Here is a 57,671-nt window from a genome sequence, read left to right on the forward strand (position 1 = left end):
CGATTCGCTGCCGATCCAGTTGACCGGCTTCGGCTTCGGGGCAGATCGCGGCCGCCCCGCGCCAGACCCGTTCGCCGCGGAACATCTGCGTGTCGGCGTCGGTGGCGAAACCTTGATCGATCATCGACTGCACGAAGTCGGGATCGGTGGGCTCGACCTGCCACCCCACCAGGGTCTGCGCCCACCAGCGGGCCTGGGCGTGGGCGTCGCGGCAGTCGACGTTGATCTGGATTCGGTAGTGCCCGGGCATCGGTGCCTCCTTGATCGATTGCGTAGGCGCGGCAGCCCCGGTTCGGGCCACCGGCTCAAGGGGCCACCATTGTGGCGGCCACCTCTGACAATGACCACGCCCGGGGCCTGGCGATCCTCGATACCCTGGAGGGGTCCTGCCCTGCCCTCCCCCACCAGTGCGGCGCCACAGTCTCGGAGGATGCGTGTCCAGGCCCCACCCCGCGGCCGCAGCCACCGAGTTGCCCGGCCACCGCGACCATGGCAACCGCACGAGCCCCACCGGCGACGAGGAGCGCGTGAGCCGCACCGGCATCCTGCGCCGCACGATCCTTGCCATCACCGCCCTGTGGGTCGCGGTGATGCTGGTGTGGTCGGTGCTGTTGCCGACCTACCGCTCACCCGATGAGGTCGGGCACGTCTCCAACGGCTACGCCCTGCTGGAGAACGGGGAGTGGCCGGGGTACCAGGAACTGGAACTGCTCACCTGGGTCGTCGAGGCCCGCCCACCCGAGCACGCCGGCTACCAGGCACTGACCACAGATACCACCCACCTGGCTCCCTCCTTCGCTGACCTGCGCGAGCAGAACCTCGGCAGCCCCTGGTCCGGGGAGATCAGCACCACCGGGCAGCACCCACCGGGCTACCACGCACTGGTCGCCGGCGCCCTCGCGGTACTCCCGGCCGATGTTCCCGCCCACGTCACCGTCTGGTGGCTGCGGCTGGGCAACGTCGCCCTGCTCGCACCACTGCCCTTGCTGCTCGCCCTCGGTGCCCGCCGGCTGCGCGCACCCCCGGCGGCGGTGGTCGCAGCCGCCGCCTTCCCCCTGCTCATCCCCCAACTCGGCACCCTCGGCGCGGCGGTCAGCAACGACAACCTCATGGTCCTCACCGCCACCGCGGCCACGATCCTGGCCGTGTACGCCGCGACCGGTGACATGCGGCGCCGCATCGCGGTCGGCGCCGGGGTGGTGCTCGCCGTCGCACTGTTCACCAAGGCCTTCGCGCTCCTGCTGGTGCCGCTGATCGGCCTGGCCTATCTCCTCGGTGGATGGCGAGCGGGCGCCCTCGCCAAAGCGGTCCGAAGGCTGGGCCTCGTCGCCGCACTCGCCGCCACCACCGGGTGGTGGTGGGTCGCCAACCTGTTCCGGTACGGGACCGTGCAGCCCGCCGGTCACTACCCCCCTCGTCCCGAGGGCCCGCTCGACCCGCTCCAGACGCTGCCGGACTTCCTCCTCGAGATCGCGATCCGGGTGCCGGGTCGCTTCTTCTCCTCCCTGGCCATCCAGATCGGACAGCAGCCACCCCCGTTTCCCTACCGGATGACCACGGGCCTGTTCGCGCTGCTGCTCCTGCTCGCCGTCGTCGCACTCGTCCGCACCGCCTCCTTCGGGATGCGTCGCGCCGACACCGCCCTGCTGCTGCTGCCGTTCGCGGCATCCTTCGCCGCGATGATCTCCGGGGTCTGGCCGCTGCACCTGCAGACCGGCCTGATGGTGGGACTGCAGGGGCGGTACCTGTACACCGGGCTCGCCGGGCTGGTGCTCGTGGTGGTGCTCGGGCTCGCCGCGACGGCGCCGCGCAGGGCGCGCTGGGTGGTTCCCGGGGTGATCCTCGCCGGAGGCGGGCTGTACACGCTGGTGAGCATGCGCAAGGTCGCCGGTTTCCACTGGGCCGAACGTGACTCCGCGCTCGGGGACGCGATGGAGGCGCTGCGGGCCTGGGCTCCTGCCCCCGATGCGGTGTTGTGGCTCATTGCGCTCGCCGCGGCTGGGGCTGCGGTGTGGGTCGTCGCCTCGACGGTGACGACGGCGCGCCGCGACCTCGCTGCTGCGGCCCCGGTCAGGGCGTAACAGGTTCGTATGGGCGCGGGTGCGCACCTTGGCGGACGACGACGGCGAGGGCAGGCTGGGACGTCGTGCACACCGACGTAGCAGCCGGGCAGGCACACCGGCGTGCACGCAGCCGGATGCCCCGCGCAGTGGTGGTGCTCACCGCGCTCTGGGTGGCGTCCCTGCTGCTGTGGTCGGTGCTGCTGCCCACCTTCCGCTCCGCCGATGAGAGCTGGCACGTCTCGGCCGCCTACTACCAGCTCGAGACCGGGGACTGGCCCGGCTTCCAGCAGATGCCCGAACTGTGGTGGGTGATCGATGCCACCCCGCCCGGTCACGGCGACTATGAGCCGCTGCCTGCCCAGGTCCCGCCCGGGGCCGACGCCTCGTTCACCGAGCGACGCGATGAGACCGTGGCCACCTCCGGGCCTGCGACCAACCGGGCCGGGCAGCACCCGCCGCTGTACTACGGGTTACTCGGGATGGTGATCGAGGTGGCGCCATCACAGGTGCCTGCCGCCCAGACCGTCTGGACGCTGCGCCTGGTCAGCGTAGCGCTGCTCGGCCCGCTGCCCCTGCTGCTGGCCCACGGGGCGCGGCGCCTGGGCGGCAACCGGCCGGTGCTGATCATCGCCGCGGCGCTACCGCTGACGGTGCCCCAACTCGGCGCCCTGGGCGGGGCGGTGAACAACGACAACCTCCTCATCGCCGCGGCCGGAGCCACCACCGTGCTGGTGACCCACACCCTCTCCGGGGATCTGCGCTACCGGATCACGGCCCTGACCGGGCTGGCGCTCGCGGTTGCACTGCTGTCCAAGGCGTTCGCGCTGGTGCTGGTGCCGTTCGTGGTGCTCGCCTATCTGGTTGCCGGCCGGCGGTTCGGGCGGTTCGGCGATGCCGTGCGCGGGCTCGCCCTGACCGGTGCGGTGGCCGCGCTCGGCGGGTGGTGGTGGGTGGTCAACCTGCTGCGGTACGGCACCGTGCAGCCGGCCGGGCACTCCCGGCCGCGCCCCGACGGTCCCCTCGGGGTCGCCGAAGCGCTGCCCGGGTATGCCGCCGAGGCGGCAACGCTGATCCCGATGAGGTTCTGGGCGACCCTGTCGATCAAACGCGGTGACCTACCGCCCCCGTTTCCCTACACCTTGACCATCACCTTGTTCGTGGTCCTCGTCGCGGCCCTGGTAGCCATCCCGCTGCTCGCCCGCCGGTTCCCGGGCCTGCGGGCCCTGGACGCCGTGGTGCTGGTGGTGCCGTTCTTCGCCTCCCTGGCGTTGGTGCTCGCGGGCACCTTCGGGCTGTACCGGGAGACGGGCCTGGCAGCGGGGCTGCAGGGCCGCTACCTGTATGTGGGTCTGGCGGGGGCGTTCGTCGTGCTGGCCCTGGCGGCGGGGTGGCTGCCTGGTCGTTATCAGCGGTTCGTGCCGATCCTGGTCACCCTGGGTGCCCTGGTGTTCCTGGCGGTGAGCATGCGCAAGGTGCTCGGCTTCCACTGGGCCACTCGGGATTCCACGATGGCCGACGGCGTCGCGGCCTTGCGCGCGTGGAGTCCGGTGCCGGATGTGGTGCTGGCGCTGCTCGCGCTGGTGTGGGTGGTCGCGGCGCTCTGGGCGCTCATCGAGGCGCGGCCGGCGCGACGACGCGAGGTTTCGGGCGAACCCGGCCCGGCCACCGCCGTCGAGCGCTCCACCTCGGACGGCGACCACTAGCAGCACCCGGTCACCCCCGGGCGGCCTCCTCGATCACCACGATCTGCTCCAGGGCCTTGGCCCGCACCCCGGGCAGCGCCCCCGCGATCTGCGCCGCGACCTGCTCGCGCCGCTGCAGCAGGTCGGCGAGCATCTCCCGGAACCGCGCCTCAGTGGCGTCGGCATGGGCGACGGCCAGCCCGGCCTGGCCGAACATCTCCAGCACCTCGCGGTACTTGTGGCTCCACCCGATCACCAAGGTGGGTACGCCCATCGCCAGCGCGGACACCATCGCGTGAAACCGGGAGGCGACGAACACCTCGCAGAGCGAGATCAGATACCGCAACGCCTGCGAACTCAACTCGGCATCGACGAACAGCACCTTCTCCGGCGCGGCGACGCGGGCATGGATCGCCCGGCACAGCGGCAGGTCGTTGTTGTGCGTCTTCGTGGTGTGCGCCCGGGCGCTGTGCGCGACCAGGAACACCGGCCGGCCGAGATCCTGCGTGATGTGGTCGATCTGGGCGACCACCTCACCCACGTAGTCCTGCCCGCGCGCGGCGGCCCCGGTGTGCAGCACCGCGCTCGGGGAGAGGCCGACGACGTCGCCACCGTCGAAAAAGGTCGTGTCGACGTGCCGGCGCGCCTGGGCGATATCCGCCCGGCCCACCTCGAGCGCGAACGCCAGGTCCGCACCTTCATGGACGTTACGAAGCCCGGTGTCGAGGAGATGCTGGTGGGTCACCGCCCCGCGGGAGATGATCGCCGCCACACGCGGGAGCATGGCCCTGGCGGCCAGGCGGTTCAGCGGCTCGGCGAAGGGCCCCATCGCCTGGGCCACCTTGACCACCGGGGTGCCCAGGAACAGCGCCGGCAGGATGCTCGCCACGTTGTAGATCAGGTACTTGCCGCGCCCGTCCACGAACGTGATGCCGCCTTCGTCCAGGAGCACGTCGGCTCCGGCCAGCACCCCGATCTCCGGCACCGCCCGCTCGATCACCCGCCGCAACGGGGGCAGCAGCCGGTGTGCCAGCGCGGCACTGTTCAGCAGCACGCCCAGGCGCGCCGGGCTCGCGTCCAGCACGCGCACGTTCCGGTAGGGGTTCAGCCGGGCATCGGAGGTGGGGTACATGCTCAGCAGCACGAACCGGGCGCGAGGGTCGGCGGCGCTCAGGTGCTGCACGGAACTCTCCAGCATCGCCGCCGCGCCCTTGTTGCCCGAGAACGCCGAGCCGATGATCGCGATCTTCATGGTCTGGCCACTTTCATGTCGTGGGGGCCGCCCGGGCCGCGGTGAACCGGAGCGCGCCGTAGATCGCCGCAACCAGGGCGTCCCCGAGGGTGGCGAGCAGCCGCGCCGCCAGGGCGAGCACGATGGCCTGTTCCACCGGCAGGTAGGCCACGGCGAGCAGCACGAACACCGACTCGCGCACCCCGATCCCGCTCGGCACGAACACCGCGAGGATACCGGCGGCACCGGCGAAGATGTAGGCGCTGGCCAGCGGGACGTAGGCCGAGGCGGGCACCTCGAACATCGAGGCCGCGATCAGCACCAGCCCGGCGCCGTTCACGATCCGGGGGATCAGGTACATCAACTGGTATTTCAGGGCTGACGGCGACGTGAGGAAGTGCTCGTCGGGCACCTGCCGCTTGAGTACCCGGCGCGCGACCTGGTTGGTGCCCCAGCGCAGCACCGGCCGGCTGGTCAGCACCAGCAGCGGGAGCACCGAGGCGGCGGTGAGAGCCGCGATGCCGCCGTCGCCGTCGGCCAGGTCCAGGGCGCCCAGGAGCAGCAGGATCAGACCGGTGGGCACGATCGAGCCGATGATCAGGAACGCGTTCTCGTAGAAGAAGGACAGCGTGGCCAGGGATTTCGGCACCCCCCGCGAGTGCGCCCAGGTCAGTTTGTTCACCACCGAGCCCACCTGGCCGGGGATGTACTTCAGCAGCCAGGACAGGCAGTGCACCCGGATCGCCTCGGCCACGCCCACGGTGATGCTGCTCAGCTGGGCGATCATCCGGCCCCACAGCACCCCGGAGAGCACCACGGCCAGCGCGAACAGCACCAGCGCGCCGGCGATCCACGCATCGGGGCGCAGGTCGAGGCTGCCCAGGGCCTCGGCGTTGGCGATCAGGGCGCGGGTGAACAGCGCGGCCACCACGGTCACGATCGCCACGGTGAGGAGCCACCGCAGCACCCGGCGCCGCCCAGGCGTCACCGGCCCTCACCGCGCAACGTTGAAACGGCGAAGCACGTCGAGGGACTTCTTCGGCGAGGAGGCGACCAGCGCGTCGCGATCGGCGTACCCGACGGCGATCAGGCAGATGACACGTTCATGGGGTGCTAGGCCCAGGGTCTTCGCCATCTTCATCTCCAGCGGCTCGAAGTCGGGCCAGTTGATCACCGATGAGCTCAGGCCCAAGGTCTCCAGGGCGTACAGGAACCCCATCGTGGCCAGGGCACTGTCGATGTAGATGGCGTGCCGGTCCCGTGGGGAGAAGTAGTTGTCCAGGTTGCCCTTGACCACGATCACCGTGGGGATCTGGTGGTGGTACCCGGCCGTGCCGAACGGGATCGAAGCGACCTTGCGCACCATCTCGGGATCGTCGAACACCAGGAACTCATAGGGGAGCCGGTTGCACGCCGTCGGGGACTCCCGGCCCACCAGCAGGGCCTTGTCGATCAGGTCCCGCGGCACCGGGCGCTGTTCGAACCACCGGATCGAGCGGCGTTGCTTGGCCAGGGCGAGGAGCTGGTCATAGGTGATGTCGCTGGGTTTGATGTCGCGCTGCGGATAGGGGCGCATCGGCACCCCGTTCGTCTCGCCGTCGGGCACGGGGATCGCCGCGAACCGCGACCGGGCTCGGTCCACCGCCGGGTCCCCGTCCGGGACGATCTCGAAGTACTCGGTGAGTACCTCGCGCGCCCAGAGCAGTTCGTCGCCCTCGATCGAACGGTCGCCGGCCTGCCCGGCGACGGCGACGCGGTAGTAGTCCACGGTCTCGGCGATGTAGTCCCGGGCGAACACCGGGCGGCGGGGCTGCATGGACATCCCCTTCTCGAGGCGGTGGATATTGCGCCGCAGTTCCACGTGGGTGGGCCGGGAGGTGCTCAGCGCCCGGTAGTAGGCGCGCCGCCCGGATAGCACCGCGTACTGCTCGCGGTTGAAGGTGAGCAGCCCGGGCACCGAGTAAGCCGTCGCGGGTAGACGGTGGGAGCCGAACAGGTTGAGCGTGACCCGGGTGCCGCCCTCGTAGACCTTGCGCACCGCCGGGACGGCAAGCAGGTTCTTTGCCACGCGCTTGAGTGTGGTGATCATCGCGCTCCCCTGAGCCTGTGCGGCACGGCCGGCGACGACGCAGCCCCGTTCGCGCTCGCCGCACCCCGGTCTGTGCTGCCTTGCTCTGCGCTGCCCGCACCTTCGTCGTCGTGCTTCTGCGTGGGCGGGTACTGCATGACCTTGAGGCGCTCCAGGGTCTCCTCCAGCAGCACCCGGTTGGTGCGCTGCAGGTCGGCGATCACCAGCAGCGCGAAGGAGAGCAACCCCCCGATGAGCATCGCGGTCCCGAAGATCAGTGACTGTACGTGTCCGGCGCCGTTCCCCTGCAGCCAGAACACGGCGAATCGCACGAACGGTATCGCCGCGAGGATCAGCAGCAGCGTGCCCAGGGCGCCCAGGATGTAGTGCGGTTTGTGCATCAGGTAGGAGCGCACGATCGCCGAGCCGGACCGTGCCATGTGCTGGCCGATGTGGCTGAACAGGCGCGATTCGCGGGCTTTCGGATTGGTCTGGACCGGTATCGAGGCGATCCGCAGCCGCTTGTTCCCGGCCTGGATGATGGTCTCCATGCAATAGGAGAAGGTGGTGACCACGTTCAGGCGCAACAAGGCGACCTTGGAGTAGGCCCGGAAGCCGCTGGCCGCATCGGGCAGGTCGGTGCCTGCGGCCTTGTTCACCACCGCGGAGCCGACCCGTTGCATGAGTTTTTTGAAGGGCGAGAAGTGCGGGGTCGTGGCGGTCTGGCGGTCGGCGATGACGATGTCGGCGCTGCCGTTGACGAGCGGTTGCACCAGGTCGGCGATGCGTTCCTGCGGGTACTGGTTGTCGCCGTCGGTGTTCACCACGATGTCCGCGCCGTGGGCCAGGGCGTAGTCGACACCGTCGCGGAACGAGCGCGCCAGACCCATGGTGCCCACGTGGCTGACCACGTGCCTGACCCCGTGGGCGCGTGCCACTTCGACGGTCCGGTCGGTGGAGCCGTCATCGATGATGAGGACTTCGATGGACTCGATTCCCGGGATCTGGGTGGGGATGGAGGCCAGCACCATGGGCAGCGTCTGCTCTTCGTTCAGACACGGCACTTGCACGAATAGTTTCATCTGTCTCTCACTGACTGGGCGGCTCGTGCCCCGTGTTCCCGCGCGACTACGGCCCCTCCCACCATAACCGGTGCGGTTGCCGAGCCCATGGTCGCCCGTCCCGCCACGCCCTGCCCTGCCGGCGGGCGCTCAGCCCGCCAGTGCGTCGATGCGGGCCACCTCGTCCGCGGTCAGGGAGAAGCCGAAGAGGTCGGCGTTGGCGCGGATCCGCTGCGGCGTGACCGACTTGGGGATCACCACGATGTCGTGGTGCAGATGCCAGCGCAGCACCACCTGGGCGGGGGTGACATCGTGGGCATCGGCGATGGCGCCGAGGGTCTGGTCCTCCAGGTCGCTGCTGCGGAACGGGCTGTACCCCTCCACGACGACGCCGCGCTCGGCGGACTCGGCCAGAAACACCGGGTCGTGCACCGACGGCGCCCACCGCACCTGCTTCACCGCCGGGGCGACTCCGGTGGCCTCGATCAACTCATCGACCTCGTCGATGCTGTAGTTGCTCACGCCCACAGCCCGGGCGAGCCCCTCCTCACGGGCGGCGAGCAGTTGCTCCCAGATGCCGGGGCCACCCTCATCAGGTGGGGAGTGGATCAGGTAGAGGTCCACGCTCGGCACGTTCAAGACGGCCAGACTGTCCTCCAGCGCCTCGCGGGCTCGGGCCGCGTCGGCGGGCAACAGTTTCGTGGTGATGAAGACGTCCTCGCGGGGCAGCCCCGAGTCCACCAGCGCCTGGCCGACCTCAGCCTCGTTGCGGTACATCGCGGCGGTGTCCAGGTGCCGGTACCCCGCACCCAGGGCGGTGGCCACGGCGCGGCGGCACTGCTCGCCACTGATCTGCCACGTCCCGAAACCCAGCATCGGCATCTGCACGCCGTCCGGGAGGTGGGCGGCCGGCTCATGCAGTGGGTTCGACGATCGCATGTTCTCGACGCTAACGCCGTTGCCGTCGGTCCGCACCCGCCCCGAAGACGGTCGGCGGTACCGCGGGCAGGCCTCGGACGCGGACTCGGCTCGGGCACCGGGCCGGTCTCACGCAACTTCTCCGGTGTCCGGGTGCGGTACCCAGCGGTAGATCCGCGCGCACGCCAGGGCGAGCCAGAGCCAGCCGGCGATCACGGCCAGCCACAGCAGCGCCACCCCGGCCGGGCTGGTGGCCAGCGCCGCCCCGCCGACGAACCCGGCCACGATCAGCACCGCGAGGCCGATCGCCGGCCACCGGGGGCCGGGGACCGAGTCCGCGCGCATCCAGGCCGCATACGCCAGCGCCGCGGCGGCCAGGGCGAGGAACCCCAGCGCCCCGAACACCAGGTGCAAGATACCCCCGGTGGAAGCGGTGGCCTCTGCCGCGTCCGGCGGGAACCCGGCCATCGGGTCCGGCCGGAAGATCGCGCTCAGGATGAGGCCGGCACCGTAGACGGCCACCAGGGCGGAGACCGCGAGCCCGCGCCCGGTGCGGATCGCCCGGAAGATGCCGTAGGCGGCCGCGAGCACCATCAGCCCGCTCAGCACCAGGTTGGCCCGCTGCATCCACCCGCCCTCACCCAGGGTGAGCAGCGAGAGCGCGTGGGCGCTCAGGTCGAAGCCGGGCCGGGTCAGGGCCAGCACCAGGCCGACGATGAGGTAGAACGGCCCGGCCACCACGCCCCAGCCGAGCAGGCTGCGGGTGATCGCGGCGTCGCGGTTCAGTGTGGGTGCGGTATCGGCCATAGTCTTCACCTCTTACACTGAGGAGTGTAAAAGATGGGAGCCGAACATGGAAGACCCCCGGGTGCTGCGCTCACGCGCCCGCATCATCGACGCGGCCCGGCACTGCTTCGCCGAGCAGGGCTACCGGGACACCAGCGTGGCTGACGTCGCCGCCCGGGCAGGTATCACCAAGCGCACCATCTACAACCTGTACGAGGACAAGGAGACCCTGTTCCGCACCGCCCTCGAGGCCTCGATCGCGATCGCCGAGACCTTCATCGCCGATCTGGTCGCCGAGATCGAGAACGTGGCCGAGGCGACTCCGGACCTGCCGCACCTGGCGGTGCGCCTGGCCCAGGACGTGCTGATCGGGCAGGTGACCGACCTGCGCCGGCTGGTGGCCACCGAGTCCGCCGAGTTCCCCGACCTGGCCCAGCAGTACCGCAGCAGAGCCCCGGAGGCGGTCCTCACCGCCCTCGCGGCCGCCTTCGGCGCACTCACCGAGCGCGGCCAGTTGGCCGCCGAGGACCCGGACCTGGCCGCCGAGCACTTCGCGTTCCTGGTGATGGGCGCGGACCTGGACCGCCGGATGCTGGGCGCCCCGCCGATGTCACGCGCCCGGGTGCGGCGCAAGGCCCTGGCCGGGGCGCAAACCTTCCTGCGCGCCTACGGCACCCAGCCCTAGATGGCCACCGCCGCCGCGGTCGGGCCTCGGGCCCGGGGTCAGTCGCTAGCGCTGCGCCGCCCGGTAACGCGACGGCGGCACCCCGATCACCTGAGTGAAGGCGCGGGTGAGGTGGGCGTGGTCGGCGAATCCCAGGGAGGCCGCGAGCGCCGAGAGGTCCTCGCCCGCACCGGCTTCCAGGGCGGCCACGGCGTCCTGGAGCCGGTGCCGGCGCAGCACCCACAGCGGGGAGGCGCCCACGTACCGGGTGAACAACCGTTGCAGGGTGCGCTCCGAGACGTGCACGTGCTCGGCGATCGGTGCCAGCCTCACGTGCTCGCGCTCGCGCATCAACTCCACCGCCGCCCGCACCACCGCATACCCCGAATCGGCACGCACCTGCTCGGCCCGGTGCGCCCAGTAGGTGCTCAGGAAGGTGACGGCGATATCGCGGCGAGCCTCGTCGTCGTCGGCTTGCAGTACCTGCTCGGTGAACCCGGCAACAGCGGGCCCGAAGACCTGCTCGGCCCCGACGACGGCGTCGGTCAACTCCCGTACGTCCCGGTCCAGCAGGGCGGCCAGGCCGCCGGGGTGGAAGGCGATGCCGGCCACGCGCCCGGCCACCGGCAGGTCGGCGGTGAAGACCTTGGTGACCAGGCCGTGCACGAGTGCGGCCGGGACGGTGCGGTTGTGCAGGATCCCGCCCTCGGCGGCCTCGACGGTCAGGTGGGTGACCGGGTGGGACAGCACCTGCTGGCGGAAGGGTGCGGGTTCCTCGTGGCGCCAGGTGACCCACCAGTAGTAGGCCACCACCTGATCCAGGGGCGCGGGCACGCTCAGGCGGCCGGTGTCGAACACCCGGGCGCCGGCCTTCGGCCACAGCACCGCGCCCTGGCGGCCGGCGTGGGCGGCAGGTTGTCGCGGATCTTCAAGCCCCACATGCGTCACTGTAGGGAGGCTGGAGCCCATGAGCACGCACTATCTGCCCGATGGCTTCACCACCCTCAGCCCACTGATCGTGGTCGCCCCGGCGAGCGCCGCGATCGACTTCTACGCGGCCGTGTTCGGCGCCGAGGTCGTGACCCGGATGGACGGCCCGGACGGGTCGGTCTGGCACTGTGAGCTGAGCCTGGGCCACGGCCGGATGACCGTGATGGACCCGAACGAGGCGTTCCACACCGTGGCCAACACCAAGGACGACGACGTCAGTTTCAGCCTGGGGATCTACGTTCCAGACGTTGATGCGGTGCTGCAGGCGGCGCGCGAGCGCGGGGCGCGGGTGCGGGAGGAAGCGGCCGACTTCGAGGTGACCGGGGACCGGTTCGCCTCCATCCAGGACCCGTTCGGGGTGCGCTGGACGATCATGACCCGGGTGCAGGAGCGCACCGATGCCCAGATCCAGGAGGGGCTGGACGCCTGGGCGGCGTCGATGGCCACGACACCGACCGCTGGGTGACAGAAGTGCGAGCACGCTGCCCGCGCCGTCGGCCTCTTGACCGACGAAGCAGCGCTGGGCTGGGATGGTGTTGCAACGCTGGCTCCCCAGTCCGACCACCCCGTGGTCCCTGGGGCGGGACATGTGGCTGCAACCACCCGCACCGAGGCTCTGGCCGAGTTGGTCAGCGACTTCATTCGCCAGCATCCAGCCACGCCAACGCCTGCTGGCGCTGCCCTGGCTCGAACAGTTCCACGTCCACACCCGGGATGAGCGCGCCTCCGGCCTTGGACAGTGCCCGGACCACGCCGCCGTCGGTGAGCACCGCCACCCGCTCGAACCTGGACAGATCTCCCAGGCGGGAGAGGGCGAGTTTCACGTCCTCCTTCACCCCGCTGGGGCTCACACCCTCCATCCGGCTCAGGTCGGCGAGCATGCGTAGGCGCGCATGCTGGTCCAGCGCGGCGTGGATCTGCGGGGTGAGGCGCTCGTAGTCCTCCTCGGTGACCGTGCCCGAGGCTGCCACCTCGATCAGGCCCTCGGGCGTGGTGTGCATCTGCATCATGGCGGCCTCCTCTGGGGTGATCGTCACCGGCCCTTGTGGTGGCCATGCCACTGTCGCCGAACACCGCAGGTGCTGCCAGTGGGGGCGCACCGCCAGCCGCCGAGCAGGGCGGTCAGTCGTCGAGGATGAGGATGCCGTTGGCGGTGAAGGTCGTGGTGCCCGAGGAGCCGGCGGCCGTGGGCTGCCACGTCCGGGAACATTCGACGTCGATCACGGAGCGGTCCTCATCGCTCAGGTAGCCGGTGAGGGTGGTGCGCGAGTCCGGGGGGACGTAGATGTCATGCCTCGAAGTCACGTAGTGGAACGGCCGGCCGGTGTGGCAGGTCAGCGGCCAGTGCTCGACGTCCGTACGGGTGACCGTCGCCTGCCCGGGGTCGTGGATGACGGTGGTGACCGTCACCGGAAGCTGGCCGTGTAGGTGCAAGCCGTCGCCGTCGACCTCTGCGGCGAGGTAGCCGCTATTCTCGGTCTCGCCCCACGCTCCACCCAGTGTTTCCTGGGCGTCGAACCGCTGCTCGACCACGTGACCCGCACATCCACCGTGGGGAGAGCAGCGTTCGCTTCGGAACGACCCGTGCACCGACCACTCCGAACCCGCGCCCGAGTATCTCGTGCCGCCCCCACCATGCCTTGGTGCCGGGAGATCGTCATCCTCGACGCCCGGTAGCGAACGCGGGGGGAGCATCCCGCCGTCGTCGACCTCTTCGAGTTGCACACGAAGGGAACCGTTCCAGTGCACCTCCGCGTGGCTGGAGACCGGGAGCATCGTGGGTGGGTCGTCGTACTGACCCTCCATCTCCAGGAGCAGTTCCCCCGCAGGCGGGTCGCAATGCAGATCGTGGATCCTCTCGACGGTGGCCTCACCCGACAGTGCCGCGTCGGGGTCGGTGTGCGAGTTGGACACGATAAGCATGAGGATCCCGGCGACGCAGAACTCGTTGCCGTCCGGGGTGAGCCTGACCGTGCGCCGGCTGTATCTACCACGCTCGTCGCGCACGAGCGCTTCCATCGTGGGGATGCCCTCGTCCTCAAGTTCGACCGTGACGCCCACTCCGACCGTCTCATCGCGCGGGCCGTCGGGATAGATGATGTGGTGCTCATACCCCAGCCCGGGGACGCCGGTGTGGTCGATGGTCAGTGCGTCCTCGCCCAGGTCATGGTCGGGCATCGGGGGCAGCACGTCATCTGGGAAGTTGGGGTCCAGGTGCACGAACCTGGTGCCGATGGGGTTGCCCGCCGGGTTCGCGTTGACCATCCGCATCACGAAATCCGGGAACCTGGTCTGGACCGGCACGTACGCGTCGATCGCCGCCAGCACGTCCTCGTGCGCACCGCCGGTTCCCGACAAGTTCTGCCAGGTGTTGAAGATGGACTGGGACCCGGCCGTCTGCTCCATGAACATTGCCCAGAGGGCGGTGGCGTAGGGCTTGTCCGGCCGGGTCTCGGCAACCAGCGAGTCGTCCTCCGACTGCATGATGTGCAAGTGCCGCAGGTGCTCATCCCCGAAATCTCCGGGCAGGTAGTACCGCTCCGCCCAGGTTGCGGTGCCCTCGATGAACCAGAGGTCCTCGAGGTAGTCATGATGAGCGAACTGCAGCACGTGGAAGACCTCGTGCACCACCACGCGGGCCAACTCCGAGTCCGGACCGGTTCCGTCGGTCTCCAGGATGCCGGCGTCGATGAGGATGAAGCCGCTGGAGGCGGTACGCCCAGCCGGACGCGTCGCGATAGCCACACCATGTGCGCCTCGGTCGATGCTGATCGCCTGGCCCCGACGTTCCGGGCCGAGCCAGCCCACATCCAGCAGGTAGATGTCGACCTTGTCATCGGAGTCCGGATGCGGATCATCCCCGGGCCGGTCCGGCTTCGGGGGGCCCATGCCGTCCGGAACGGGTTTGATCATCTCCGGCACAGTGTCATCGACGATCCCGATGACGGCGTCCAACGCCTCCTCGGCCCCCACCGTGCCCGCACCGCGGTCGGCGCAGATCCACACCCGGAAAGGGACCTGGTCGCTGGCCCGGGTCTCCCAGTCGCCCGGGCACTGCCGGCCGGCGGTATCGTTGTTCTCCGGGGCGTTCACCTCGGTCCACGAGAGCGCAGCCTGCTGCCACCGGGCCTCGGCGCCCCCGGCACCGGCCTCACCATCGGGACCTTCGCCGTCGTCCTGGTTTCCGGTGGCGTTCTGGCCCTCGCCGTCGCCCTGCCCACCCCCCGCCCCGTCCGGGCTGTGACTGAACGCGCTCTGCGGGTCCGTGGGGCGCAGGAGATACGGGCCCACGGCCTCAACTACCTCGGCAGGCAGCGTATCCAACTCCCGGACCGCTCGGTTCAGCGCCGCGGAATCGTGGGAGGCGGATTCCCCGCGGTACTCCTGTGGCAGGCGCGGGTCGTTGAACTGACCCCACACCCGGTACATCAGACCGGTGGGCTCATCCAGTCGCCCGGCCGCCACGGCGTCCCGGACCAGCGTGGTCGTGGTGGTGGGTGGTGGTTCGTCGCTCGGCGCGTCCGGGGCGGGCAGCGACCCGTCCTCGTCCTCGACGGGAGCAGCTGTGATCCCCTCATCCGGGGACGCGTCCGGTGCGGGGGATGTGCACCCGGCCGCCACCAGCGCCAGCAGCCCTGCCAGCAGCGCCGCATATCGAAGTCGCGCGAACCTCATGATCCCCTTCGGCCAGTTCGTCGAACCTAAACGCTACCGGTGGGCGGAGCCGGTCGGAGGCGGAACCGGGGGGTGAGTATGTGCGGGCTCAGCGCCGAGGCGGATGGATGCGGAACTGGACCGCCCCATCTATTCACTCGTTGCTTCTTGAACCGTTCCGCCCTGCTCGACAAGGAACCTCTCCGAGATCGCGCCGCGAAGAACGCCAGCGAGTCTGCCTCTGACATTGGAACCGAGGCGAGCCACACCGAAGACGCGGGCAGTTTCTCGCAACGCGTCGTGCGCACCCCTGACAGCATCAATCATCGCGTTGCGAAGTTCCGGGGCCCAAGAGGATCATCTCTCAGTTGAATATTCTCCTTCAGGCCAGTGGATACAGGACCGTGTCAACGACCGCTCTCGCGCGAGCGCTCAGGCGTACCGAAATTCCCAACGAGGTCGCACACCTTTGGCGGCGATCGAAACGAGCGTTCAGGGCCACTCCTAAGAATCGGCCTCAATACGCTAGCGATGCGGATCTGAGGTGGCATTGCCTCGGCGCGTCGCCTGCTTTCGATGCCGTTTCTAGGGACGCCGCGCCCCGCCGTCTCCCTTGGGTTGGTGCCGGCCTGGAGGTTCGGGTCGGGCGCATGCAGGCAGGTGGTTTCGAGTTCCTCGACGATCGGGGTCCCGCCGGGGCGGCATTGACGCAGGGCCGCTCGGCCCAGTCCGCACCAACGGTTCCGGCCACATCCGGTGAGCCCCGGTAGCTGCGGATTGACAAGGCGGCGCGACAGGTCTAGGTCAAGTTCACCTTCCGGACTGATCGCGATGGATCAGCACATGCGGATGAGTTACCACCTAGTGCGATCATGGGGTGATGAGCCGGGGCTCCGCAGCAGAAGCCGCGCTGGCCGGGGTGGCCGCGGGGGCGGTGACCCTCGGCATGGCGGAGATCGGCGCTGCCCTGCTCACCCGCACCGGCGGCGCCGGGGCCACCCCGTCACCGCTGCTGGCAGTGGCCGACACGACCGTCGATTACTCCCCGGCGTGGCTGCGCGACCTCGCCATCGCCACCTTCGGCACCGCGGACAAGACCGTGCTGCTGGTCGGGATGGGCGTGGTGCTGGCCGTGGTCTGCGCCGGCATCGGGCGTCTTGCGGCCAGCCGGATGACGACGGCGATGCTCACCTTCGTGGTGGTGGGTGCGGTGGGGACGATGGCGGTGCTCACCCGTCCTGGGGCGCAGGTGGGCGACGTCGTACCCACCGCGGTCGCCGTCGTCGTCGGCCTGTTCGTGATGAACGGGCTCAGCCGGCCGCGCCCGCAACGGCAGGCCGGGGTGGAGCAGCCGGCCACGAGCACCGACCGGCGTTCGGTGCTGGTCTGGGGCGCCTCGCTGACGGTACTGGGGACGCTGGGTGTCGTGGCCGGCCGGGCGCTGCAGGGCGCCGGTCAGGTGGTGCGCGCCGCACGGGAGATGTTCACCGTGCCGGCCGTGGCCGAGCCGGTGGTGATTCCGGCACAGGTCGATCCGGGTGTGGAGGGACTCTCGCCCTGGCGAACCCCGAACGACGCCTTCTACCGGATCGATACCGCGCTAGCGGTGCCGCAGGTGGACCCGGGCACGTGGCGGCTGCGGGTGCACGGCCTGGTGGAACGGGAGGTGGAGATCGACTTCGATCACTTACTGGCCCAGGAATTGGTGGAGGCGGCCGTGACACTGACGTGCGTGTCTAACCCGGTCGGTGGGGACCTGGTCGGTAACGCGGTATGGACCGGGTGGCCGGTGCGCGAGCTCCTCGCCCGGGCCGAGCCGGACCCGGATGCGGACATGGTGCTGTCCACCAGCGCCGACGGGTGGAGCGCCGGCACTCCGCTGAACGTCCTCACCGACGAGCGCAACGCCCTGCTGGCGGTGGCGATGAACGGGCGGCCGCTGCCGGCCCAGCACGGATTCCCGGTGCGGCTGGTGGTGCCCGGGCTGTACGGGTACGTGTCGGCAACCAAGTGGGTGACAGATCTGAAAGTCACCCGGTTCGCCGACGACGAGGGGTACTGGAGCCCGCGAGGTTGGTCCGAGCGCGGGCCGATCAAGACCGCATCGCGCATCGACGTCCCGGCCGGCGAGCGCGTGCAGGCCGGGGCGACGGTGATCGCCGGGGTGGCCTGGGCCCAGCACCGCGGCATCAGCGCAGTCGAGGTCCGGATCGACAACGAGCCTTGGCAGCAGGCCACCCTGGCCGCCGAGCCCAGCGTGGATGCCTGGCGGATGTGGCACCTGGACTGGGAGGCCACACCCGGTGAGCACGTGATCGTCGTACGCGCCACCGACGGCAGCGGGGCCACCCAGACCGAACGCGCCATGCCACCGGTGCCCGACGGCGCCACCGGGTGGCACTCGGTGCAGGTCGAGGTCATATAACTGCGCCAAAGCAGCGGCTGGATTACCGCCGGGCGCACGTGGCCACGCAAGAGCAGGTGCGTGCCGTCGTCCTGGTCTTCCTCCCGCTCGGCCGCCCGCAGCCAACGGGCGCGCGCAACGAGCCGCTGCCATCATCACCCCCATGGATCGACCCCGCACCACACCACATCCCCTCTCCCGGGCCTCATGAACACCTGCGCCTTCTGCCGCATCGCCGACCACACCGAGCCGGCGAACCTGGTGCTGGACACCGAGGACGCGTTGGCCTTCCTGGACATCCACCCGCTGTTCAAGGGCCACGTGCTGGTGATCCCGCGCGAGCACCACGTGACGTTGCCGGACCTGCCCCCGGCGCAGGTGGGACCGTTCTTCGCCGCGGTGCAGCGCGTGTCCGCCGCGCTGCCCGAGGCGCTAGGGGCACATGGGACGTTCGTGGCGATGAACAACGTCGTCAGCCAGAGCGTGGCGCACCTGCATTCCCACGTGATCCCGCGGCGCCGCAAGGACGGCTTGCGCGGGTTCTTCTGGCCCCGCCAGCGGTATGACGAGGGCGAGGCCGCCGACTACGCCGCGCGGATCCGTCGGGCGCTCGGCTGACGCCGGACGTGACAGGCGTGCTGCCGGCGGCAACCCCGGCCCTCACTCTTCCAGCAGCCGCCTCGGCCCCGGCCCGCGACGGCCGTAGGCGTCCTCGGGATTCGCCAGCCCGCACCGGTCGAGGGAGAGGCAGCCGCACCCGATGCATTCGGTGAAGTCATCGCGCAACTGCTGCAGCTGGTGGATGCGCTCGTCCAACTCCGCTCGCCAACGTCCCGAGAGCCGCTGCCAGTCCGCCCGCGTGGGGGTGCGCCCGGCGGGCAGTTCCGCGAGCGCCTCGCGCACCTGCGCCAGCGGGATCCCCACCCGCTGGGCGATGCGGATCAGCGCCACCCGACGCAGGGTGTCGCGCCGGTAGCGACGCTGGTTTCCGGCCGTCCGAGTGCTGGTGATCAGGCCCTTGCGCTCGTAGAAGTGCAGCGCTGAGGCCGCCACCCCACTGCGGGCGGCCAACTCCCCGATGCTGAGTTCATAGCGGCTCCACGCGGGCGCGGTGGTCATGATCGCTCCAGAATCCCGTTGACCTCAACCTTGGTTGAGGGTACACAGTAGTGCCTCCGGCGCGGCCCGGCCCGTCCAGGGGCGCTATCCCACCCAGTGGGCAACCCCACCCGCCGCACGATCCCGACGACCCCCGCATGATCCCGACCCCAGGGGAGCACCCCATGAGCATGGAGTCCACCGCGTGGCACTCGATGTACACCGCCATGCACGCCCAGAACGACCGCCGGCCATTCTCCCGCGCCACGCTCGCCCGGATCGCCGCCTTCGCCGTCCCGCACCGGCGCCGGATCGTCTGGTTCACCCTGGTCAGCGTCCTGACCGCCGCCATGGCCGTGGCCACACCTCTGCTGGCGGGGCGCGTCATCGACGCGATCACCCAGAACGCCGAGGTGCGCGTCGTCGTCGTCCTCGCCGTGCTGATCGGGCTCATCGCGCTCGCCGAGGCCGGGTTCGGCCTGGTGCAGCGCTGGTTGTCGGCCAACATCGGAGAAGGGCTCATCCTGGACCTGCGCACCACGGTCTACGACCACGTGCAGACGATGCCGGTCGCGTTCTTCAGCCGCACCCGCACCGGTGCGCTGGTGAGCCGGCTGAACAACGACGTGATCGGCGCCCAACGCGCCTTCTCCGACACCCTCTCCGGGGTGGTCAGCAACGTCGTCACCCTGGTGCTGGCGCTGATCGCGATGGTCTCACTGTCCTGGCAGATCACGGTGATGACGCTGCTGCTGCTGCCGGTGTTCGTGCTCCCGGCGCGGCGGATGGGTGCGCGGCTGGCCCGGCTGCGACGCGAGGCCGCGAACCACAACGCCACCATGAGCACCCAGATGACCGAACGGTTCTCCGCCGCCGGCGCCACCCTGATCAAGTTGTTCGGCCGCCCGGAGCGCGAGTCGGTCGAATTCGCCTCCCGGGCCGCCCGGGTCCGTGACATCGGGGTGCGCTCGGCGATGGTCCAGGAGGTCTTCTTCATCGCCCTGACCCTGGTCTCGGCCCTGGCGCTGGCGGTGGTCTACGGCCTGGGCGGGTTCTTCGCGCTGGCCGGGGAGTTGGAGGCCGGCGCGGTGGTGGCCCTGGCGCTGTTGCTGACCCGGCTGTATGCGCCGCTGACGGCCCTGGCCAACACCCGGGTGGAGGTGATGAACGCGATGGTCAGTTTCGAGCGGGTCTTCGAGGTGCTCGACCTGCGCCCCCTCATCAGGCAGAAGCCCGACGCGGTGGCGCTGCCGGATGGGCCGTTGTCGGTCGAGTTCGACGAGGTCTCCTTCGCCTACCCCTCGGCCGATCAGGTCTCACTGGCCTCTCTGGAGGAGGTCGCCACGCTGGACCCGCGGGCCGGTGCGACGGTGCTGCACCAGGTGAACCTGCGCGCCGAACCCGGGCAGACCGTGGCGCTGGTGGGCTCAACCGGCGCGGGAAAGTCCACCATCGCCTCCCTCATCCCGCGGCTGTTCGACGTCGACTCCGGCGCCGTGCGCCTCGGCGGGCTGGACGTGCGCGATGCCACCCGCGACTCCCTGCGCGATGCCATCGGGATGGTCACCCAGGACGGGCACCTGTTCCACGACACGGTGCGGGCCAACGTCGCGCTGGCCCGGCCGGAGGCGTCCGAGGAGGAGGTCTGGGCGGTGCTGCACCGGGCGCGCCTGGGTGAGTTGGTCGCCTCCCTGCCCGACGGCCTGGACACCGTGGTCGGTGAACGCGGGTACCGCCTCTCCGGCGGCGAGCGCCAGCGGCTCACGATCGCCCGGATGCTGCTCGCCCAGCCTCGGGTGGTGATCCTGGACGAGGCCACGGCCCACCTGGACTCCACCTCCGAGGCCGCCGTGCAGGCCGCGCTCACCGAGGCCCTGGCGGGGCGCACCGCCATCGTGATCGCGCACCGCCTGTCCACCATCCAGGCGGCAGACACGATCCTGGTGGTCGAGGACGGGCGCATCGTGGAGTCCGGCGGCCACGGCGCGCTGCTCGCCGCCCGGGGCCGGTACGCCGAGTTGTACCGCACGCAGTTCTCCCGCGGCGAGGAGGTGCCGGCCGCGCTCTGAGCGGGAAGGCGCCGGCCGCACCCATGGACTCAGGTGCCGGGAACTGCAGGGCACGCGGTGCAGGCCTACCGCCTCGGGTGCAACGACGCCCGGTATCGGCGCCGAACACTTCTCGGGCACCGCTGGGGGCGGGCCTGGCGGTTCGTGGTTGCCAGGCCCGCCCCGGGAGCCCTACTGGAGGTGGAGGCGTAGCGATTGCGCCAGGTCCCGCAGTTCCGCGGCCGCGTCCTCGGTCAGGACGTCCGGCCGTGCGGGGCTCTCCAGATGCTCCAGGAAGCGCTCGAGCGCCACCACGGCCGGTGTGGTGCGCCCGCCGTCAATGTGCCGTTCGACCTCGTCCAGGGCATTGGTCAGCTGGTCCGCGATCGGCCCGGCCACGGCGCCGGTGGCCATGTGCTGGTCCAGCGCGGTGCGCAGCTCGTCCACCGGTGGTTCCGGCGCCGGGTCTTGCGCATCCAGCCGACGCTCGCGCTGGTCCAGGTACAGCGAGCGAGGTTCGAGCAACTCGCCGAGACCCTGGTGCTCGACGTGGTCGATCGGTTCGGTGTACTGCCCGCCAGGGGTGTCGATAATGGCGCAGTCCCCGGTGCCGGTGGTCCCGATCACATAGCCCCACCCGAACTGCTGACTCATAGCCAATCGGCCCCTGGTGCAATTCTCTCCGGAGATGTTCCACAGAACGCTCTCGGTGGTGCTGTGCGCGTGGGTGCTCCACGGCCGGTACCGCATCTCGAAGGTGTCACCATCCACCGAGACGTTGTCGAACAGGTTGGCCGCTCCGAGGTGGCGATGGGCCTCCGAAGCACGCTCCCCATCGACCGAGTGGCTGTCCAGGAACACATTTCCGGTGCCCTGCACAGCCTGCACCAGATAGTTGTGCCGGCCACCCTCGGCGTAGGAGTCGCGCACCAGGCTGTCACTGCCCATCAGGTGGTAGTGATACCCGTTGCCGCCCGCGCCGTTGTACTGCGGGTTGCGCATATCGGCGTCAGTAACCGTGATGGAGCGTGCGTACCAGACATGCACCCCGCCGGACAGGGTGTGCACATCCCTGGTGTTCTCCTGCGGCCGGAACGTATGCACGTTGTTCACCCAGCCGTCCACGGTGTTGTTGAACGTCACCAGGGAGGAGCCGTGAACCTGGTACGCAGCCGTGTCGGGATCCAGGTAGTCGTTCTCCCCGTCGTCTCCGGGCAGGTCGCTCTGCCGGGCGCCCATCGACAGATCGGCGATCCCGCCGCCGGTCAGCGGGGCGTGGTGGTGGTGCAGCCGCAAGCCATCGCGCATCAACATGGTGTAACGGGTCGGGATGTCGATCTGCACGGTGCCCGCCTGCTCGTCCACGGCGGTGATCTGGCGGTGGTACACCAGCGCCCGGAAGGTGTCCGGGGTCCAGTTCTGCCCATCCTCCACCGGGTGCTCAGCCAGCCACTCCTCGGTGACATCGGCCTTCAAGATGACCCAGTCACCGACGGCGAAACCACCGGCGTCGGCCACATGAAGGGTGCGGGTCGGCTCGGTGATGTCCTGGGTCAGGGCCACCGCGGGTCGCTCCTGCTCGGCCTCGGAGTCATGCCAGCTCTGCCACTGGTCGCGGTCCGGTCCGATGAACACCACGGTGCTCTGCCGCATGCCTTCGGCAGTGGAGTTGTAGATCCGGGTCTGGTCCGGGCCCGCACCACGCAACAACACGTCGTCGTACCCGATGTGCAGCACCGCGCGGGATTCGCCCTGCGGGGCGACCCGGAACGTGCCCGGGGGCAGGTGCACGGTTCCGCCACCTGCGGCCCCGGCCGCATCGATCGCCGCTTGGATCGCCTGGGTGGAGTCCTCCACACCGGTGGGGTCTGCGCCGAACCGGGGGTGAGTGACGTCAAAGGTCGGGCCGGGAACGCTCTGTGGCACCTCAGCGCCGTACCGGTAGCCAGCATAGGAGAAGTCGTGCAGGAATCGGCCCTCGTCATCGATCATTCCGGGGTGCCAGTCCTCGGGGTACAGTTCGCTGCGCAACGGCCCCTCGATCGGAGGCTCCGGTTCCGTCTCGGTCTCGTTAATGACCAGCACCGGGGGGTTGGACGCCTCCCGGGAGTGCATCTGCACGAGGGGACCGGTGGCCACGTCCCGGCTCATGCGCAGGCTGAACACCTCGTGGCCCTGAGCCAGCGTTGCCGCCAGGGCCTCGGTGAGGTCCACTTCGTGCCACCGGTTCGACTGGTCGCTCTCCCCGCCGATGACGAAACTGGTGAGTGGTTCCGGGGCCACGGCTGGGCGGGTGTTCCAGGTCAGGGTGTCCTCCGACCAATCCTCGAGCACCTCATGGATCAAGTTTGGTGTCTCATCGGGCCACTCCTGCGGTTCACCGCCGCTGACCCGGCCGAACATCCGGAGCGTGGCGGTCTCGATCTCACCCTCCAGCGGCGTGAGATCGAAGGTCACGAATGACTCGCGGCTGAACCCCGCAGATCCCACCTTCCACTGCAGCGGGCTGGTGCTCGCATAGTTCTCGTCGGCGTACTGCCCGTCGCGCACCAACGCATCGGCGACGGCTACCAGTTCGGTCTCCGGTGCCGCCGCACCGGTCTGCTCCGGTACGGCCATCGCCTGGCCGAGACCGGCACCGGCGGCCAGCACGAGTCCGAGGGATAGCGCGAGTACTCGCCTGGTCCCTTCTCTGGTCAGCACGGCACTGCCCTGACGTTGCTCCATTGCTTCTGCTCCATCGCATCGGTTCTGGGGGAATGTCGTCTCTCCTGCTCCGGGGTGGGGAGCGTGGCGGATACGGCCCGTTCGGCCGGTGGTCGCGCACCATCCTGGTGCAACCAGTACCACCACTGAAGAAACATGTTTCACTCGACATGAAACTCACGTCAGGCGGAAATGTCAAGGACCGGCAGTCACGAGCAGACCCTCCCCGGGGGCCGCCGGTGCCCCAGGTGGGCCCAGCATCACCTCGGGAGGCGCGGCGATACGCTGACCCGATGGCGGACGTGGCGGGCATCCTGCTGGCGGCCGGGGCCGGGCGGCGGATGGGCCGGCCGAAGGCGCTGATGCGCTCGGCCGACGCCGCGCCCTGGCTCACCGCTGCCGTCCGGGCACTGCAGGACGGCGGCTGCTCCCCCGTCGTCGTCGTGCTCGGTGCCGCCGCCGAGGAAGCACGGGCGTTGCTGGGCGGCCTGGAGGTTCAGGTTCTTGAGGCCACCGACTGGGCCACCGGCATGGGTGCGTCCTTACGCACCGGCCTGGCGTCGCTGACCGACTGGGCCGGGAGCACTGGCCGGGACGGGCCCGGCGTCGAGGAGCGACCGATCGGCGCAACCGCTGCACTGATCCACCTGGTGGACCTGCCCGATGTGGGGCCCGACGTCGTCGCGCGGGTGGTCGACCACGCCGCACCCGACGTGCTGGCCCGCGCGGACTACGGACAAGGCGCGGCGCATCCGGTGCTCATCGGCCGGGAGCACTGGCCCGGGGTGATCGCGAGCGCCCACGGGGACCGTGGGGCTCGGGACTACCTCCGAGGCCGTGAGGTGCTGGCCGTGGACTGCTCGGGCCTGGCCACCGGCCGGGACGTCGACACACCCGCGGACCTGTAACCGGGCGCCACCGGGCGCCACCCGCCACCCGCCGCAACCGTCCAATTGGATAGTTCCAGCGACCCACCGCAGCCCCACTCGCCACAACCGTCCAATTGGATAGTTCCAGCGACCCACCGCAGCCCCACTCGCCGCAACCGTCCAATTGGATAGTTCCGGCGGGGGCGGCGCGGGCACAGCGGGGCGTGGGCGGCGCGGGCGCAGCGGGGCGTGGGCGGCGCGGGCGCCGCCGGCTCAGGCGGTCGGCTTCGGCGGGCGGTACCCGGTCGGCTCGGCGCCCATGTCCACGATCGCGGCCACCGGACCACCGCCGTCGGGCCCCTGGTGGGCGGCCGAGACGGACACGAACACCGCTGGGTCACCGGTCACCGAGGCGGTCACCCCACCCACGGCGGCCTTGATCTGGCGGTGCCAGTGCACGTCGGAGTCATCCATCATGGCGTTGCGGCGCCCGCGGACCTTGCCGTCACCGGAGGTCTCGCACTTGAGGAAGACGTTCACCAGCCGCCCGTCGATGTCATCGCGGTGCGGCCGATCGGGCAACTCCAGCCCGGCGTTGCGGATCGCGTCCCAGACGCCGTCGGTGTCGATGGCATCGCGCATCACCGCGTGGCCGATCCTGTACCGGCCACCCACGCCGCGGGCGTTGCCGACCACCACGATCTGCGCCTGGTCCAACTCCACCCCGGAGGAGCAGGAGGCCACCGCGGAGTACAGGTCCCGGTTCTTCATCACATCGGCGTCGATGGGCATATCGATCTCACCCAGGGCCACGGCGATCCCCAGCGCGGTGGTGCCGTTGGACAGGTCCATCGAGCCCAGGGTGTCCTCGGTCCACACGGACTCCCCGCGGGACTTCGCGTCGGCGATGGTGTGCATGGTCAGCAACGGGGTCTTGGTCTGCACGTAGTGCACGTCGGCGGGGTCGGTGATGCCGGCGCGCTCCATGGCCACCTTCACCCCGGCGGCGACCTTCTCGATCATCGGGGTGCGCCCGATCTCCTCGGGCAGCAGGGTCTCACTCATCGCGAAGCCCACCGACACCCGGGGCTCGTCGGTCCGGATGGTCTCCTCGGCCGGCACGGTGGCGAAGATGGTCGCGTGCGGGGAGATGACGCCGTCGGTCCCGCCGGACCACACGATCGGGATCTGCTTGACCTCCTCCTCGCTGCGGGTGCCCTTGGCCATCAACACCTCCCGGAAGGCGCGGTCGGCGATGATGCGGGTGTAGTCGTTCACCCCGCCGTTGCCCTCGGTCTTGCCGATGACGGCGATCACGCGGTCGGCCTGCATGATGCCGGCGTCGATGAGTTCGGTGAGACCGGACGCGTCCGTGACGTTCTTGATGGGGACCTTACGGATCTCGATGGCTTCTGGCATGGCGTGGTGTCGTTCCTTTCGGTGAACTGCTACGGGCGGGATTGGTGGGGTTCGGCGTGGGCGGGTTGGGGCGCGGCGGTGACCTGGGTGCCGACCCTGCCCTCGACCGCCTCGACGATGTGGTCCAGGGAGGTGATCACGGAACGGCCGCCACTGCGGGCGAAGCGCAGCGCTGCCTCGACCTTGGGCCCCATGCTGCCCGCGGCGAAGTGACCCTCGGCGGCGAACGCGGTCAACTCCGCCACGTCGATGGTGCCCAAGGGCCGGGCCTGCGGGGTGGCGTACCCCACGATCGCGTGCTCCACGTCGGTGGCGATGAGTAAGACGTCGGCCTCGACCAACACGCCCAGCAACGCGGCCGCGAGGTCCTTGTCGATCACGGCTTCGACCCCCAGGAGCGCGCCGCCGTCCTCGCGTACCACCGGGATCCCGCCGCCCCCGGCGGCGACGGTGACGAAGCCCGCTCGCACCAGGTTCAGCACCGCCGGGGCATCGAGGATCTCCCGCGGTTCGGGCGAAGCCACCACCCGGCGCCATCCCCGCTCGCCCATGTCCTGCCAGTTCTGCCCCTCGGCGATGAAGCGCCGGGCCTGCGCCTCGGGCAGGAACCGGCCGATGGGTTTGGTCGGGGTGGTGAAGCCGGGATCGTCGGCGTCGACGAGGGCGCGGGTGACCACCGATGCCGAGCGCCGGTCGAGGCCGCGCCGCGCGAACGCCTCATCCAGACGCTTGGTCAGGGTGTAGCCGATCGTGCCCTGGGTCTGGGCGCCGCACCAGTCCAGCGGGACGATGGGCACCACATCGGCGGCCAACTCGTTCTTCACCAGCAGGTTGCCCACCTGGGGTCCGTTGCCGTGGGTGATGACCACGTCCACGCCCCGGGCCACCAGATCGGCGATCCGTTCCGCCGCCGTGCCCAGGGCCGCTTCCTGAGCGGCGACCGTGGCCTCACCGGTGGAGGAGGTCATCGCATTGCCCCCGAGGGCGATCAGCGCGCGCACACGGCCTCCTCGTCGTCGGTCTGTGTGAGCAATCTACGCCCGCGACCGCTGCGGCTGTACAGCGACAGTAGCCGAGGTGCCCGGTACCCCTTGGCAAGAATTGACACCGCCGGAGTGCCACGGTCTACGGCGCATGCCCGTTGGCCGCGGCCGCCTGGCCCGTGCCCCGGGCACGGAGGTCTCCAGCGGTGGTGCTGCGGCGGTCGGCTGAACCTAGTGGCCGTTGTTCAGGTGCCCTGCCAGCCGGGCGTGGCGTTCGGAGCTGGCTTCGTTCAGCCCGGTGATGGTGACCGTTTTGCCCTTGTCGGCGTACTTGGTGGTGATGGCGTCGAGGGTGGCCACGGTGGAGGCGTCCCAGATGTGGGACTGGGATAGGTCGATGACGACGTTCTTGGGGTCCCCGGTGTAGTCGAACTGGTAGATCAGGTCGTTGGAGGAGGCCCAGAGCAACTCGCCGATGACGGCGTAGACGCGGGTGTCCTCATCGGGGCGGTCCACTTCGATGACCTCGGTGAAGTGGGCCACCCGGTTGACGAACATCACCGCGGCCACCACCACCCCGGCCAGCACCCCGTAGGCCAGGTTGTGCGTGGCCACCGTGACCACCACGGTCGTGAGCATCACGGCGGTTTCGCTCTTGGGCATCCGTCGCAGCGTGTTGAGCCGGATGGAATGCCAGTCGAATGTCGCGACCGAGACCATGATCATCACGGCCACCAGGGCCGCCATCGGGATCTGCCCGATGACGTCGCCGAAGCCCACCACCAGGATGAGCAGGAAGACCCCGGCCAGGAAGGTGGAGATGCGCGTGCGGGCCCGGGAGGCCTTCACATTGATCATGGTCTGGCCGATCATCGCGCACCCGCCCATGCCGCCGAAGAAGCCCGTGATGATGTTCGCCGCGCCCTGCCCCCAGGTCTCCCGGGTCTTGTTGGAGTGGGTGTCGGTCACGTCATCGACCAACTTGGCCGTCATCAACGATTCCATCACCCCCACCAGCGCCATCGCGACCGCGAACGGGCCGATGATCTGCAAGGTCTCCAGGTTCAAGGGCACATCGGGCAGGAACAACGACGGCAGCGAATCGGGCAACTCCCCCTGATCGCCCACCTTCGGGACCGCGAACGCGAAGGCGACGGTGACGGTGGTCAGCACCACGATCGCCACCAGCGGCGCCGGAACCACGGCGGTGACTTTGGGCAGGAACACCATGATCGCGATGCCCGCGGCCACCATCACGTAGACCAGCCAACTCACCCCGGTCAGGTACGGAAGTTGCGCCATTAAGATCAGGATCGCCAGGGCGTTGACGAACCCGATCATCACGCTGCGCGGGATGAAGCGCATCAACCTGGCCACCCCGAGCACCGCGAAGAGCACTTGGATGATCCCGGCCATGATCACCGTGGCGATCAGGTAGTCCATGCCGTGCTCGCGCATCACCGGGGCGATCACCAGCGCGATCGCTCCGGTGGCCGCCGAGATCATCGCCGGCCGGCCGCCCAGGAAGGCGATGGACACCGCCATCGTGAAGGAGGCGAACAACCCCACCCGCGGGTCCACCCCGGCGATGATGGAGAAACTGATCGCCTCCGGAATCAGTGCCAGGGCCACCACCAGCCCGGCCAGCACCTCGGTGCGCAACCTGCGCGGACTGCGCAGCGTACCGATCACCGAGGTGACGTCCTCGGTGCGCGCCTTGCGGCGCTGCATCGGCGTACGCCGGGGCGGACGCGGGGCGCTCCGGCGGTCGGGCTGGGCAGCAGCAGGGGTGGACAAAGAGACTCCGGGGGTTCAGCGGCGGTACTCGCCAATGGTCACGATCACGGCGCGCCGTTGAGCGTCGAGGCGCCCAGGTGCTGGGCATCATCGACGGCACCTGCGCAGTCCGCCGGAAACTCTACCCTAACGAGAGGGTAGAGTTTGTGTGACGTTCCTCGCCCTCGGCGTGCAGGCCGTCGACGGTGCTGCCGTCGCCTTCGCTCGACCCGGTAGTGCGGGAGAACCAGCCGGTAGAGTTTGGCCACCGGAGAAGGAGGGCTATGGCTGCGCACATGCAGATCGGGGAGGTATCTGAACGCACCGGCCTGTCCCAGCGCACCATTCGTCACTACGGCGAAGTCGGTCTGGTCACTCCCTCCAGTAGGACCGAAGGCGGCTTCCGGCTCTATACCGACAGCGACGTCTCCAAGTTCGAACTCATCAAGAAGATGAAGCCGCTGGAGTACAGCCTGGAGGAGATGCGCGAAGTCCTCGACCTGATCGCCGAACTCGACACTGAGCCCACCGCCTCCCGCCGCGCCGAGCTCACGAGCCAGCTCGTCGCCCTCCGGGAAGCGGCCGCCACACGGCGTGACGGACTCGCGGCTCAACTCGCCGCCGCCGAGTCGTTCATCGCCCAACTGGACCAACGCTCCGCCCAGCCCTAGCCGACCTCACACGCGGGCGCCTCCCTACGCGCCCGCTGGGCGATCCGGGTTCGTCCAGCACCCGCCCGGCCACGGTGCGCTCGCGGGTCAGTGCGGGTCAGCGCGGCGGGGTCTGTTCCAGCCAGTCCCGGATCGATCGCGCGCAACACTTATCTCCCGCACCGCCGGCTGCATCCCACACCTCACCTGCACAACGCCCGCGCCCTATTGGCGCATCGCGAAGGTGACCGTGCCCCCTGGCGAGCGGGTGTGGTGGTAGCGATGATCGTGGATGAGCCGATGATGTCGGTGGCATAGCGGCACTGCCTGGTCCAGATCGGTGCGCCCGCCGTCGGCCCACGGTTTCAGATGGTGCAACTCGCACCACGCATACGGTCGTTGACAGCCGTCGGCAGCACAGGCGGCGTGCTGGACCGACAGTGCGGTGCGCTGGGATTCGCTGAAGAACCGGGCGCTATGACCCAGGTCCAGCGGTACCGACTTCCCACCCAGCACCACCGGAACCATCCCGGAGTTGCAGGCCAGTTGGCGCGCCTGGGCGGCGGAGATCTTCTCCCCGGTGTCCAACCCGCCTGCTGCCAGCCGCCCGCGCAGCACCTCTTCATCGAGGGTGACCACGATCGTCGCGGCGGTCTTGGGGCTCAGGTGATCGGTGGGCAGGTGCTCGATCAACTCACACAGCGCCAGGCCGTGGGCGTGGGCCCAGTCGGCCCGCCTGGCTTGGGCCACCCGACCCGGATCAGGCAGACCGACCAGATCGCCCGGCTCCTCCGCCGATGCACCCGCCCCGACACTTCCGGCCCTACCCGCGCCACCCGCACCTCCGGCCCTACCCGCGCCACCCGCGCCACCCGCGCCACCCGCACCGCCAGCACCGCCAGCACCGCCAGCACCGCCAGCACCGGCCACGCTCCCGACCGCGGCTGCGCTGCCGGATCCGCAATCCTCAACGCTTCCACCGGCTGCGCCACCTTGCTCCTTGCCGTTCTCCCGGCGCGGCGCGGTCATGGTCTGAAGCAACTTGCGCAACAGGTGCCCATGGAACACCGGAACGGTGAAGTGGCCCGTGACCGTTCCATCCTGGTTATCCCGAAGGGTCACCCTGGTGCGCGCCCGGGCCCGCTCCTCCTCATCGGCCACCTGGCCCTCTTCGTGAGCATCGACCTCATCACGCTGCCTCTCGATGGCTTCCAGCGCTCGGCGAGCCCGTTGCCGCAACACCGAGGGCGGCATCGTCTTGGCCTTCTCAACCAGGTCATCCTCGACCCGCTTGCGTTCCGCGGCGCTGAGATCCTCCGGGAGTTTCTCTCCCGCGCCCACAATCGTCTCGGCGTGCTCCTGGGAGATCTCTCCCCCGTCCAGCGCCTTCTGCGTCGAACTGCGGTCCTTGATCCGCGTGGCCAACCTCGTCTGCCGGCTGGTTTCGCGGCCATCTTCATTGGTGCGCTTCGCCGCCCACGATGCCGTGTCCGCATCCCCGGCCCGCTCGGCCGCCTTGGCCTTCTCCGCGGCCACCAACACCTTGAGGCGGTACGCGCACACCCGCGACTCGATCCGCTTGAGGTCCACCAGCAACTGCGCCTGACCCACATCGCTCAGCCCACCCGGATCCATCTGCGCCAACTCATCCAGCGCCGCATGCACGCCCTGGGTGGGCGAGATGCTGGGGAGAGGGTGTACCGCCATGAACCAACACTACTACGAACGCGCGTTCGAATCAAGGGTTCGAACGATTTCTGTTGCGATTACTTGGTGCCGAGTCGTCCCCCTCCGGGCGTAGTCTGGCCGCCGCCGCCACGCACCGCAGCCACCACCGGCAACAACCCGGGCTACGTCATCGACCGGTAGCGGTCGTGGCGAATCCGCAGGCGCTCCTCGGTCTTCATCGCCACAAGCTCAGCAAGCTGGGCCGTGGCCGAGGCGATCAGCCGGCGGCAGAACTCGGCAGGTTCCTCTGCGGCGTCGGGCCGCTCGGGCACGATCTCGTTGACGGCACCCATCTCGAGCAGGTCCACCGCCCGGATGCGGTGCGCCGCCGCCATATCCGCAGCACGGTCCGCGGTGCGGTGGATGATCGCGCTGGCACCCTCCGGCGGCAGCGGCGCCACCCAGCCGTTCTCGGCGCACACGGTGCGATCGGCCGGCAGCAGGGCCAGGGCGGCCACACCGTTTCCCTCGCCCAGGATCGTGGAGACCACCGGCACCCGCACCGTGGCCAGCGCCGCCACCGTACGCGCGATCTCCCCGGCCAGCCCGCCGTGCTCGGCCTCGGTGGTCAACTCCGGGCCCGGTGAGTCGATCACGGTGACCAGCGGCAGGTCCAGCTCCTCGGCCAGGTGGAAGCCGCGTTGGGCCACCCGCAGCGCCGCCGGGCTGAGCGAGGCGTCCCGGCGGGGGCGCCGGTCCTGGCCAATGAGCACACAGGACAGCCCGGGGAACCGGACCAGGCCCACCGTGATCGTCCCGTCGGACTCCCCGGTCCCGGTGCCGCGCAGCGGGATGAACACCTCCGCAGCGTGGTGCAGCAGGTGGTGCAGCCGGGGCCGCTCCGGATTGCGGGTCGCCTGGACCGAGTCCCACGGAGCCCGGTCGGTGGCGATCCCCTCCGCGTCGAACCGCTCCCCGACCGGCTCCTGGGGCGAGGTCAGCACCCGCAGGGCCTTGACCGCCGTCGTCCGCAGTTCTCGCAGCGGCACCACCCCGTCGATCACACCCTTGCGGGCCAGGCTCTCGGACCGTTGCACCCCCTCGGGCAGCGGTTCGCCGAGCATGATCTCCCGCACCCGCGGACCGAGGAGCCCCACGAGTGCCCCGGGCTGGGCGATGGTCAGGTGACCCAGGGACCCCCACGACGCCAGCGCGCCACCGGTGGTGGGGTCGCGCAGGTAGACCAGGTAGGGCAGCCCGGCGGCGCGGTGGGCCAGCACGGCCTGGCTGATCTTGATCATGTGCAGGAACGCGGGGGTGCCTTCCTGCATCCGGGTGCCGCCGGACATCGGTGAGGCCAGCACCGGCAACCCCTCGGCGGTTGCCCGTTCGAAGGCCAGTGTGATCCGCTCGCTGGCCGCGGCACCGAGGGAGCCGGCGAGGAAGTCGAAGTCGCCGACGATGACGGCGACCCGGTACCCGCCGATGAGGGCACCCCCGGTGACGACCGCCTCGTCGGCACTGCTGCGCTGGGTGGCCCGGGCTAGTTGGGCGGCGTACTGCGGGCCGTAATCGGGCTGGACCGGCGGGGTGTCCCACGAGGAGAACGTGTCGGGATCAAGCACCGTGCTGATGACCTCGTGCACCGAAATCCTGGTCACACCTACGCTCCTTCGCCGGCACCTGCTGTGCCGCTCACGCTAGTTCACCTGCCGCGCGCCGGACATAGGCATCATTGCCAGTGCACCCCGGGCCCCTTGGGCATTGTTTGCCGCGTCCAGTCCGGCTTTGGGGTGCGGGGCGCGGGTGGCGCCGTAGGCTGCGGTCGTGAGCATCAGCCGGCGCCTGTACGAGGCAGTGATGACGCGCGATGTGCAGGCCGAGGCGAACCTCGATGAGCAGGTCCGCCGGGACGTCCCGTACAACGCCGTCCGACTCGTTGGTGCGCACGCGTTGCAGAGCAGCGGGGATCAGACCGTCAATGCCTCCACCGTGCTGCCGTGGTTGTTCCAGGCCCTGGGTGTGCCGCCGGCGCTGACCGGGCTGCTGGTGCCGATCCGGGAATCGGGGTCGATGTTGCCCCAAGCGGCATTGACCCCGGTGGTGCTGCGGGTGCGCCGGCGCGTCTGGGTGTTCGTCACCGGCGCGCTCATCCAGGCCGTGGCGGTGGCGGCCATGGCGTTGGTGGCCGCGACCGGGTCCGGGCTGGGGGCCGGTGTGGCGATCCTGGCGGCCCTGGCGGTGTTCTCCTTCGGCCGTTCACTCGGTTCGATGTCCTCCAAGGACGTGCAGGGCCGCACCCTGCCCAAGGGCCAGCGGGGGCAGATCAACGGCCTGTCCACCACGGCTGCGGGCGTCGTGGCGATCACCCTGGGCGTGGCGCTGCGCGCGATCGGCGGCGGGGACCTGTCGGCAACCCAGATCGCGTGGCTGCTCGGCGCCGGGGCCGTGATGTGGGTGCTGACCGCCGTGGTCTACGCAGGTATCCGGGAACCGGTCGACGACGAGTCGCACGCGCGGCAACCGGACACCAGACCCGGCGCGGCCAGGGAGGAGGCCGAGACCCCGTGGTGGCGGGCCTCGGTGCAATTGTTGCGCGATGATGCGCCCTTCCGACGGTTCGTCATCGTGCGCAGTTTGTTGCTGGTTTCGGCACTCAGCCCACCGTTCCTGGTGAGTTTGGCGGCACAGAGCGGCGCCGGTGCGATCAGCGGCCTGGGCGGGTTCGTCATCGCCTCCGGCCTGTCCGCACTGCTCGGCGGGCCCGTCGCCGGGCGCCTGGCCGACCGCAGCAGCCGCACGCTGATGGCTGTGGGTGCCGGTGTTGCCTCGGCGGTGCTCCTGCTGATCGTGGTGCTCACGCTGCTGCCCGGTTTCGACGGCGACAGCGCCTGGGGCGCGGTGCTGTTCGTGGGCTCCTACTTCGCCCTGACCCTCATCCACACCGGGGTGCGGGTGGGCCGCAAGACGTATCTGGTGGACATGGCCGAGGGTGACCAGCGCACCAAGTACGTGGCCGTGTCCAACACGGCGATGGGCATCATCCTGCTCATCGCCGGCGCACTCAGTTCGGCGCTGTCGGTGCTGGGGGTGCACTGGGCGCTGGTGTTCCTCGCGGTCCTGGGCGTGCTCGGGGTGGTCGCCGCCCGGCGTCTGCCCGAGGTCTCGGTCGGGTGAACCCGGAAAGGCCGGGGCGGCGGGGGTGCGCCCGCTGCCCCGGCCCTGCGCCGGATACCACCTAAGCCAGGTGCCGCTCGTCCGGGCCGACGTACTCCGAGAGCGGGCGGATCAGCGCGTTGGAGGCCCGCTGCTCCATGATGTGGGCGGTCCAGCCGGTGATCCGGGAGGCCACGAACAACGGGGTGAAGATCTCGGTGTCGAAGCCCATCAGGTGGTAGGCCGGGCCGGAGGGGTAGTCCAGGTTCGGCTTGATGTCCTTGCGGGAGGTCATCGCGTCCTCGAGGTTGTCATACATCGCGGCGATGTCCGGACGGTCATAGTGCGCCACCAGGCTGTCCAGGGCAGCCTTCATGCTCGGCACGCGCGAGTCGCCCTTCTTGTACACGCGGTGACCGAAGCCCATGATCTTGCGCTTCTCGGCCAGGGCCTGCTCCAGCCAGGCCTCGGCGTTGTCCGCCTCGCCGATCTCGTCGAACACGTTCATCACCGCCTCGTTCGCACCGCCGTGCAGCGGACCCTTGAGCGCACCGATCGCGGCCACCACCGCCGAGTACAGGTCACTCAAGGTGGAGGTGACCACCCGGGCGGTGAACGTGGAGGCGTTGAAGGAGTGCTCGGCGTACAGGATGAGGGAGACCCGGAAGGCGTCGACGACGACGTCGGCGGGCACGGATCCGAAGGTCATCTGCAGGAAGTTCTCGGCGTACCCCAGGTCCTCACGCGGGGGCACCACGTCCTCGCCGCGCCGACGGCGCTGGTCATAGGCGACGACGGCGGGCAACTGGGCGAGCAGCCGCACCGACTTGGTGAGGTCGGCGGCTTCGGAGTCGTCCCCGGCGTCGGGATCGTTGGCACCGACGACGCTGACGGCGGTGCGCACCACGTCCATCGGGTGTGCGGTGTGCGGGATGGAGTCGATCACGGACCGGACGTTGTCGGCCAGGGCGCGCTGGGAGCGCTCGGTGCGCTCGAAGTCGGCCAACTGATCATCGGTGGGCAACTCGCCGTGCCAGAGCAGGTAGGCGACCTGCTCGAAACTGCACTGCTCGGCCAGTTCCTGCACCGGATAGCCCCGGTACAGCAGGGAGTTCGTGTCCGGGTTGACCTTGGAGATGGCGGTCTCGTCGACGTAGACGCCGGCCAGGCCCTTCTTGATCTCGGGGGCTTCGTTGCTCATGTTCACTCCTTCGTTGTGGCCTCGTCCCCGGCATCGCCGGGGGCCGTGCCTGTGGGGGAGGTACCGGGGGTCGGGGCGGGTGTGTAGGTGAAGACCGAGGCGTCGAACGCGTTGTAGGCCTCGTAGTCGATGAGTTCGTACAGGCGGGCACGATGCTGCATCTGATCCACGACGCCGGCCAGGGTGCCGTGGGCCTGCAGGGTCTCCAGGCCCCGTTCGGCCGCGCCCATGGCCAGCCGCAGTAGCGACACAGGGTAGATGACGATGGCGATCCCGGCTCCGGCGAGTTGGTCACGGGTGAACAGTTCGGACTTGCCGAACTCGGTCATGTTCGCCAGCACCGGGACGTCGACGGCGGCGCGCACCGCCTCGAACTCGGCCAGGTCACGCATCGCCTCGGGGAAGATGGCATCGGCCCCGGCGTCCACCAGGGCCTTGGCCCGGTCCTTGGCCGCCTGCAGGCCCTCGACCGCGCGGATGTCGGTGCGAGCCATGATCAGCAGGTTGTCGTCGCGGCGGGCATCGGCAGCGGCGCGGATCCGCTTGGTGGCCGTGGCGGCGTCCACCACCTGTTTGCCGTCCAGGTGCCCGCACCGCTTGGGGTTGACCTGGTCCTCGATGTGCAGGCCCGCCACCCCGGCGTCCTCCAGGGCGTGCACGGTACGGGCCACGTTCATCGGTTCGCCGAAACCGGTGTCGGCATCCACCAGCGCCGGCAGGTCGGTGACCCGCGCGATCTGCTGGGACCTGCCCGCGACCTCGGTCAGGGTGGTCAACCCGATGTCGGGCAGACCCAGGTCGGCCGAGAGCACCGCCCCGGAGATGTAGACGCCGTCGAAGCCCTTGTCCTGGATGAGCTGGGCACTCAGCGGGTTGAACGCACCGGGGAAACTGAGCAGGTCGCCGCCGGCGAGCCGCTCGCGCAACCGGGCGCGCTTGACGTGCGCCGGCGTGGAAGCGTGCAGCATCAGAAGATCCCGCCCGGAGCGCCCGCGCCGGCCAGCAGACCGGCCGGAGCGGTGATGGTCAACTCGCCCAACTGCGGTCCGCTCAGGTGCGGCAAGCGCTCGGCGACGTCCAGGAACCGCTCGATCTCGTCGTCGTCCAGCACACCCTGGGCCAGGGTGCGGAACTTGGCCACGTACTGCTCCCGGCCGAAGGGGCGGGCGCCGTAGGGGTGGGCATCGGCGACGGCGATCTCCTCCACGATCGTCGAGCCGTCGGTCAGGGTGATCTCCACCCGGCCACCGAAGGCCTTCTCATCAGGGTCCTTGGAGTGGTAGCGACGGGTCCACTCGGGGTCCTCGGCGGTGGTGATCTTGTGCCACAGCGCGACGGTGTCGGGGCGGGCGGCGCGCTCGGGGGCGTAGGAACGGGCGTGGTGCCAGGCACCGTCCTGCAGGGCGACGGCGAAGATGTAGGGGATGGAGTGGTCCAGGGTTTCCCGGGAGGCGGTCGGGTCGTACTTCTCGGGGTCGTTCGCCCCGGAGCCGATCACATAGTGGGTGTGGTGGGAGGTATGAATGACCACCGACTCCACGTTGTCAGCATCGCGGACCTGCGGGTGCTCGTGGTGGATCTTGCGGGCCAGGTCGATCAGCGCCTGGGACTGGTACTCCGCGGAGTGCTCCTTGGTGTAGGTGTCCAGGATCGCCAGTTTCGGCGCGCCCGGGGCCGGCAACGGGACGCGGTAGTGCGCCTGCGGGCCGTCCAGCATCCAGGCGATGACGCCATCCTCACCTTCATAGATCGGTTCGGGTGAGGTCTGTCCGCGCATGGCCCGGTCCACGGCTTCCACTGCCATTTTTCCGGCGAAGGCGGGGGCGTGGGCCTTCCAGGTGGAGATCTGACCCTTGCGGGACTGCCGAGTGGCGGTGGTGGTGTGCAGGGCCTGGCCGATCGCCTGGAAGATGGTCTCGCTGTCCAGGCCGAGCAGGGTCCCGATACCGGCGGCGGCCGAGGGGCCCAGGTGGGCGACGTGGTCGATCTTGTGCTCATGCAAGCAGATCGCGCGCACCAGGTTCACCTGGATCTCATAGCCAGTAGCGATACCGCGGAGCAACTCTCGGCCGGTGAGGTCCCGGGAATCGGCCAGGTGCTGGGCCACGGCGAGGATCGCGGGGATGTTGTCGGCCGGGTGGGAGTAGTCGGCGGCCAGGAAGGTGTCGTGGTAGTCCAGTTCGCGCACGGCGACGCCATTGGCCCAGGCTGCCCATTCGGGGCTCACCCGCTCTGTTGGTTCTAGGCCGAACACCGTAGCGCCAGGGCGGTAGGGGTGCCGCTGGGCCTGGGCGCGGGAGGCGACGGCCGGGTCGCGGGTGAGCGAGGCGGTGGCCACGGCGGCGTTGTCGATGACCCGGTTGATGATTATCTCGGTGACCTCCTCGGTCACCTCCACCGGGTCGGTGGCGACCTGGGCGATCTTCCAGGCGAGTTGGTCCTCGCGGGCCAACCCGTCGGCACTGGGGTGGACCCGGACGTCGTGGGTCACCATGTCCGCGGAACTCATGTGGGGTGCTCCTCATCTGTGGTCGAGCGGGGTGTGGTCGAGCGGGGTCTGGTGGTCGTAGGCGGTGCTGCAGGTCAGGCACTGCTGAGATCGAGCGGTGCTAGAGGTCGAGCGGTGCTGCAGGTCAGGCGCTGGTGGCCGCGGGGGCCTCCTTGTCCAGGGCGATCAGGATGCTGTCCAGGCTCGCGCGCAGGTGAATGGCGGTGGCTTGTGCGGCCAGCGTGCCGTCGCCGGCGGCGATCGCCTCGGCGATCATCCGGTGTTCCTGCGCCGCCTGCACCAGCCGCTGGTGGTCATCTCGGGACAGCCGGCGAGCGCGTGCCACCTGTGACCGCAGGGAGACAAGAGACCGCTGGATCGCGGGGCTGTGCATCGCCGCGTCGAGAGCGGAGTCCAGGTCCGCGACCAGCCGGTAGTAGCCGGCGTGCTCGGGATCCTGCGGTGACAACAGTTCGGCGGCCTCAGCGAAGCGGTCGGCCAGGGCGGTGAACACCGCCGGCTCCCCCCGCAGCGCCGCCAGCCGCGCCGCCTGGGCCTCGAGCGCCTCGCGCAGTTCGAACAGGTGCCGCACGTCCTGCGGTGAGATGGCCGAGACCGTGTAGGTGCGTCCCTTGCCGACCACGCACAGCCCCTCGGCGCCCAGTCGTCTCAGGGCCTCGCGCAGCGGTGTGCGTGAGACGCCCAACCGCCCGGCCTGCTCGACCTCACCCAGCGCGGTGCCCGGCGGCAGACGGCCGGAGATGATGTCCTGGCGCAACTGCACGTAGGCGCGTTCGCTGGCAAGCATACTGCTGACGATACGCCACCAGACCCACAATTGTATACATGTTGCGAGCAAGAAGCACATAGGCAGATGCGCGGCGACATCTTTGCATACATCCTTTCTCAGTGCCGTCGGTCACCTCCGCACGTCCTTGTTGCGATCAACCTGGCCCGGGTGCGGCTTCGTTCGAGGCTCCGCCTTCGCTCCGGTCATGGTCCACGAGAACTACGGAACGAGGTCCGGACCGGGCCTGTAGCCTCCTTCCCATGGTGTCATCTCCCACCCACGGCGAAACTGCGAGCATGATCGTCGTCGGCGGTGGGATCGTTGGCCTGGCCACGGCGCGAGAGGCACTGCTGCGTCGTCCTGGCTCGGACGTCGTCGTGCTGGAGAAGGCCGACGACGTCGCCACCGCCCAGACCGGGCACAACTCTGGGGTGATCCACGCCGGGTTGTACTACGCGCCGGGATCGCTCAAGGCGCGACTGTGCAAGGCCGGAAGGGAACACACCACCCGGTTCTGCGACGAGCGCGGCATCGACTATCGCTCCATCGGCAAACTCGTGGTCGCCACTACCCCAGTTGAGGTGGACCGGATGCGTAGTCTGGCTCAACGCGCGAAGGCCAACGGCCTGGAACTCGAGGAGATCGAAGGCAGCCGGTTGGCCGAGATGGAGCCGAACGTCCGCGGCCTGGCTGCCCTGGTCTCACCGACCACCGGCGTCGTGGACTTCACTCAGGTTGCACGCGCCATGGCGGACCAGATCATCGAATTGGGCGGCCGGGTGGTGACCGGCACCCAGGTGCTGCAGATCGCTGAACGACCCGACGTCGTCGTCGTCACTACTCAGACCGGGGAGTACCGCGGCAAGCGCCTGGTGGGCTGCGCCGGCTTGCAGGCCGACCGGCTGGCCCGCATGGGCGGGTTAGACGTGGATTTTCGGATCGTGCCCTTCCGCGGTGAGTACTACCAGTTGCCCTCGCGACGCTCCGACGTCGTACGCCACTTGATCTACCCCGTGCCGGACCCGGCATTGCCCTTCCTGGGGATCCACCTCAGCCCGTCCATCGACGGACGGGTAACCGTGGGCCCTAACGCCGTCCTGGGATTCGCCCGCGAAGGCTACCGGCGGGGTTCGGTGCAACTGGCCGACGTGGCTAGTTACGCATTCTTCCCGGGCATGTGGCGCTTCGCAGCCAAGTACGCACGCACAGGCATCACTGAGATGGGTAACTCCCTCTTCCGCCGCCGGTACCTAGAACTGGTCCGCAAGTACTGCCCGAGCATAGAGCTGACCGACCTCCAGCCACACCCGGCGGGGATCCGGGCCCAGGCACTGCTACGCAGTGGGTTGATCGTGGACGACTTCCTGTTTCGCTCCACGCAGCGTCAACTCCATCTATGTAACGCACCCTCGCCGGCGGCGACCTCGGCGATCCCGATCGCCTCGCTACTCAATGATCGGCTCGAGACGACGGGCACGGAGCGGTAACTCGCCGGCGGAACGCTGACGCCGGGGCGTGCTGGCGGCCCGCCGCCTACCCGACGTCTCCGCCGGCTAACCCACCCCACTCTTACGCGTCAGGCGGGGTCGTGGCCCAGGTGCACCAACTGAGCGCGCACCGTGGCCGTCGCCGCCCGGGCCAGGGTCTCCCCGAGGTCGCCGTAGACGGCCGTGACCACCTCGCTCGCGGTGCGGGCACCGGCGCGCACCGCGGCGCTGACCTGGTCCAACCGCTCGTACCGGTGCGCGAGCAAGGCGTTGAGGAAGTCCAGCGGCTCGGTCACCACCGGGCCGTGACCGGGGGCGATCGTGCGCACCACGCCCTCCCGCGCCAGCGCGATCAGCCGGGTCAGGGAGTCGAGGTAGTCACCGAGGTGACCCTCGGGCCAGGGCACCACCGACGTCCCCCGGCCCAGCACCGTGTCGCCGCTGAGCACCACCCCCTCCTCCGGGATCAGCAGGCACACCGAGTCCGCCGTGTGGCCCGGGGTGGCCAGCACCTCCAGGTTCCACCCGGCAGCCTGGATCCGCTCCCCCTCCCGCAGCGGCGAGCCCGAGTCGGCCCCGCGTACCGCTGAACCGGTCAGGGCCCTCCACTCCGGGACCGCGCCGGTGTGGTCCCGGTGATGGTGGGTCAGCAGCGTCAGCGCCACCGGCCCGGCCGCCTCGTGCACAGCAGCAAGGTGCTGCGGCACCCCGGCCGGCCCGGGGTCGACGACGACGGCACCGCCCCCGGGCGCAGGACCGGGCGGACGGAGCACCCAGGTGTTGGTGCCCTCCAGCGTCATCGGCCCTGGATTCGGCGCCAGGACGGCCCGGACCCCGGTGCCGGCAGCACCACCGCGCCACGTCCTCCTCACGCGTGCCCCGCTTCCGGTGCGCACGCCACCGCAGGGCCCGGGCAGGCGCCGCCCGACGGCAGACCGCGGCCGGGTGCGGCCACTGCGCCAGGGCGCCCCGCCACGTCGTCTGCCATCGGCCTCAGCGGGTGACCTTGCCGCTCATGGAGGCGATCGGGGAGAGGAACATCGGCCGGGCCAGGACCCAGCCGATGATGGTGACCACCAGTGAGGCGGCGAAGACGCCCAGGCCCACCCAGCTGACCTCGTCGCGGGCGGCGTACATCACGTTGAGGTTCTGCAGCACGCCGGTGGTCAGCACCAGCGTGACGTGCACGATGATGAAGAACACGAAGTACACCATCACGGCGAAGTGAACCTTGCGAGCAGCTTCGATCGGCACCAGTGTGCTCGCGCGCCACTCCGGCTTCCACGCCGGCGAGATCCGCGCCCCGGTGATCGCCGCCAGCGGTGCAGCGATGAACACCGTGATGAAGTAGGCCAGCACCTGCAGCCCGTTATAGGCCGCCCACCCACTATGGCTGGGAACATCCAGGGACAGGTACTGCAGACCGGCCGACAGCGCGTTGGGGAAGATCTCGAGGCTGGTGGGCACGATCCGCATCCAGTGCCCGGTGGCGAAGATCAGCACCGCGAACACCAGGCCGTTGAGGACCCAGAGCACATCCAGGCTCACGTGCAGCCACTTGTCCATGCTGATGCGCTGCGGGCGCTTACCCCACAGGAACCCGGGCCTCTTCGCTGTCCAGTGCGCCTTGGGACGCTGGGTGGTGCGGATCAACCACCCGGTGCGGATGATCAGCACGATCAGGAACATGTTCAGGAAGTGCTGCCAGCCCACCCAGGCCGGGATACCCACCGGAGCGGCCTCCGGTTGGGGAGCATCACCGCCGTACGTGGCGATGAAGGACTCCACCCCCTCCATTCCCCGCAACCACCGGGCCAGCAGCACCACCGCCACCAGCACCACCAGGGCAGCCGGGATCGCGATCGCCAACTGCTTACCCCGGCTGCGTTGCCGACCGGTCGTGCTCATCGTCTCCTCCTGGGCCACGGGCCGGTGAGTTGCTCCTCGTTGACCCACCGGCCCACCATCATGCCGCCTGCTTCGCTTTCCGCGCTGACACCAGTGCTCACGCCGGCGCCGTCACTGCGTGCGGTGACGCTCCAACGCCTCCAGGAACTGCGGGACCACCTCGAACAGGTCGCCCACCACGCCGAAGTCGGCCAGTTCGAAGATGCCCGACTCCGGGTCACTGTCGACCGCCACGATCGTCTTGGAGGTCTGCATGCCCGAACGGTGCTGGATCGCACCGGAGATGCCCAGCGCGATATAGAGCTTCGGGGACACGGTGGTCCCGGTCTGGCCGACCTGTGCCGAGTTCGCCACGTAGCCGGCATCGACCGCCGCACGGGAGGCACCCACGGCGGCGCCGAGGGCGTCGGCCAACTGCTCCACCAGGGCGAAGTTCTCCTTCGATCCCACGCCGCGGCCGCCGGCCACCACCACGTCGGCGGCGCGCAGGTCGGGGCGCTCGGTTGCCGCGGTGGCCTCACGCAGGTTCGCCACCGGTGCCCCGTGGCCGGCCTCGACCGACCCTCGAGTCACTGCCGGCTCGGCGGCCGGCGCGGCGCCGGAGATCGCGCCCTCCCGCACGGCGATCACCGCCAGTGGGCCCTCGATAGTGGACTCCACGTCCCACTCGCCACCGAAGACCGAGTGCGTGAGCACCAGTTGTTCGTTCTGGCTACGCAGCCCGGTCACGTCCACCGCGAGTCCGGCACCGGTGCGCATCGCGAACCGGGCCCCCGCCTCGCGGGGCTCCAGTGCATCGGGCACCAGGACTACCGCCGGGTCGTACTGGGCGGCGGCCTGCTCCAGCGCCGCCACCATCGGGCCCACCAGGACCGAACCGACCCCGTCGGACTCGGCCAGGTGCACGTGGGCGGCCCCCAGGGACCCGAGTCGTGCCACCAGCGCGTCACCGGACCCCGGCGCCGCGGCCACCACCGCCACGGGGGTGCCCAGGTCGGCAGCGGTCTTCAGCAACGGTGCGGCCGATGCTGCGACATCCCCGGTCGGGGAGAGGTCGACCAATACAAGAACGTTCGCCATGGATCCTCCCTCAGACCAGGTTCTCTTGGGACAGGTACTCGAACAGTTTCTGCCCGCCGTCGCCCTCATCGACCACCTTGACGCCGGCCTCCCGCGCCGGGCGTTGGGCGGCGGACAGCACCGAGGTGCGGGTGACCGCCTGCTCGGGCAGTCCGGCGATGTCGCCCAGGGACAGCGCCAGAGTGGGCTTCTTGCGGGCCCTCATGATGCCGCGGAAGTTCGGGAACCGGCCCTCCGGGGTGCGCTCGGTCACCGAGATCACAGCCGGTAGGTCCGCGCGCACCTCGGCCACGCCGCCGGTCGCCTCGCGCTCACCGGAGACGCCCTGCGCGGTGATGCTCACCGAGTCCAGGTGGGTCAGGTGCGGCACACCCAGTGCTTCGGCCACCATCGCCGGGACCACGCCACCACCACCGTCGGTGGACACGTCGCCGGCGATCACCAGATCGAAGCCGACCTGCTTGATCGCCGCCGCGAGCACCCCGCTGGTGCGCACCATGTCCGCGCCGACCAGGCCGTCGTCCTTGATATGCACGGCGGAGTCGGCGCCCATCGCCAGACCCTTGCGCAGCGACTCCTTGGCCGCCTCGGGACCCATCGTCATCACCACGACCTCGGCGTCGGCGCCGTCCTTGTAGACCAGCGCGGCCTCGATGGCCCGCTCGCCGACCTCGTCGATCACCGCCTCGCTGGCTCCGCGGTCCACGCGCCCGGTCTGGGGGTCGAGCCTGCGTTCACCCCAGGTGTCCGGAACGTTCTTGATCAGAACGACAATCTTCATTGGCTCCATCCATCCATTACTCGACCTCATGCATGTGCTGGGTGACCGTCACCGCGGCCTGCGCTCCGCCGGAGCGGTACGCGGCGGGCCACCTCGGATCACTCCGGCTCCGGTTAACCCACGCCGCGCTCCCGCGGGAGCGCGGCGACGCTCATCTCCTGGACTTCTTCAGCAACTCCCTGGCCATGACCACCCGCTGGATCTGGTTGGTGCCTTCGTAGATCTGGGTGATCTTGGCATCGCGCATCATCCGCTCCACAGGATAGTCCCGCGTGTACCCGTAGCCACCGAGCAACTGCACCGCATCGGTGGTCACCTCCATCGCCACGTCGGAGGCGAAGGCCTTGGCGGCGGCCCCGAAGAAGGGCAGGTCGGGGGCCTCGATCTCGGCTTTGCCCGCAGCGGCGTAGGTGAGCTGGCGGGCCGCTTCGACCTTCATGCCCATGTCGGCGAGCATGAACTGCAGACCCTGGAACTCCGCGATCGGGCGGCCGAACTGCTGGCGTTCCTGGACGTAACCCAGGGCCAGGTCAAGAGCACCCTGGGCGATCCCCACGGCCTGGGCTGCGATCCCGACCCGGGTGTGGTCCAGCACCCGCATGGCCAGCACGAAGCCGCCGCCCTCCGGTCCGATGATCCGGTCCGCCGGGATGTGCACGTTGTCCAGGTACACCTCGCGGGTGGGCGAGCCCTTGATGCCCATCTTCTTCTCCGGGGCACCGAAGGAGACACCCTCATCGGACTTCTCCACCACGAACGCCGAGTGGCGCTGGTGCCGGGAGGTGGGGTCGGTGACAGCCAGCACGGTGTAGTAGTCCGAGACGCCGGCGTTGGTGATCCAGCGCTTGACGCCGTTCAGAACCCAACTGCCGTCCTCCTGCTTCACCGCGGTGGTCTTCATCGAGGCGGCGTCGGAACCGGCGTCCGGCTCGGACAGGCAGTAGGAGAACATCGCCTCACCGCTGGCCACCGGCGGCAGGTACTTCTGCTTCAACTCCTCCGAGCCGGCCAGGATGAGCGCAAGGCTGCCGAGTTTGTTCACGCCCGGGATCAGCGAGGCCGAGGCATCCACGCGGGCCACCTCCTCCACCACGATGCAGGCTGCCAGCGCATCCGCGCCCTGGCCGCCGTAGGCCTCCGGGATGTGCGGGGCCATGAAGTCGGTGGCGGTGAGCGCCTCCCGCGCCTCGGCGGGGAACTCGCTGTTCTCATCCGCCTTCGCGGCGTGCGGGGCGATCTTGGTCTCACAGATATCGCGCAGTGCTGCGCGGAGTTCGACGTACTCCTCCGGCAGCACGAATGCCGGATTCGGTGCAAATGCCGTGTCAGTCATCGGATCTTCCTCCTGGTCGTCATCGTCCGGCGCGCCCGCGCTGGTACGCAGTTCCATATTGACGGTACCATGTTCCAACTACGCGTGGTAGTGCGAATGAGGAGGATGGATGAGCGAGCCGAACCCCCAACGTGAGCGGGTCATCGAGGCGGCGTTCCAGCTCTTCGCCGAACGCGGGTACGACGGCACCACGGTGGAGGACATCGCCGCCCGGGCCGGGGTGGGCCGGACCACCTTCTTCCGGCTGTTCCGCACCAAGGAGTCGGTGGTCTTCCCCGCCCACGAGCATCTGCTCGCCGCGATCGAGGCCCGCCTGGCCACCGCCACCCCGAACACCGGCAAGGTGGCCCTGACCGAGGCCTCCGGGCTGGTGCTGAACCATTACCTGGGCGAGGGTGAGCGGGCCCGGCAGCGCTATGGCCTGACCCGGCAGGTCGAGGCGCTCCGGGAGCGTGAGCGCGCGAGCATCCACCAGTACGAGCGGCTGTTCAAGCGCTTCATCCACCAGTGGTGGGGCGGGGACCTGACGTCACTGTTGCGGGCCGAACTCACCGCCAACGCGGTGGTGACCGCACACAACCACGTGCTACGGGCGTGGCTGCGCGGCTCGATCGGCGCCGAGGAGGCCCTGCCCTGGTTCCGCGAGGTGATCGCCGAACTGGACTCCATGCTCGTGTGGTATGGCGAGCACGGCGACGTGGCCGGCGGCGGGCAGCAGATCGGCCGCACGGCCGGCGAGAGCCCCGGCCCGGCGGATGCAGCCGGCGGGGATGCCGGCGGCGGTACGCGCGGTGTCCCAGCGAGCCAGCCCGACCCGGCGGTGATCGTGATCCGCGACGCGGCCCGCCTGGAGGAACTCCTCCCCCGGATCCAGCGAATGCTCTCCTAGCCCCCGAGCCGACCGGTTTGGGGCCCCTCCGACCGGTTTCGCGGCTGAAGGGCTCAGGACCGGGCCAACTCCAGGGCCCGCTGCAGGATGGTGTCCTCGTCAAGCAGCACGTCCAGGGCGGCATCGCCGAGCGGGACGAAACTGTCCGCGCTGGTCACCCGCGCGATCCGGCCGGTGAACCCACCGTCGATCAACGCGGCCACGACCGACTCGGAGACTCCCCCGGAGCGGCGGGTCTCATCGACCACGAGCACCGTGCCGGTGGCCTCGGCAGCCGTCAACAGATCCTCCTCCGGCAGCGGCGCCAACCAGCGCAGGTCCAGCACCCGGGCCCGCACCCCGCGGGCCTGCAGTTGCCGGGCCACCCGCAGACTCATGTGCAGCCCGTTCGCCCAGGACACCAGGGTCAGGTCCGCGCCGTCCCCGTAGCAGCGGGCCGACCCGATCGGCACGTGCGCCTGCGCCCACCGGTCCGGGCCCGGATAGGGGTCGGTCCACAGCCCATCGCCCTCGGCGTGCAGATCCCGGGTGTGATAGAGCGCGATCGGCTCCACGAACGCGCTCACCGTGCCATCGGACAGTCCGGCGGCCACCAACGTGCGCAACATGGCCGCCGCGTCATCGGCCCGCGCCGGCGAGGCCACCACCAGGCCCGGGATGTCGCGCAGCACCGCCACCGAGTTGTCGTTGTGGAAGTGGCCCCCGAAGCCCTTCTGGTACCCGTACCCGGCGATCCGCACCACCATCGGGTTGCGGTAGGCGCCGGTGGAGAAGAACTGCAACGTGGCGGCCTCACCGCGCAGTTGGTCCTCGGCGTTGTGCAGGTAGGCCAGGTACTGGATCTCCGGGATCGGCAGCAGACCGCTCAGCCCCGCCCCCAGAGCGACCCCGAGGATGGTCTGCTCATCCAGGATCGTGTCGAACACCCGCGCCGGCCCGAACGCCTTGCGCAGACCCCGGGTCACCCCGTACACCCCGCCCTTGCGGGCCACGTCCTCGCCGAACACCAGCGCACCCGGATGCGCCGCCAGCACATCGTGCAGCGCGGCGTTGATCGACTGCGCCAGCGTCCGCCCGGGCCCCTCCTCCGGTAACGAGCGGCCGAACACCGCCGAGCGCGCCGCGTCGTCACCCGCTCGCGGCACCACCCGTGCCACCTCCGCCGGCCGGCTCGGCGCCAGTGGGCCCATCACCTGCTCACGGCCGGCCAACCGGGGCAGCCCGGCCACCTCCCGGGCCATCCGCCCCACGCGCTCGCGCGCGGCCTCGTACCGGTCCAGCACCTCATCGGGCCGCACCACCCCGGCCTGCACCAGCCAGCGTGCGGTGCCCAGCAGCGGGTCCCCCTCCAGGTCCGCGGCGATGGCCGACGGCGACCGGTAGGCACTCTCCACGTCCGAGCCGGCGTGTCCCATCAGACGCACCGTGCGTAGGTGGAGGAAGGCGGGCCGACGACGACGACGCACGTACTCGGCCGCGTCCCGTGCCGCTGCGAGCGCCTCGGGCGGGTTCGCCCCGTCCGCCTCGAGGTAGCGCAGGCCGGTGCGACCGGCGTAGGCGGCGGCGATCCACCCGAGCGGGTTCGGCACACTCAGCCCCAGGCCGTTGTCCTCGCACACGATCAGCAACGGCATCGGCAGGCCGCGGTGGGCCACTTGGAGAGCGGCGTTCACCGCGCCGGCGGCGGTGGAGTGGTTCATCGAGGCATCCCCGAAGCTGGCGACCACCACCGCGTCGGCGGGCCACGGCGTGGGCACGCCCAGCTTCGCGGCCAGGGAGATGGAGAAGGCGGTGCCCATCGCCCGGGGGGCGTGCGAGGCGATCGTGGAGGTCTGCGGGACCACGTGCAACTCCCGGCGCCCGAACACCTTGTGCCGCCCGCCGGCTATCGGCTCACCAGCGGCACCGACCAGCCCGAGCAGGATGTCGCGCTCACCGTCGATGCCGGGCACCTGGCGGGCGCGCTGGAGGTAGAACGCCCCGGACCGGTAGTGCAGCATGGCCGGGTCGGTGGGGCGCAGTGCGGCGGCCACGGCGGCGTTGCCCTCGTGTCCCGCGGACCCGATGGTGTAGAACCCCTGGTTCCGTGCCCGTAGTTCGCGGGCCACCAGATCCAGGTGGCGAGAGGCGATCTGGACCTCGAACAGTTCCAGGGCCTCAGCCGGTGGCATCGCCAGGCCCGCAGGCGGTCCGGCGGAGCCGGCCATCTGCCGGACCCGCTCGACGAAGTGCTCATCCGGACCCTGCATCACGGGCACCTCAACGGAACGCGGCGATACCCGTGAGGGCCTGCCCGATCACCAGGGCATGCATCTCGCTGGTGCCCTCATAGGTCAGCACGGACTCCAGGTTGTTCGCGTGCCGCATCACCGGGTACTCGGCGCTGATCCCACTCGCACCGAGGATGGTGCGGCAGGTCCGGGCGATCTCCAGCGATTCGCGCACGTTGTTCAGTTTGCCCAGGCTCACCTGCTGGTGCGCCAGACCCCCGGCATCCTTGCGCCGGCCCAGGTGCAGCGCCAGCAGGACGCCCTTGCCGTACTCCAGGGTCATGTCCGCGAACTTGGCCTGGGTGAGCTGGAATCCGGCGATCGGCCGGTCGAACTGCTCCCGCGTGCCCGCGTACTCCAGGGCGGTGAGCAGGCAGGTGCGGGCCGAACCCAGCGCCCCGAACACGATCCCGAACCTGGCCTCGTTCAGGCAGCGCAACGGCCCGGACAGCCCCCGGGCTTGCGGCAGCATCGCCTCGGCGGGCAACCGCACGTCCCGCAGCACCAGTTCGGAGGTGACCGAGGCGCGCAGGGACATCTTCCGTTCGATCTCCGGGGCGCTGAAGCCGGGGGTGTCGGTGGGGACGACGAATCCGCGGATGCCCTCCTCGGTACGCGCCCACACCACGGCGACGTCCGAGATGGAGCCGTTGGTGATCCACATCTTGGTGCCGTTGAGCACCCAGTCGCTGCCGTCGCGGCGGGCGGTGGTGCGCATCCCGGCAGGGTCGGAGCCGTGGTCGGGTTCGGTCAGGCCGAAGCAACCGATCGCCTCGCCAGTGGCCATCCGCGGCAGCCACTGCTCCTTGTGCGCCTCCGATCCGAAGGCGTGGATGGCGAACATGGCCAGGGAGCCCTGCACGCTGACCAACGATCGGATCCCCGAGTCCGCGGCCTCCAGCTCCAGGCACGCCAGGCCGTAGGCGGTGGCGGACGTGCCCGCGCACCCATAGCCCTGCAGGTGCATGCCCAGCAGGCCCACCTCGCCCAGGGTCCGGGCCAGTTCCCGGGCTGGTAGTTGCCCGTCCTCGTACCACTGCGCCACGTCGGGCAACACGTGCTTGTCCATCATGGCGCGAACGGTGCCCCGGACCTCCTTCTCCTCCTCCGACAGGAGGGAGTCGATCGCGAACAACTGATCCGGGGTCATCGACGCCGGGCGTTGCGAGGAGGTGCTCATCCGAACTCCACCCCCTGGGCCAGCGGGAGTTGGCGTGAGTAGTTGACGGTGTTGGTGGCCCGGCGCATGTAGATCTTCCATGCATCGGACCCGGACTCGCGCCCGCCGCCGGTGTCCTTCTCCCCACCGAAGGCACCACCGATCTCCGCCCCGGAAGGCCCGATGTTGACGTTGGCGATCCCGGTGTCCGAGCCGGTGGCGGACAGGAACGTCTCCGCCTCCAGCACATCGCGGGTGAAGATCGAGGAGGACAGCCCTTGGGTGACGCCGTTGTGCAGGGCGATGGCCTCGTCGAAGTCGGTGTAGGTGAGCACGTACAGCAGCGGCGCGAAGGTCTCGGTGCGCACGACCTCGGTCTGGGCGGGCATGTCCACGATCGCCGGCTGCACGTAGACCCCGGACCCGGGCCCGGGGACGCGCTCCCCGCCGGTGATCAGCGTGCCGCCGTCCGCGGTGGCCCGGTCGATCGCGGCGGTGAACCGCTCCGCCGAAACCTCCTCCAGCAACGGGCCCACCAGCGTGCCCCCGTCCAGCGGGGAGCCGATCGGGAGCGTCTCATACGCCGACTTCAACCGCCTGACCAGTTCGTCCTTGACGTCGGCGTGCACGATCAGGCGACGCAGGGTGGTGCACCGCTGCCCGGCGGTTCCGACGGCGGAGAACACCACCCCGCGTACGGTCAGGTCCAGGTCCGCGCTCGGGGCCACGATCGCGGCGTTGTTCCCGCCCAGTTCCAGCAGGGTGCGGCCCAGGCGGGCGGCCACCCGGGGGGCGACCTTCTTGCCCATCGCGGTGGAGCCGGTGGCCGAGATCAGCGGCACCCGCTCGTCGTCGACCATCACCTGCCCGACCGCTGCGTCCCCCAGCAGCACCGCGCCGAGCCCGGCCGGCGCCCCCACGCGCCGGGCCGCCTGCTCCAGCAGGGCCAGGGTGCCCAACGCCGTCAGCGGCGTCTTCTCCGACGGCTTCCAGATCACCGGGTCACCGCAGGTCAGCGCCAGTGCGGCGTTCCAGGAGAACACGGCCACAGGGAAGTTGAAGGCGGTGATCACCCCGACCACGCCGAGTGGGTGCCACTGTTCCATCATCCGGTGCCCGGGGCGCTCGGAGGCGATGGTCAGCCCGAAGAGTTGGCGGGACAGACCGGTGGCGAGGTCGCAGATGTCGATCATCTCCTGGACCTCACCGGCGCCCTCGCTGGGGATCTTGCCCGCCTCCAGGGTGACCAGGGTGCCCAGGTCGTCCTTGTGCTCGCGCAACAGGTTGCCCCACTCGCGCACCAGGGCGCCACGCTCGGGGGCCGGGACGGTGCGCCAGGCGGTGAAGGCCTCCTGGGCGGTGGTGATGAGGTCGTCGACGTCGGCTGGGGTGTGGCTGCGCAGCCGGCCCAGTTCGCTGCCGTCGATCGGGGTGTGCACGATCAGGTCGCCGTCGGCGTGGAAGGGGTCCTGCGCCCCCAGTCGCGCCAGTGTCTGCTGCGCCAGTGTGGCCAGATCCGTCATGACAGGTCCTTTCCGCAGGAGGTGGTTCCGTGGGTGGTGATCAGCGAACCCGCCTGGGTGTCCACCAGGTCGGACAACGCGATGTCCTCCTGGCGGATGAAGCCGGTGTTCGGCAATCGTCCTGTGGCGGCCAATTCCACCATGGACACCGCTGAGGCGGAGGTGATCCAGGAGATTGCCCGCCAGGTGCGCCCGCCGATCTCGATGGGCCGGAAGGCGCGCACGTCGTTGAGGCGTTGCAGCGTCCCCTCACGCACACCCTCCACCGCGGCGTGCAGGTGCACCACATCGTCGTTGACCGGGGGCTTGGCGTTGACGAGGATCTCATCGGCCAGTTCGCGCCGGTCGCGCAGGTGCAACTCGTCGAAGAGGAACTGCATCTGCTTGAAGTGGCCCGGGTAGCGCAGCGTCTTGTAATCCAGCCGTTGCACCCGGCCCTCGTAGGTCTGGCACATCGTGCCCAGCCCGCCGGAGGTCAGGGCCGCCTCGAACTCCACGCCCCCGATCACCACGCGTTCCTTCGCGGTCATCGCCGGGACCATCTGGCGGCGGCCGCCGCGCACCACCTCACAGTCGTTCAGGTACTCGTTCACCACCCCCAGGGAGGACCAGTTGAACGCATAGCCGAGCAGGCCGGTGGGGTTCTGCGGCAGCGCACCCACCTTGAGCTCGATGGAGCGGATCTCCTCGAAAACCGCGGCCATGGACGCGCCGATGATGCCGATCAACCCCGGGGCCAGGCCGCACTGGGGGGCGAAGATGGCGGTGGAGTCCTGGGCGAGGTCACGCACCCGGTTGGTGGTCGGGACGTCCTCGGTGAGGTCGAAGTAGTGCACACCCACCTGCCGGGCGGCCTCGGCCACGGCGATGTTGTGCTGATAGGGCAGGCACGTCAGCACCGCGTCGGCCGTGCCCAGCGCCTCGCGCAAACGGTGGGAGTCGGTGACGTCGAGCTGCTTGACCGCGAAGCCCAGGTCCGCCCGCGGACGCGAGTCGTACCCCACCACGCTGAACCCCGAACGCATCAGCAGATCGGCAACGAGTTCACCGACCTTCCCGATCCCGAGCACGGCAACGGTATTGAACGAACGTTCCACAGTGAACTCCCTCTGATTCGGGCGGGTCCCGCCCTTGTCGGCGTTGCTCCGGTGCAGATGTTACCCAGCACCGTCTGGAGTCTATCGTTGTTACTGATTTACCTCGGTCACTCCGGCGCCGAGGCGGACTGCCAGTGGCCCGGTGCCCGTTTGCCGGGCGCGCATTGCTCCTACTGTTCGGAGTCGGCCGGCAGCGCGTCCTGGGGGTCGGCGCAGTAGAAGAAGTCCTCCTCGGCGGCGGCGTGGTAACGATGCTCGACGCCGTCGGCGGCCAGGACGAGCAGGTCACCCTCGGTCAGCACCTGGATGTAGGACATGCCCTCCTCCGGGCACCCGATCGACCCATCCGGCCACGTCACCGACCGCTGCTCGACCACCTCGATGTCCCCCGGGTCGGCGCCGGTGCGCTCGGCCAGGTCCGCCCGCGCGTCCTGCACGCGTGGGTCATCCGGGGAGTCCGCGTCGTCGTCACCCGGGCCGGCGGGGATTTCGGGCACGGTTCCGGTCGTTTCGGGATCCTCCCCGGGGTCGCTGCCGCCGGCCCCGCAGGCACTCAGGCCGAGCAGGAGCCCGAGCACTGGCGCGGCCACGCGATGGCCACTGGTCATCATCGCCGATCACCTCCGCCCCGACTATGTCACCGGCGCGGGGATCGCTTCACCACGGTCTCACCACAGACGACGGCGGAACTCACCCTCGGCGAGTTCGGCGAAGGGTCCCGCCGGGTAGCGGGCCTGCGCGTCCCGGTCCTGGCCGAGCAGGTCCGAGCCGAGCACCACCGGGGCGCCGTCGGGCTGGTCGAACTCGGCATCGGCGAACCGCACCCGCGGCAGGTCCTCGCTCGTGATCACGCCCAGCCCTGCCTGACCCGAGCCCTCGGGCAGGAGGAGTTGCAGGTGGCCGGCGCCGCCGTCGTCGTGGATCTGCAGGCTCGCCGCCCCGGCGAGCACCCGCGCGGAGTCCTCCCCATCGAAGGGCTGGGCCCCGGCGAGGTAGAGGTTCTCGCGCGCGTAGACCGCCTGTGGCACACCGTTGAAGCGGCGGTGGTCCCCGTTCGGGAAGCGGCTGTGCACGCGCTGGAGGTACTCGGCGAAACTGCCCGGGTAGCCGTTGTAGCCGGCGAGTCCGTAGCCGGCGTTCGGGTCGGCGAGGATCGTGTCGGGGCCGTAGGCATCGGCGATGTCGCCGCCGAGGAAGATGTTGCCGATCCACCGGTCGTCACCGGCCTGGATGAAGGCGTAGCCGGCCACCTGGGTGCTGTGCGGCAGGTGGTAGGGCGTGGCCCGCTCCATCTCCTGCTCGATCCGCACGGACCCGCCCACCAGGTTGTGCACGTAGGCGCCGCCCTGACTCATCGACTCGATCGCGACCGGAGAGGCCAGCACGTTGTGGTCGACCAGGTAGGGGCCGTGACTAACCTCGATGAACAGGTCGCGCTTGTTGGCGTAGGCGATGTTGTGGTTGACCCGGGTGCCCTGGGTCTGCCAGTCCAGCCAGATCGCCAGGGTGCAGTCGTGGATCCGGTTGCGGCTGATCTGCACGTCGATCGGGGCGTGCAGTTTGATGGCGCCGATCTCGTGGCCGAAGAACTCCCGCTTGATCGCGATGTTGTAGATGTGGTTGTCCTCGATGGTGGAGAAGACACATCCCAGGTGACCCACGATGCCGTTCTGGCCGCAGTCGTAGATGGTGTTGCCGCGGATCACGTGGGAGCCGATGTGCTCGCGGTCCCAGCCGTACTGTCGGGCGGCGAAGACGGACTCGATCTGGTACTGGTAACCCGGTTTGTCCCGCCGGGTGGTGGCGAAGTTGTGCCCGGTGGAGGACTCCTTGCCGATGGAGATGGCCGAGCACTTGGCGTCGTGGATGGTGTTGTTCTCGATCACCCAGCCCTTGGCCCAGTTCGGGCCGATCAGGCCGGGCTGGTCTGCCGTGGGCGGGGTCCAGGGGGTGGCGGCCTGGGCCAGTTCGAAACCGCGCACGGTGATGTAGTCCACGTGCGGTCGGTCGGGGCTGAACACCGCGGGGCGCACGTTCACCTCGACCAGGGCCTGGTTGGGGTCCGCGTCCTGGAAGTTCGCCCAGACCGTGGTGCTGTCCGGCCCGACCTCGGCGTACCAGACGAAGCGGGTCTGTTCCGGGTCGCGGATATGGTCGGTGGTGTCGGTCCAGCGGTCCACGGCGGCGGTGCGCAGGGGCGGGTCGGTCACCTCGGTGCGGGAGTGGACCTCGTAGAAACTGCGCCCGTTCAGGTACACCTCGCCAAGGTGCTTGGGCGGAGCCCCGGCGGGGTAGAGGATCCAGTCCCCGGAGACGGTTTCGGCGAACGGGTTGAACTCACCGAAGAGGCTGTTGTCAATCGTCGCGCGCCATACCGTGCCCCCGTCGTGCTCCCATCCGGTGATCTGCTCCGAACCCTTGATCACCACCTGCTCACCCTCGGCGGTCTGGTAGGTGATCCGGCGCCGGTCGCTGCGGCCAGCGTGGGCCGGGCGCACCCACTCCCGGTACTCCCCACCGTGGACGAGCACGGTGTCACCCGGCTGGGCGATCTGGGCGGCGTGGTTGATGGTGCGCAGCGGGGCGGAGGCCGAGCCGTCGCCCCGGTCGGAGCCGGTGGTGGCGACGTGCAGCACAACAGACATGGACGGTTTCCTCCGGTGGGTTGTTCGGGTGATCCCCTGGTCGGTGACGGTACGCGGGGTTCGCTGCGTTGACCACACCCCGGTCCCGGCGGGGGTGCGCGTGCTGCTGGACCTGATGGAGGGACACCCACCGGCCTGCCCACATCTCAACTCGCCACCCACCTGGTGGCCCGGGACTCCACCCGACCGCTCCCCTAGGCTGAGAGCCCACGGCAGATCCAGCGGGAGCACAGGTGAACAGCGCAGACACCAGCCAGCACAACACCGAGGCCGAGTCCACGCCCACACGTCCCTCACCGTCCGCGTCCGGATCCGCATCCGCGACCCCCGTCGATCACGACTACTCCCCCTGGTTGTTCCCCGGCCGCGCCACCGATGACCAGCGCCGGGCCCAGGCCGACCACCAGCACCGGTTGCGCCAGCAGAATCCGGGCTGGCGGATCGGCACCGACGCCTACCTGAGCCCGCTGGCCTCGGTCCAGGCCGACCGGCTCGACCTCGGCGATCGCACCTACGTGGCCGCCCACGCCTACCTCACCGACGAGGTGGCGTTCGGTCCGGACTGCTCGATCAACGCCTTCACCGTGGTGCGCGGAAGGGTCCGGGCCGGAACCGGGGTGCGCATCGGCGCACACACCTCGATCCTGGCCTTCAACCACACCATGGACGATCCCGAGGAGTTCATCTTCCGCCAGCCGTTGACCGCCCGCGGCATCACCATCGGCGACGACGTCTGGATCGGCTCGCACGCGGTGCTGCTGGACGGCATCAACGTCGGGAACAAGAGCGTCATCGCCGCCGGCGCCGTGGTCACCAAGGACGTGCCGGCCGGAGCGGTGGTGGGCGGTAACCCGGCACGCCTGATCCGGTGGCGGGTGCCCCCCGAGGGAGCGACGACGACGGCAGCCGGGCAGGGCGCACCGGCGGGGGCCGGACAGGGGCGCACCGGAGCCGAGCCAGCACGCACCGGACCGGCCGAGACCAGGACCGCGAGCGCGGGAAGCGCCGGACCGGATCCGGCCGGAGAGCTTCGCGCGTTCGCCGACCGCGCCCGTGCGCAGGCGCAGGAATTGCTGGAGCGCGCCTTCGATACCGACCTGGGCCTGTTCCGGGACCGCCCCGGCACCTGCGTCACCGTGCGGGCCCAGTGCGACGCGATCGAGATCGCCGATCTGCTGCTCGGCCGCGCCCCGGACCAACTCGACGCAGCGGATCAGATCCAGCGGCTGACCTCCTGGCAACGCCCGGGCGGGCAGATCCCCGAACTGCGCCCCGACGGCACCCAGGAGGCCGGTGACGCCGGCCCGCGCTACCACGTCCTGAGCGTGGGGTACGCCCTCGACCTGCTCGGCGCACACCTGCCGCACGCCACGCCGTCATCGGCACTGACCCCGGCGCAACTACGCGAACAGGTCGGCGCCCTGCCCTGGCGGACCAACGCCTGGAACGCCGGCGACGGCGTCGACGCGGTGGCGACGGGGCTGCGCTGGGACCTGCCGCGTGGCCGGGCCGATCAGACCCTGGCCGATGCGCTGCTGGGCTGGCTGCACCGGCACGTCGACCCGGGCACCGGGATGTGGGGCAGCCTGCGCGACCAGGAACTGCTGCTGGTGGTGAACGGCTACTACCGGCTCACCCGCGGCACCTTCGCCCAGTTCGGACTGCCGGTCCCCTACCCCGAGGCCGTGATCGACACGGTGCTGCGCCACGCCGGCGACGAGCGCTACTTCGCAGCGGAGCGGCAGAACGCCTGCAACGTGCTGGACGTGGCCCACCCGTTGTGGCTGGCCGGGCGGCAGTCCACACACCGGCGCGGCGAGATCACCGCGCTGGCTCACCGGCTGCTCGGCGACGCCCTGGGCACCTGGCACCACGGCTCCGGCTTCGCCTTCGCCGCTCCCGGAGCCGCCGACCAGGGCGCGGCGGGCAACCGGCCCGGCCTGCAGGGCACCGAGATGTGGCTGAGCATCATCTGGCTGCTGGCCGACCTGGTCGGCCAATCCGCCGACCTGGGCTACCGGCCGCGTGGGGTGCACCGGGTGGAGCCGGTGCCGCAACTGCGCACCTAGTGCAGGTGTTCGGGTAGTCAGCGCACCGGCCCGCAGCTGCCGCGCTCCACCAGTCGCGTGGGCAACCGCACGTGCGCCTCGGTCTGCCGGCCCGCGAGCAGGTCGATCAGCATCGTCAGGGCCCGCTCACCCATCTGTTGGATGGGCTGTTCCACCGTGGTCAGCGCCGGTGTGGTCAGGGCCGACTCCGGGATATTGTCGAAGCCGACGATCGACAGATCCTCCGGCACCCGCAAGCCGGCCTCGGCAGCCGCGGCCAGAACACCCATCGCGGACAGGTCGTTCGCGGCAAAGACCGCCGAGGGCGGATTCTGCTCCGCCAGCATCTCCGCCACCGCACCTGCGGCCGGTTCCCCGGTGTAGTCACCGAAGCGCACCAGTGCGTCGTCGACCTCCACCCCGGCGCCCTGCATGGCGGCACGGTATCCACGCTCGCGCTCCCGGGAGGAGTTCAGGTCATCACGCCCGCCGATGAAGGCAATGCGCCGGTGGCCCAGCCCGAGGAGGTGCTCGGTGGCGGCCCTCGCCCCGCCGAAGCTGTCGGAGTCCACGGTGGGCAGCGCCGTCGGCCCGGTGTGGGGGTCCACCGCCACCACCGCCACTCCCGCCGGTACCTCCACGATCGTGGGGGTACACAGGATCGCCCCGTCGATCAAGGTGCCGTGCAGTTGGCTGAGCGAGCGCCGCTCCCAGCCTGCGGTCTCCTGACCGGCCCGGCCCACCGAGTAGGCGAGCAGTTCATAGCCGGTGTCGTGCACCGCCCGGGAGGCACCCTTGAGCAACTCGGTGCTGAACGGCTCGAAGTCGGCCACCAGGATGCCCAGCACGTTGGTGCGAAGGCTGCGCAGGCTGCGCGCACCCAGGCTGGACACGTAGCCCAGATCCTCGATCACCCCACGCACATGCGCGCCGGTGGCGGCCGCTACCCCGTAGCGGTCATTGATCACCTTCGACACCGTGGCGGTGGAGACGCCCGCCACCCGTGCCACATCAGCGATCGTCACTCGCCGTGCCATCGTCATTCCTACAACCTAGCGCGCTCCGGACTGAATCAGGC

The 57,671-nt window shown here is 69.9% G+C and carries 46 protein-coding genes (1 of these 46 cut by a window edge); 13 read left to right on the forward strand and 33 right to left on the reverse strand.

What is annotated here, in order from left to right; all coding sequences use genetic code 11:
• On the reverse strand, nt 1–250 hold the 5' portion of the coding sequence (locus ACO0LU_RS16660) for a VOC family protein (RefSeq protein WP_424792467.1). 200 nt of this gene lie to the left of the window's left edge; the window shows 250 of its 450 coding nt (coding positions 1–250); its start codon is at nt 248–250; the stop codon falls past the left edge of the window.
• A gap of 184 nt (nt 251–434) precedes the next feature.
• Between ACO0LU_RS16660 and ACO0LU_RS16665 the strand changes: the two genes are divergently transcribed.
• Both ACO0LU_RS16665 and ACO0LU_RS16670 read left to right on the forward strand, forming a co-directional pair.
• Nucleotides 435–2,081: a glycosyltransferase family 39 protein gene (locus tag ACO0LU_RS16665; RefSeq protein ID WP_424792468.1), complete on the forward strand. Its 1,647-nt coding sequence runs from the start codon at nt 435–437 to the stop codon at nt 2,079–2,081.
• Nucleotides 2,082–2,146: 65 nt separating this feature from the next.
• Complete coding sequence (locus ACO0LU_RS16670; RefSeq protein ID WP_424792469.1) at nt 2,147–3,766, forward strand: hypothetical protein; 1,620 nt, start codon at nt 2,147–2,149, stop codon at nt 3,764–3,766.
• Between the two features lie 10 nt (nt 3,767–3,776).
• On the opposite strand, the gene ACO0LU_RS16675 is transcribed toward ACO0LU_RS16670, so the two are convergent.
• From ACO0LU_RS16675 to ACO0LU_RS16700, 6 genes are all read right to left on the reverse strand, one after another.
• Complete coding sequence (locus ACO0LU_RS16675; RefSeq protein WP_424792470.1) at nt 3,777–4,997, reverse strand: polysaccharide pyruvyl transferase family protein; 1,221 nt, start codon at nt 4,995–4,997, stop codon at nt 3,777–3,779.
• A gap of 13 nt (nt 4,998–5,010) precedes the next feature.
• Nucleotides 5,011–5,964: a lysylphosphatidylglycerol synthase domain-containing protein gene (locus ACO0LU_RS16680; RefSeq protein ID WP_424792471.1), complete on the reverse strand. Its 954-nt coding sequence runs from the start codon at nt 5,962–5,964 to the stop codon at nt 5,011–5,013.
• A 6-nt stretch (nt 5,965–5,970) separates the two neighbouring features.
• On the reverse strand, nt 5,971–7,065 hold the full coding sequence (locus tag ACO0LU_RS16685) for a nitroreductase family protein (RefSeq protein WP_424792472.1): 1,095 nt from the start codon (nt 7,063–7,065) through the stop codon (nt 5,971–5,973).
• Entirely contained in the window at nt 7,062–8,126 is a 1,065-nt protein-coding gene (locus ACO0LU_RS16690) for a glycosyltransferase family 2 protein (protein WP_424792473.1), read from the reverse strand. Before ACO0LU_RS16690 ends, ACO0LU_RS16685 begins: the two co-directional genes overlap by 4 nt.
• Before the next feature lie 129 nt (nt 8,127–8,255).
• Nucleotides 8,256–9,044, reverse strand: a complete 789-nt coding sequence (locus ACO0LU_RS16695; RefSeq protein WP_424792474.1) for an aldo/keto reductase — start codon at nt 9,042–9,044, stop codon at nt 8,256–8,258.
• Nucleotides 9,045–9,152: 108 nt separating this feature from the next.
• Nucleotides 9,153–9,830 carry a DUF998 domain-containing protein gene (locus ACO0LU_RS16700; RefSeq protein ID WP_424792475.1) on the reverse strand — a complete coding sequence of 226 codons (678 nt, stop codon included), beginning with the start codon at nt 9,828–9,830 and terminating at the stop codon, nt 9,153–9,155.
• A 46-nt stretch (nt 9,831–9,876) separates the two neighbouring features.
• Between ACO0LU_RS16700 and ACO0LU_RS16705 the strand changes: the two genes are divergently transcribed.
• Complete coding sequence (locus ACO0LU_RS16705; RefSeq protein ID WP_424792476.1) at nt 9,877–10,494, forward strand: TetR/AcrR family transcriptional regulator; 618 nt, start codon at nt 9,877–9,879, stop codon at nt 10,492–10,494.
• Between the two features lie 45 nt (nt 10,495–10,539).
• Here the strand turns inward: ACO0LU_RS16705 and ACO0LU_RS16710 are convergent, their stop codons facing one another.
• Nucleotides 10,540–11,412, reverse strand: a complete 873-nt coding sequence (locus tag ACO0LU_RS16710; RefSeq protein ID WP_424792477.1) for an AraC family transcriptional regulator — start codon at nt 11,410–11,412, stop codon at nt 10,540–10,542.
• A 28-nt stretch (nt 11,413–11,440) separates the two neighbouring features.
• Between ACO0LU_RS16710 and ACO0LU_RS16715 the strand changes: the two genes are divergently transcribed.
• On the forward strand, nt 11,441–11,929 hold the full coding sequence (locus ACO0LU_RS16715) for a VOC family protein (RefSeq protein ID WP_424792478.1): 489 nt from the start codon (nt 11,441–11,443) through the stop codon (nt 11,927–11,929).
• Nucleotides 11,930–12,101: 172 nt separating this feature from the next.
• On the opposite strand, the gene ACO0LU_RS16720 is transcribed toward ACO0LU_RS16715, so the two are convergent.
• Together ACO0LU_RS16720 and ACO0LU_RS16725 are read right to left on the reverse strand one after the other, a co-directional pair.
• Nucleotides 12,102–12,473 carry an STAS/SEC14 domain-containing protein gene (locus ACO0LU_RS16720; RefSeq protein WP_424792479.1) on the reverse strand — a complete coding sequence of 124 codons (372 nt, stop codon included), beginning with the start codon at nt 12,471–12,473 and terminating at the stop codon, nt 12,102–12,104.
• Nucleotides 12,474–12,585: 112 nt separating this feature from the next.
• Nucleotides 12,586–15,138 (reverse strand): hypothetical protein, encoded by a 2,553-nt coding sequence (locus ACO0LU_RS16725; RefSeq protein WP_424792480.1) that lies wholly within the window; start codon nt 15,136–15,138, stop codon nt 12,586–12,588.
• An 859-nt stretch (nt 15,139–15,997) separates the two neighbouring features.
• On the opposite strand from ACO0LU_RS16725, the gene ACO0LU_RS16730 reads away from it, so the two are divergent.
• A complete protein-coding gene (locus tag ACO0LU_RS16730) occupies nt 15,998–17,542 on the forward strand; it encodes a molybdopterin-dependent oxidoreductase (RefSeq protein WP_424792481.1) in 1,545 nt (514 codons plus the stop codon).
• A gap of 186 nt (nt 17,543–17,728) precedes the next feature.
• Nucleotides 17,729–18,139 (forward strand): HIT family protein, encoded by a 411-nt coding sequence (locus ACO0LU_RS16735; protein WP_424792482.1) that lies wholly within the window; start codon nt 17,729–17,731, stop codon nt 18,137–18,139.
• Between the two features lie 42 nt (nt 18,140–18,181).
• On the opposite strand, the gene soxR is transcribed toward ACO0LU_RS16735, so the two are convergent.
• Complete coding sequence (gene soxR, locus ACO0LU_RS16740; protein WP_424792483.1) at nt 18,182–18,640, reverse strand: redox-sensitive transcriptional activator SoxR; 459 nt, start codon at nt 18,638–18,640, stop codon at nt 18,182–18,184.
• Between the two features lie 164 nt (nt 18,641–18,804).
• Here soxR and ACO0LU_RS16745 point away from each other — a divergent pair, with 164 nt between their 5' ends.
• Nucleotides 18,805–20,688, forward strand: a complete 1,884-nt coding sequence (locus ACO0LU_RS16745) for an ABC transporter ATP-binding protein (RefSeq protein ID WP_424792484.1) — start codon at nt 18,805–18,807, stop codon at nt 20,686–20,688.
• A gap of 171 nt (nt 20,689–20,859) precedes the next feature.
• On the opposite strand, the gene ACO0LU_RS16750 is transcribed toward ACO0LU_RS16745, so the two are convergent.
• Nucleotides 20,860–23,394, reverse strand: a complete 2,535-nt coding sequence (locus tag ACO0LU_RS16750) for a DUF7594 domain-containing protein (RefSeq protein ID WP_424792485.1) — start codon at nt 23,392–23,394, stop codon at nt 20,860–20,862.
• Between the two features lie 272 nt (nt 23,395–23,666).
• Here ACO0LU_RS16750 and ACO0LU_RS16755 point away from each other — a divergent pair, with 272 nt between their 5' ends.
• Complete coding sequence (locus ACO0LU_RS16755; protein WP_424792486.1) at nt 23,667–24,281, forward strand: nucleotidyltransferase family protein; 615 nt, start codon at nt 23,667–23,669, stop codon at nt 24,279–24,281.
• A gap of 234 nt (nt 24,282–24,515) precedes the next feature.
• Here ACO0LU_RS16755 and ACO0LU_RS16760 read toward each other — a convergent pair whose 3' ends face one another.
• The 3 genes from ACO0LU_RS16760 to ACO0LU_RS16770 form a co-directional block, all read right to left on the reverse strand.
• Nucleotides 24,516–25,661 (reverse strand): ring-opening amidohydrolase, encoded by a 1,146-nt coding sequence (locus ACO0LU_RS16760; RefSeq protein WP_424792487.1) that lies wholly within the window; start codon nt 25,659–25,661, stop codon nt 24,516–24,518.
• A gap of 29 nt (nt 25,662–25,690) precedes the next feature.
• On the reverse strand, nt 25,691–26,662 hold the full coding sequence (locus ACO0LU_RS16765; RefSeq protein ID WP_424792488.1) for a carbamate kinase: 972 nt from the start codon (nt 26,660–26,662) through the stop codon (nt 25,691–25,693).
• 213 nt (nt 26,663–26,875) lie between these two features.
• Nucleotides 26,876–28,375: a SulP family inorganic anion transporter gene (locus ACO0LU_RS16770; protein WP_424792489.1), complete on the reverse strand. Its 1,500-nt coding sequence runs from the start codon at nt 28,373–28,375 to the stop codon at nt 26,876–26,878.
• Between the two features lie 329 nt (nt 28,376–28,704).
• Between ACO0LU_RS16770 and ACO0LU_RS16775 the strand changes: the two genes are divergently transcribed.
• On the forward strand, nt 28,705–29,091 hold the full coding sequence (locus ACO0LU_RS16775; RefSeq protein ID WP_424792490.1) for a MerR family transcriptional regulator: 387 nt from the start codon (nt 28,705–28,707) through the stop codon (nt 29,089–29,091).
• 204 nt (nt 29,092–29,295) lie between these two features.
• Here ACO0LU_RS16775 and ACO0LU_RS16780 read toward each other — a convergent pair whose 3' ends face one another.
• Together ACO0LU_RS16780 and ACO0LU_RS16785 are read right to left on the reverse strand one after the other, a co-directional pair.
• Nucleotides 29,296–30,777, reverse strand: a complete 1,482-nt coding sequence (locus tag ACO0LU_RS16780) for a DUF222 domain-containing protein (protein WP_424792491.1) — start codon at nt 30,775–30,777, stop codon at nt 29,296–29,298.
• A 143-nt stretch (nt 30,778–30,920) separates the two neighbouring features.
• Nucleotides 30,921–32,399 (reverse strand): carboxyl transferase domain-containing protein, encoded by a 1,479-nt coding sequence (locus ACO0LU_RS16785; RefSeq protein ID WP_424792492.1) that lies wholly within the window; start codon nt 32,397–32,399, stop codon nt 30,921–30,923.
• Between the two features lie 166 nt (nt 32,400–32,565).
• Between ACO0LU_RS16785 and ACO0LU_RS16790 the strand changes: the two genes are divergently transcribed.
• Nucleotides 32,566–33,915, forward strand: a complete 1,350-nt coding sequence (locus ACO0LU_RS16790) for an MFS transporter (protein ID WP_424792493.1) — start codon at nt 32,566–32,568, stop codon at nt 33,913–33,915.
• A gap of 61 nt (nt 33,916–33,976) precedes the next feature.
• Here ACO0LU_RS16790 and ACO0LU_RS16795 read toward each other — a convergent pair whose 3' ends face one another.
• From ACO0LU_RS16795 to ACO0LU_RS16810, 4 genes are all read right to left on the reverse strand, one after another.
• A complete protein-coding gene (locus tag ACO0LU_RS16795; protein WP_424792494.1) occupies nt 33,977–35,095 on the reverse strand; it encodes a bifunctional 2-methylcitrate synthase/citrate synthase in 1,119 nt (372 codons plus the stop codon).
• 2 nt (nt 35,096–35,097) lie between these two features.
• Entirely contained in the window at nt 35,098–36,063 is a 966-nt protein-coding gene (prpB, locus tag ACO0LU_RS16800; RefSeq protein WP_424792495.1) for a methylisocitrate lyase, read from the reverse strand.
• Nucleotides 36,063–37,589, reverse strand: a complete 1,527-nt coding sequence (locus ACO0LU_RS16805) for an MmgE/PrpD family protein (protein WP_424792550.1) — start codon at nt 37,587–37,589, stop codon at nt 36,063–36,065. Before ACO0LU_RS16805 ends, prpB begins: the two co-directional genes overlap by 1 nt.
• A gap of 139 nt (nt 37,590–37,728) precedes the next feature.
• Entirely contained in the window at nt 37,729–38,391 is a 663-nt protein-coding gene (locus ACO0LU_RS16810) for a GntR family transcriptional regulator (RefSeq protein ID WP_424792496.1), read from the reverse strand.
• 242 nt (nt 38,392–38,633) lie between these two features.
• Between ACO0LU_RS16810 and lhgO the strand changes: the two genes are divergently transcribed.
• The gene (gene lhgO / locus ACO0LU_RS16815) at nt 38,634–39,860 is read left to right on the forward strand and encodes an L-2-hydroxyglutarate oxidase (protein ID WP_424792497.1); all 1,227 of its coding nucleotides are present in this window, start codon (nt 38,634–38,636) and stop codon (nt 39,858–39,860) included.
• A gap of 89 nt (nt 39,861–39,949) precedes the next feature.
• Here the strand turns inward: lhgO and ACO0LU_RS16820 are convergent, their stop codons facing one another.
• The 5 genes from ACO0LU_RS16820 to ACO0LU_RS16840 all read right to left on the reverse strand — a co-directional run bounded on the left by ACO0LU_RS16820 (nt 39,950) and on the right by ACO0LU_RS16840 (nt 44,962).
• Nucleotides 39,950–40,732: an MBL fold metallo-hydrolase gene (locus ACO0LU_RS16820; protein WP_424792498.1), complete on the reverse strand. Its 783-nt coding sequence runs from the start codon at nt 40,730–40,732 to the stop codon at nt 39,950–39,952.
• A gap of 121 nt (nt 40,733–40,853) precedes the next feature.
• Complete coding sequence (locus ACO0LU_RS16825; protein ID WP_424792499.1) at nt 40,854–41,768, reverse strand: cytochrome b/b6 domain-containing protein; 915 nt, start codon at nt 41,766–41,768, stop codon at nt 40,854–40,856.
• A gap of 111 nt (nt 41,769–41,879) precedes the next feature.
• Nucleotides 41,880–42,848, reverse strand: coding sequence for an electron transfer flavoprotein subunit alpha/FixB family protein (locus tag ACO0LU_RS16830; protein WP_424792500.1), 969 nt, complete (start codon nt 42,846–42,848; stop codon nt 41,880–41,882).
• Between the two features lie 10 nt (nt 42,849–42,858).
• Entirely contained in the window at nt 42,859–43,629 is a 771-nt protein-coding gene (locus tag ACO0LU_RS16835; RefSeq protein ID WP_424792501.1) for an electron transfer flavoprotein subunit beta/FixA family protein, read from the reverse strand.
• A gap of 151 nt (nt 43,630–43,780) precedes the next feature.
• Nucleotides 43,781–44,962: an acyl-CoA dehydrogenase family protein gene (locus ACO0LU_RS16840; protein ID WP_424792502.1), complete on the reverse strand. Its 1,182-nt coding sequence runs from the start codon at nt 44,960–44,962 to the stop codon at nt 43,781–43,783.
• A gap of 109 nt (nt 44,963–45,071) precedes the next feature.
• On the opposite strand from ACO0LU_RS16840, the gene ACO0LU_RS16845 reads away from it, so the two are divergent.
• Nucleotides 45,072–45,851, forward strand: a complete 780-nt coding sequence (locus tag ACO0LU_RS16845) for a TetR/AcrR family transcriptional regulator (RefSeq protein ID WP_424792503.1) — start codon at nt 45,072–45,074, stop codon at nt 45,849–45,851.
• A gap of 53 nt (nt 45,852–45,904) precedes the next feature.
• Here the strand turns inward: ACO0LU_RS16845 and ACO0LU_RS16850 are convergent, their stop codons facing one another.
• From ACO0LU_RS16850 to ACO0LU_RS16875, 6 genes are all read right to left on the reverse strand, one after another.
• Nucleotides 45,905–48,100 (reverse strand): thiamine pyrophosphate-dependent enzyme, encoded by a 2,196-nt coding sequence (locus ACO0LU_RS16850; protein WP_424792504.1) that lies wholly within the window; start codon nt 48,098–48,100, stop codon nt 45,905–45,907.
• A gap of 10 nt (nt 48,101–48,110) precedes the next feature.
• Nucleotides 48,111–49,301, reverse strand: coding sequence for an acyl-CoA dehydrogenase family protein (locus ACO0LU_RS16855; protein WP_424792505.1), 1,191 nt, complete (start codon nt 49,299–49,301; stop codon nt 48,111–48,113).
• Nucleotides 49,298–50,803, reverse strand: coding sequence for an aldehyde dehydrogenase family protein (locus ACO0LU_RS16860; RefSeq protein WP_424792506.1), 1,506 nt, complete (start codon nt 50,801–50,803; stop codon nt 49,298–49,300). The genes ACO0LU_RS16855 and ACO0LU_RS16860 overlap by 4 nt, the downstream gene beginning before the upstream one ends.
• A complete protein-coding gene (locus ACO0LU_RS16865) occupies nt 50,800–51,957 on the reverse strand; it encodes a saccharopine dehydrogenase C-terminal domain-containing protein (RefSeq protein ID WP_424792551.1) in 1,158 nt (385 codons plus the stop codon). Before ACO0LU_RS16865 ends, ACO0LU_RS16860 begins: the two co-directional genes overlap by 4 nt.
• Before the next feature lie 113 nt (nt 51,958–52,070).
• Nucleotides 52,071–52,511, reverse strand: coding sequence for a hypothetical protein (locus tag ACO0LU_RS16870; protein WP_424792507.1), 441 nt, complete (start codon nt 52,509–52,511; stop codon nt 52,071–52,073).
• A 57-nt stretch (nt 52,512–52,568) separates the two neighbouring features.
• Nucleotides 52,569–54,545 carry a right-handed parallel beta-helix repeat-containing protein gene (locus ACO0LU_RS16875; RefSeq protein WP_424792508.1) on the reverse strand — a complete coding sequence of 659 codons (1,977 nt, stop codon included), beginning with the start codon at nt 54,543–54,545 and terminating at the stop codon, nt 52,569–52,571.
• Between the two features lie 233 nt (nt 54,546–54,778).
• Between ACO0LU_RS16875 and ACO0LU_RS16880 the strand changes: the two genes are divergently transcribed.
• Nucleotides 54,779–56,614 (forward strand): acyltransferase, encoded by a 1,836-nt coding sequence (locus ACO0LU_RS16880; RefSeq protein ID WP_424792509.1) that lies wholly within the window; start codon nt 54,779–54,781, stop codon nt 56,612–56,614.
• Between the two features lie 17 nt (nt 56,615–56,631).
• On the opposite strand, the gene ACO0LU_RS16885 is transcribed toward ACO0LU_RS16880, so the two are convergent.
• The gene (locus ACO0LU_RS16885; protein ID WP_424792510.1) at nt 56,632–57,636 is read right to left on the reverse strand and encodes a LacI family DNA-binding transcriptional regulator; all 1,005 of its coding nucleotides are present in this window, start codon (nt 57,634–57,636) and stop codon (nt 56,632–56,634) included.
• Nucleotides 57,637–57,671 lie beyond the last annotated feature (35 nt).

Origin of the sequence: Pseudactinotalea sp. Z1748 (assembly GCF_049725185.1) — a bacterium.
Classification (GTDB): Bacteria; Actinomycetota; Actinomycetes; order Actinomycetales; family Beutenbergiaceae; genus CALKWS01.

Excerpts from the sequence above, each read along its gene's own strand:
- ACO0LU_RS16745 (WP_424792484.1), top strand. The coding sequence starts at position 18,805 with ATGAGCATGGAGTCCACCGCGTGGCACTCGATGTACACCGCCATGCAC.
- ACO0LU_RS16690 (WP_424792473.1), bottom strand. The coding sequence starts at position 8,126 with ATGAAACTATTCGTGCAAGTGCCGTGTCTGAACGAAGAGCAGACGCTG.
- ACO0LU_RS16850 (WP_424792504.1), bottom strand. The coding sequence starts at position 48,100 with ATGCAGGGTCCGGATGAGCACTTCGTCGAGCGGGTCCGGCAGATGGCC.
- ACO0LU_RS16780 (WP_424792491.1), bottom strand. The coding sequence starts at position 30,777 with ATGGCGGTACACCCTCTCCCCAGCATCTCGCCCACCCAGGGCGTGCAT.
- ACO0LU_RS16720 (WP_424792479.1), bottom strand. The coding sequence starts at position 12,473 with ATGATGCAGATGCACACCACGCCCGAGGGCCTGATCGAGGTGGCAGCC.
- ACO0LU_RS16770 (WP_424792489.1), bottom strand. The coding sequence starts at position 28,375 with ATGCAGCGCCGCAAGGCGCGCACCGAGGACGTCACCTCGGTGATCGGT.
- ACO0LU_RS16755 (WP_424792486.1), top strand. The coding sequence starts at position 23,667 with ATGGCGGACGTGGCGGGCATCCTGCTGGCGGCCGGGGCCGGGCGGCGG.
- ACO0LU_RS16860 (WP_424792506.1), bottom strand. The coding sequence starts at position 50,803 with ATGACGGATCTGGCCACACTGGCGCAGCAGACACTGGCGCGACTGGGG.
- ACO0LU_RS16705 (WP_424792476.1), top strand. The coding sequence starts at position 9,877 with ATGGAAGACCCCCGGGTGCTGCGCTCACGCGCCCGCATCATCGACGCG.
- ACO0LU_RS16700 (WP_424792475.1), bottom strand. The coding sequence starts at position 9,830 with ATGGCCGATACCGCACCCACACTGAACCGCGACGCCGCGATCACCCGC.
- ACO0LU_RS16775 (WP_424792490.1), top strand. The coding sequence starts at position 28,705 with ATGGCTGCGCACATGCAGATCGGGGAGGTATCTGAACGCACCGGCCTG.
- ACO0LU_RS16675 (WP_424792470.1), bottom strand. The coding sequence starts at position 4,997 with ATGAAGATCGCGATCATCGGCTCGGCGTTCTCGGGCAACAAGGGCGCG.
- ACO0LU_RS16735 (WP_424792482.1), top strand. The coding sequence starts at position 17,729 with ATGAACACCTGCGCCTTCTGCCGCATCGCCGACCACACCGAGCCGGCG.
- ACO0LU_RS16840 (WP_424792502.1), bottom strand. The coding sequence starts at position 44,962 with ATGACTGACACGGCATTTGCACCGAATCCGGCATTCGTGCTGCCGGAG.
- ACO0LU_RS16870 (WP_424792507.1), bottom strand. The coding sequence starts at position 52,511 with ATGATGACCAGTGGCCATCGCGTGGCCGCGCCAGTGCTCGGGCTCCTG.
- ACO0LU_RS16875 (WP_424792508.1), bottom strand. The coding sequence starts at position 54,545 with ATGTCTGTTGTGCTGCACGTCGCCACCACCGGCTCCGACCGGGGCGAC.
- ACO0LU_RS16695 (WP_424792474.1), bottom strand. The coding sequence starts at position 9,044 with ATGCGATCGTCGAACCCACTGCATGAGCCGGCCGCCCACCTCCCGGAC.
- prpB (WP_424792495.1), bottom strand. The coding sequence starts at position 36,063 with ATGCTGCACGCTTCCACGCCGGCGCACGTCAAGCGCGCCCGGTTGCGC.
- soxR (WP_424792483.1), bottom strand. The coding sequence starts at position 18,640 with ATGACCACCGCGCCCGCGTGGAGCCGCTATGAACTCAGCATCGGGGAG.
- ACO0LU_RS16830 (WP_424792500.1), bottom strand. The coding sequence starts at position 42,848 with ATGGCGAACGTTCTTGTATTGGTCGACCTCTCCCCGACCGGGGATGTC.
- ACO0LU_RS16725 (WP_424792480.1), bottom strand. The coding sequence starts at position 15,138 with ATGAGGTTCGCGCGACTTCGATATGCGGCGCTGCTGGCAGGGCTGCTG.
- ACO0LU_RS16805 (WP_424792550.1), bottom strand. The coding sequence starts at position 37,589 with ATGGTGACCCACGACGTCCGGGTCCACCCCAGTGCCGACGGGTTGGCC.
- ACO0LU_RS16885 (WP_424792510.1), bottom strand. The coding sequence starts at position 57,636 with ATGACGATGGCACGGCGAGTGACGATCGCTGATGTGGCACGGGTGGCG.
- ACO0LU_RS16730 (WP_424792481.1), top strand. The coding sequence starts at position 15,998 with ATGAGCCGGGGCTCCGCAGCAGAAGCCGCGCTGGCCGGGGTGGCCGCG.
- ACO0LU_RS16760 (WP_424792487.1), bottom strand. The coding sequence starts at position 25,661 with ATGCCAGAAGCCATCGAGATCCGTAAGGTCCCCATCAAGAACGTCACG.
- ACO0LU_RS16835 (WP_424792501.1), bottom strand. The coding sequence starts at position 43,629 with ATGAAGATTGTCGTTCTGATCAAGAACGTTCCGGACACCTGGGGTGAA.
- ACO0LU_RS16750 (WP_424792485.1), bottom strand. The coding sequence starts at position 23,394 with ATGGAGCAACGTCAGGGCAGTGCCGTGCTGACCAGAGAAGGGACCAGG.
- ACO0LU_RS16685 (WP_424792472.1), bottom strand. The coding sequence starts at position 7,065 with ATGATCACCACACTCAAGCGCGTGGCAAAGAACCTGCTTGCCGTCCCG.
- ACO0LU_RS16810 (WP_424792496.1), bottom strand. The coding sequence starts at position 38,391 with ATGCTTGCCAGCGAACGCGCCTACGTGCAGTTGCGCCAGGACATCATC.
- ACO0LU_RS16845 (WP_424792503.1), top strand. The coding sequence starts at position 45,072 with ATGAGCGAGCCGAACCCCCAACGTGAGCGGGTCATCGAGGCGGCGTTC.
- lhgO (WP_424792497.1), top strand. The coding sequence starts at position 38,634 with ATGGTGTCATCTCCCACCCACGGCGAAACTGCGAGCATGATCGTCGTC.
- ACO0LU_RS16855 (WP_424792505.1), bottom strand. The coding sequence starts at position 49,301 with ATGAGCACCTCCTCGCAACGCCCGGCGTCGATGACCCCGGATCAGTTG.
- ACO0LU_RS16825 (WP_424792499.1), bottom strand. The coding sequence starts at position 41,768 with ATGAGCACGACCGGTCGGCAACGCAGCCGGGGTAAGCAGTTGGCGATC.
- ACO0LU_RS16715 (WP_424792478.1), top strand. The coding sequence starts at position 11,441 with ATGAGCACGCACTATCTGCCCGATGGCTTCACCACCCTCAGCCCACTG.
- ACO0LU_RS16795 (WP_424792494.1), bottom strand. The coding sequence starts at position 35,095 with ATGAGCAACGAAGCCCCCGAGATCAAGAAGGGCCTGGCCGGCGTCTAC.